The organism is Enterovibrio sp. FF113, assembly GCF_041439165.1.
Lineage (GTDB): Bacteria > Pseudomonadota > Gammaproteobacteria > Enterobacterales > Vibrionaceae > Enterovibrio > Enterovibrio norvegicus_A.
The window spans coordinates 58548-102650 of record NZ_JBGONO010000021.1 but is presented as its reverse complement, the minus strand read 5'-3'; the positions used below and the strand labels follow the sequence as shown (position 1 = coordinate 102650).

General features: G+C 48.2%; 43 protein-coding genes and 1 riboswitch. Of the genes, 15 read left to right on the top strand and 28 right to left on the bottom strand.

Annotation, left to right across the window (positions count from 1 at the left end; translation table 11 throughout):
• Positions 1–344 precede the first annotated feature (344 nt).
• The gene (locus ACED36_RS16845) at positions 345–803 is read left to right on the top strand and encodes a hypothetical protein (protein WP_016959420.1); all 459 of its coding nucleotides are present in this window, start codon (positions 345–347) and stop codon (positions 801–803) included.
• Here the strand turns inward: ACED36_RS16845 and murI are convergent.
• The 4 genes from murI to ACED36_RS16825 form a co-directional block, all read right to left on the bottom strand.
• Positions 781–1581: a glutamate racemase gene (gene murI / locus ACED36_RS16840; RefSeq protein ID WP_371733558.1), complete on the bottom strand. Its 801-nt coding sequence runs from the start codon at positions 1579–1581 to the stop codon at positions 781–783. The two genes, ACED36_RS16845 and murI, sit on opposite strands and share 23 nt — an antisense overlap.
• 49 nt (positions 1582–1630) lie before the next feature.
• On the bottom strand, positions 1631–2302 hold the full coding sequence (locus ACED36_RS16835) for a hypothetical protein (RefSeq protein ID WP_016959422.1): 672 nt from the start codon (positions 2300–2302) through the stop codon (positions 1631–1633).
• A gap of 47 nt (positions 2303–2349) precedes the next feature.
• Positions 2350–4170 (bottom strand): TonB-dependent receptor domain-containing protein, encoded by a 1821-nt coding sequence (locus ACED36_RS16830; protein WP_371733557.1) that lies wholly within the window; start codon positions 4168–4170, stop codon positions 2350–2352.
• Positions 4171–4214: 44 nt separating this feature from the next.
• Positions 4215–4417, bottom strand: a riboswitch (cobalamin riboswitch).
• A gap of 75 nt (positions 4418–4492) precedes the next feature.
• Positions 4493–5020, bottom strand: coding sequence for an ATP--cob(I)alamin adenosyltransferase (locus tag ACED36_RS16825; RefSeq protein WP_016959424.1), 528 nt, complete (start codon positions 5018–5020; stop codon positions 4493–4495).
• Positions 5021–5169: 149 nt separating this feature from the next.
• Between ACED36_RS16825 and trmA the strand changes: the two genes are divergently transcribed.
• Positions 5170–6276 carry a tRNA (uridine(54)-C5)-methyltransferase TrmA gene (gene trmA, locus ACED36_RS16820; RefSeq protein ID WP_017007350.1) on the top strand — a complete coding sequence of 369 codons (1107 nt, stop codon included), beginning with the start codon at positions 5170–5172 and terminating at the stop codon, positions 6274–6276.
• 108 nt (positions 6277–6384) lie between these two features.
• Here trmA and ACED36_RS16815 read toward each other — a convergent pair whose 3' ends face one another.
• Both ACED36_RS16815 and fabR read right to left on the bottom strand, forming a co-directional pair.
• Positions 6385–6762, bottom strand: coding sequence for a YijD family membrane protein (locus tag ACED36_RS16815; RefSeq protein ID WP_016959426.1), 378 nt, complete (start codon positions 6760–6762; stop codon positions 6385–6387).
• A gap of 5 nt (positions 6763–6767) precedes the next feature.
• The gene (gene fabR / locus ACED36_RS16810; protein ID WP_016959427.1) at positions 6768–7412 is read right to left on the bottom strand and encodes an HTH-type transcriptional repressor FabR; all 645 of its coding nucleotides are present in this window, start codon (positions 7410–7412) and stop codon (positions 6768–6770) included.
• A gap of 282 nt (positions 7413–7694) precedes the next feature.
• On the opposite strand from fabR, the gene ACED36_RS16805 reads away from it, so the two are divergent.
• Together ACED36_RS16805 and sthA are read left to right on the top strand one after the other, a co-directional pair.
• Complete coding sequence (locus tag ACED36_RS16805) at positions 7695–8675, top strand: DUF2860 family protein (RefSeq protein ID WP_016959428.1); 981 nt, start codon at positions 7695–7697, stop codon at positions 8673–8675.
• 157 nt (positions 8676–8832) lie between these two features.
• Positions 8833–10248, top strand: coding sequence for a Si-specific NAD(P)(+) transhydrogenase (gene sthA / locus ACED36_RS16800; protein WP_016959429.1), 1416 nt, complete (start codon positions 8833–8835; stop codon positions 10246–10248).
• A 73-nt stretch (positions 10249–10321) separates the two neighbouring features.
• Here the strand turns inward: sthA and cysQ are convergent, their stop codons facing one another.
• The 14 genes from cysQ to gspC form a co-directional block, all read right to left on the bottom strand.
• Positions 10322–11137, bottom strand: coding sequence for a 3'(2'),5'-bisphosphate nucleotidase CysQ (gene cysQ / locus ACED36_RS16795; protein WP_016959430.1), 816 nt, complete (start codon positions 11135–11137; stop codon positions 10322–10324).
• An 80-nt stretch (positions 11138–11217) separates the two neighbouring features.
• Positions 11218–11769 (bottom strand): ADP compounds hydrolase NudE, encoded by a 552-nt coding sequence (gene nudE / locus ACED36_RS16790; protein ID WP_026024066.1) that lies wholly within the window; start codon positions 11767–11769, stop codon positions 11218–11220.
• Between the two features lie 22 nt (positions 11770–11791).
• Complete coding sequence (locus ACED36_RS16785; RefSeq protein ID WP_016959432.1) at positions 11792–12538, bottom strand: type II secretion system protein N; 747 nt, start codon at positions 12536–12538, stop codon at positions 11792–11794.
• A 1-nt stretch (position 12539) separates the two neighbouring features.
• Positions 12540–13025, bottom strand: a complete 486-nt coding sequence (locus ACED36_RS16780) for a type II secretion system protein M (protein ID WP_371733556.1) — start codon at positions 13023–13025, stop codon at positions 12540–12542.
• Positions 13026–14231 carry a type II secretion system protein GspL gene (gene gspL, locus ACED36_RS16775; protein ID WP_371733555.1) on the bottom strand — a complete coding sequence of 402 codons (1206 nt, stop codon included), beginning with the start codon at positions 14229–14231 and terminating at the stop codon, positions 13026–13028.
• Positions 14203–15228 (bottom strand): type II secretion system minor pseudopilin GspK, encoded by a 1026-nt coding sequence (gspK, locus tag ACED36_RS16770; RefSeq protein WP_371733554.1) that lies wholly within the window; start codon positions 15226–15228, stop codon positions 14203–14205. The genes gspL and gspK overlap by 29 nt, the downstream gene beginning before the upstream one ends.
• Positions 15225–15872 carry a type II secretion system minor pseudopilin GspJ gene (gspJ, locus tag ACED36_RS16765; protein ID WP_016959436.1) on the bottom strand — a complete coding sequence of 216 codons (648 nt, stop codon included), beginning with the start codon at positions 15870–15872 and terminating at the stop codon, positions 15225–15227. Before gspJ ends, gspK begins: the two co-directional genes overlap by 4 nt.
• On the bottom strand, positions 15856–16218 hold the full coding sequence (gene gspI / locus ACED36_RS16760) for a type II secretion system minor pseudopilin GspI (RefSeq protein WP_017004984.1): 363 nt from the start codon (positions 16216–16218) through the stop codon (positions 15856–15858). The genes gspJ and gspI overlap by 17 nt, the downstream gene beginning before the upstream one ends.
• The gene (gspH, locus tag ACED36_RS16755; protein WP_017004985.1) at positions 16215–16772 is read right to left on the bottom strand and encodes a type II secretion system minor pseudopilin GspH; all 558 of its coding nucleotides are present in this window, start codon (positions 16770–16772) and stop codon (positions 16215–16217) included. The genes gspI and gspH overlap by 4 nt, the downstream gene beginning before the upstream one ends.
• Before the next feature lie 3 nt (positions 16773–16775).
• Positions 16776–17213: a type II secretion system major pseudopilin GspG gene (gene gspG, locus ACED36_RS16750; protein WP_016959439.1), complete on the bottom strand. Its 438-nt coding sequence runs from the start codon at positions 17211–17213 to the stop codon at positions 16776–16778.
• A 44-nt stretch (positions 17214–17257) separates the two neighbouring features.
• A complete protein-coding gene (gspF, locus tag ACED36_RS16745) occupies positions 17258–18481 on the bottom strand; it encodes a type II secretion system inner membrane protein GspF (RefSeq protein ID WP_016959440.1) in 1224 nt (407 codons plus the stop codon).
• Positions 18481–19998 (bottom strand): type II secretion system ATPase GspE, encoded by a 1518-nt coding sequence (gene gspE, locus ACED36_RS16740; protein ID WP_026024345.1) that lies wholly within the window; start codon positions 19996–19998, stop codon positions 18481–18483. The genes gspF and gspE overlap by 1 nt, the downstream gene beginning before the upstream one ends.
• Positions 19999–20024: 26 nt before the next feature.
• Positions 20025–22040, bottom strand: coding sequence for a type II secretion system secretin GspD (gene gspD, locus ACED36_RS16735; protein ID WP_016959442.1), 2016 nt, complete (start codon positions 22038–22040; stop codon positions 20025–20027).
• Between the two features lie 23 nt (positions 22041–22063).
• Entirely contained in the window at positions 22064–22975 is a 912-nt protein-coding gene (gene gspC, locus ACED36_RS16730; RefSeq protein ID WP_016959443.1) for a type II secretion system protein GspC, read from the bottom strand.
• A 266-nt stretch (positions 22976–23241) separates the two neighbouring features.
• Between gspC and hslR the strand changes: the two genes are divergently transcribed.
• From hslR to ACED36_RS16710, 4 genes are all read left to right on the top strand, one after another.
• Positions 23242–23652, top strand: a complete 411-nt coding sequence (gene hslR, locus ACED36_RS16725; RefSeq protein ID WP_016959444.1) for a ribosome-associated heat shock protein Hsp15 — start codon at positions 23242–23244, stop codon at positions 23650–23652.
• Between the two features lie 18 nt (positions 23653–23670).
• A complete protein-coding gene (gene hslO, locus ACED36_RS16720) occupies positions 23671–24546 on the top strand; it encodes an Hsp33 family molecular chaperone HslO (protein WP_016959445.1) in 876 nt (291 codons plus the stop codon).
• Positions 24547–24857: 311 nt separating this feature from the next.
• A complete protein-coding gene (pckA, locus tag ACED36_RS16715; protein ID WP_017004988.1) occupies positions 24858–26489 on the top strand; it encodes a phosphoenolpyruvate carboxykinase (ATP) in 1632 nt (543 codons plus the stop codon).
• A gap of 166 nt (positions 26490–26655) precedes the next feature.
• Positions 26656–28551 carry an AsmA family protein gene (locus ACED36_RS16710; protein WP_016959447.1) on the top strand — a complete coding sequence of 632 codons (1896 nt, stop codon included), beginning with the start codon at positions 26656–26658 and terminating at the stop codon, positions 28549–28551.
• Between the two features lie 9 nt (positions 28552–28560).
• On the opposite strand, the gene ACED36_RS16705 is transcribed toward ACED36_RS16710, so the two are convergent.
• The 3 genes from ACED36_RS16705 to ACED36_RS16695 are packed head-to-tail and all read right to left on the bottom strand — an operon-like array spanning position 28561 to position 30854.
• Positions 28561–29508, bottom strand: a complete 948-nt coding sequence (locus ACED36_RS16705; protein WP_017004990.1) for a bifunctional GNAT family N-acetyltransferase/hotdog fold thioesterase — start codon at positions 29506–29508, stop codon at positions 28561–28563.
• 38 nt (positions 29509–29546) lie between these two features.
• Positions 29547–29981, bottom strand: coding sequence for a D-aminoacyl-tRNA deacylase (gene dtd, locus ACED36_RS16700; protein WP_016959450.1), 435 nt, complete (start codon positions 29979–29981; stop codon positions 29547–29549).
• Between the two features lie 21 nt (positions 29982–30002).
• Positions 30003–30854: a virulence factor BrkB family protein gene (locus tag ACED36_RS16695; protein WP_016959451.1), complete on the bottom strand. Its 852-nt coding sequence runs from the start codon at positions 30852–30854 to the stop codon at positions 30003–30005.
• Between the two features lie 86 nt (positions 30855–30940).
• Between ACED36_RS16695 and ACED36_RS16690 the strand changes: the two genes are divergently transcribed.
• Together ACED36_RS16690 and ACED36_RS16685 are read left to right on the top strand one after the other, a co-directional pair.
• Positions 30941–31576, top strand: a complete 636-nt coding sequence (locus tag ACED36_RS16690) for a DUF2959 domain-containing protein (protein WP_017004992.1) — start codon at positions 30941–30943, stop codon at positions 31574–31576.
• 127 nt (positions 31577–31703) lie between these two features.
• Positions 31704–31952, top strand: coding sequence for a GlsB/YeaQ/YmgE family stress response membrane protein (locus ACED36_RS16685; protein WP_016959453.1), 249 nt, complete (start codon positions 31704–31706; stop codon positions 31950–31952).
• Positions 31953–32049: 97 nt separating this feature from the next.
• Here ACED36_RS16685 and typA read toward each other — a convergent pair whose 3' ends face one another.
• Positions 32050–33879 (bottom strand): translational GTPase TypA, encoded by a 1830-nt coding sequence (gene typA / locus ACED36_RS16680; RefSeq protein ID WP_016959454.1) that lies wholly within the window; start codon positions 33877–33879, stop codon positions 32050–32052.
• 575 nt (positions 33880–34454) lie between these two features.
• On the opposite strand from typA, the gene glnA reads away from it, so the two are divergent.
• From glnA to add, 5 genes are all read left to right on the top strand, one after another.
• On the top strand, positions 34455–35864 hold the full coding sequence (gene glnA, locus ACED36_RS16675; RefSeq protein ID WP_016959455.1) for a glutamate--ammonia ligase: 1410 nt from the start codon (positions 34455–34457) through the stop codon (positions 35862–35864).
• Positions 35865–35975: 111 nt separating this feature from the next.
• Entirely contained in the window at positions 35976–36533 is a 558-nt protein-coding gene (locus ACED36_RS16670; RefSeq protein ID WP_371733553.1) for a DUF4124 domain-containing protein, read from the top strand.
• Between the two features lie 165 nt (positions 36534–36698).
• Positions 36699–37721, top strand: coding sequence for a nitrogen regulation protein NR(II) (gene glnL / locus ACED36_RS16665; protein ID WP_371733559.1), 1023 nt, complete (start codon positions 36699–36701; stop codon positions 37719–37721).
• 9 nt (positions 37722–37730) lie between these two features.
• A complete protein-coding gene (gene glnG / locus ACED36_RS16660; RefSeq protein ID WP_016959458.1) occupies positions 37731–39137 on the top strand; it encodes a nitrogen regulation protein NR(I) in 1407 nt (468 codons plus the stop codon).
• A 135-nt stretch (positions 39138–39272) separates the two neighbouring features.
• Complete coding sequence (gene add, locus ACED36_RS16655; protein WP_371733552.1) at positions 39273–40277, top strand: adenosine deaminase; 1005 nt, start codon at positions 39273–39275, stop codon at positions 40275–40277.
• Between the two features lie 341 nt (positions 40278–40618).
• On the opposite strand, the gene hemN is transcribed toward add, so the two are convergent.
• The 4 genes from hemN to ACED36_RS16635 all read right to left on the bottom strand — a co-directional run bounded on the left by hemN (position 40619) and on the right by ACED36_RS16635 (position 43796).
• Positions 40619–41992, bottom strand: coding sequence for an oxygen-independent coproporphyrinogen III oxidase (gene hemN, locus ACED36_RS16650; protein WP_371733551.1), 1374 nt, complete (start codon positions 41990–41992; stop codon positions 40619–40621).
• 113 nt (positions 41993–42105) lie between these two features.
• Positions 42106–42603, bottom strand: coding sequence for a DUF2489 domain-containing protein (locus ACED36_RS16645; RefSeq protein ID WP_016959462.1), 498 nt, complete (start codon positions 42601–42603; stop codon positions 42106–42108).
• Positions 42604–43152, bottom strand: a complete 549-nt coding sequence (gene yihI, locus ACED36_RS16640; protein WP_016959463.1) for a Der GTPase-activating protein YihI — start codon at positions 43150–43152, stop codon at positions 42604–42606.
• A complete protein-coding gene (locus ACED36_RS16635; RefSeq protein WP_016959464.1) occupies positions 43149–43796 on the bottom strand; it encodes a class I SAM-dependent methyltransferase in 648 nt (215 codons plus the stop codon). Before ACED36_RS16635 ends, yihI begins: the two co-directional genes overlap by 4 nt.
• Positions 43797–44103 lie beyond the last annotated feature (307 nt).

Here is a 44103-nt window from a genome sequence, read left to right as displayed (position 1 = left end):
ACGTCAAGCGTTTATTTCCATTCAGTTTTGAAGCCGTTTTCGCCGTACTGATTGGGTGAGTATTTCCTAGTTTGGAAGCCTCTCTCCGTGTCAGTGAGGTCGGATTATAGAGACTAGGATCACATTGGCAAGGCTTTTTATTCGTTTTTATTCCGATTGAACACAATTCAACCTAAACTTTAAAAAACACAACAAATTGCAACATTAGATAGGCGTCACATTCACTTACTGGCAATAAGCTCCCAATGACCGTAATATCAACCCGACAATTGTATTTATTTTAGTCAGCATTGATTTCGATTCTTCATGCTATTCCTTCTAACCGACTTTTAAATTTAATGATTATGAGAATATCTATTAGTTTGCTAATTACAGCCGCCATTGCTCTCATTGGCGCTTTGGTCTTAAACAGTTCACAAACAGTAATAACAAGCAGCGGTTCAGCATTTGCTTTAGGTGCTATCTCTGTTGGTATTGCCCTTTCTCTTCTTTCTACCAAATCTACGGGGGACGATACATCAGAATTACCAACATCAACGAACAGCAAAACCATCTATGTTGGTAATCTTCCTTACCGCGCTAATGAAAATGACGTCAAGGAACTGTTTGCCAAACACGGCGAAGTGTTCGCGGTACGTTTAATGAAAGATAAACGCACGGGTAAACGTCGTGGTTTTGGATTTGTCGTCATGGCTGCTGCTGATTCCCCGGAAGCCATAGAGGCGCTGAACAATGCAGAGTATGGAGATAGAACATTAAAAGTAAGAGAAGCGAACGACCCTAGAAAATCGGAGCGAGCGTGATCGCCGAGAAACCTAGTTTCGCCATTTCTTGATTTAGTGCTCTCTCATCTTTTACTGATGCACTACTAAATACCCAATGTGGGTGTTTACCTTCGAAGGAGGCCTTTAGGTCTCCTTTTTCGTTTAATAGGCAAGCCACTCGACTAGCAATCGCCAGGCCTGAGTCAACAACTACACATGTTTTCCCTAACACCGTTTCAATTTCAGGTTTCAATAATGGGAAGTGCGTACAACCCAATACCACACAGTCAACTTGACCAATAAAGGGTTCAAGTACGCTTTCCAACACCGATGTAGTTACTGCAACACCCCTTAGCTTTGCCTCTCCCATTCGCACAAGCTCTGTAGAACCAACCATAGTCACTTGGCAATCAGGTGCAAAATCTCTAACAAGCTGCTGAGTATAATCTCGCTTTACCGTGGCAGGCGTTGCCAATAAGCCAATTTTTTTACTTTTGCTCATTGCAGCTGCAGGCTTAATCGCTGGCACGACGCCTACAACAGGGACGGCAAGGCGTTCACGAAGTGGTGGAAGTACTAAAGTACTCGCTGTATTACAGGCAATAACGACGAGAGAGATCTCATGAACCGCACACAATGCAGTGATCATCCCACAAACACGATTCACCAATACATCATCAGATAATTCGCCGTAAGGAAAAGCGGCATTGTCGAAGGCATAAATGATGTGCTGTTCAGGCATTAGCTTTGTCACTTCTTGGAAGACGGATAGACCGCCTACGCCAGAATCAAAAATCAGCACACTTTTCACTATCATTACCTTTTCTATGGTTTTCGTCGCAATGATACGTTGTGAACGCAGTCTTTTAAATCTCCGGTTCACTCAGTCGGTAAATCTGATGATGAAAACGCCCTTCCAACACCCACTTATCCACTTCCACCGCTAAAGGCCAAGAAAAGCACGGTGCATCGGTAACTAATGTATGAAACTCACCATCCTCACCACAAGGATCACAGCTCTGTGGCAACTCGCCTAACAGTTGATGCTCATAAAGACGGCCCAAAAACACCGAATCAAGCTGGGAGGTATCAACGGTCGTAATTTGCGTGATAATCCCTGTCTCGACAATCTCTTTTGCTAGCAATGTGCTCGATTGACCGAGTAACGGAAACACACACTCCCATCCTTGTGGCTCAATATAGCTTCGGCGGTACTGCTCTATGCCATTGCAGAACATATCGCCAAAAGCAACCGCGTCCAACGCTAAGCCACTATTTCGAATGCCATCTATCACCGCAGTCTCATAAACAGAATTGGGTGGAAACACCTCATCAAGTTCAATCAATACTAATGGTAAACCTACCTGGGCAGCTTGCGCCCTAACAATCTCAATGGGTGTCGCTTGAAAAGGAACTTCACCGTTTACAAACGTTGTGTACAAACCCACCACTTCATAATTGTCATCAGCGAGAAGACGGCAAAGTGTTAAGGCTGAGTCTTTTCCTGATGACCAGCTAACGATCACGCGCTTTTTCATGGTTATCCTGAATCAAAAAAGCCGCCCGTAGGCGGCTCTATTAAGCATTAATATGAGAAGTTCATATTAACGTAGAAAGCACGCTCCGGCGCAGGGTAGTCCCCTGCAGTTTCATATTCTTTATCAAAGATGTTTGAAACTTTACCGCTTAACGTAACGTCGTTGTTCACATCATATTGTGCAGTAAAATCCCAAACACTATAGCTATCAAGCATGCTGCCACCGGAATAATCAGGGCGTTCGCTTTGATAGATATATTGAGTACCAATCAACACATCTCCTAGCCAGACTGAAGTGCGCCATTTGGCCACCTGTTTAGCGCGACGAGCAAGCTGTTCATCTTTACTAACATCTTTGGGGTCTTTGAGGTCGAGCGAGAGCTGGTTATAGATAGGACCGACATCAAAATTAGCCATAAGCTCCACACCACGAATACGCGCTTCTTCAATGTTTTCATTACGACCATCAGGCCAATTCCCAGTGTAAACGATCAGATTATCAATCGTATTGATATAACCATTTACACTCCAACCGATATTGTAGCTCGTCCCTTCCAGCCCAATTTCAACATTCTCGGACTCTTCTGGCTTAAGAGTGATATTCCCAGCTGAGCCATATAACGAGTCAAAGCCCGGCGCTTTAAAGGCAGTGCCATAACTCGTAAACAATCGGTAATCCGGTGTGATATTCCAACCTAAAGCGACTAATCCGGTTTCATTGCCGCCAAACTGGTCGTTTTCATCATGGCGGATGCTGCCTTCCAATAATATGCTTTCAGAAACATTCCAGTTAGCTAGCGCAAAGATTCCAACATTTTGACGGGGATTGTCGATGACATCATCGACTGCAATAAAATTACCGTCCAGATACTTTTCCCACGTGGAGTCCAAACCCGCGGTCAAGGAGATGTTATCTGCAGCCTGATAGCGAGATGTAACGCTGCCATAAGTCTGACGAATTTTACTGGTCAAATCAGCGTTGGTTCGTGTATTCCCGTCAAAATAATCGTAATTTGACTGCTCACCCAATTCTAAGCGAAGCAAAGTATTCCACTTCCCGGCCTGATAAGCCGTATCGGCACCAATGCTACTGCTTTCAATCCGGCTATGTTTCTTGCTACCCCAACCATCATATTCAACATCATTTTGGTACCAGCGGCCGATCAGATTGGATTCCCAATTTTCAGCAGGCTGATAACTCAAGCGACCTGATATATTTTTGCTTGCAAAACCATGCTCAGTGCCTGGTTCAGCGGTGCTTGGGTGAACGTTATAGCCATCAGTTTGCTCGAAGCCACCAGCCAATTGAAGACCAATGGACTCCGTGACTTCAGTTGTTACACCCACGTTTGCTTGAGCATAGCCATTACTGCCTGCACCTATCCCAAATCGCTTTGACTCAACATCATTACGAGTAATGATGTTAATCACACCTCCGATCGCATCAGAGCCATAAACCGTCGCACCGGAACCACGAACAACTTCAATTCGCTCAACACTGTTTAAAGGCAGCATATTAAAGTCGACAGAACCCATCATGGTCCTAGGAAGGCGTACGCCATCAACCATAACCAAAACATGTTTTGAGTTGGTGCCACGAAGGAAAATTGATGCATTTTGTCCGCGGCCACCATTCTGGCCAATTTCGACACCAGGCAATGTTTTCAATGCATCGACCAAGCTTTTGGCCTGTAGCTCTTCCAAGTCAGTTCGTGTCAATACAGACATCGGTGCTAATACGGTAGATACAGGTTGTTCAAATCGAGAGGCGGTAACGACCATAGTGTCGTCGATAGAAGGGGGGTTAATTTCGGCGTGCGCAAAGGCAGCCATTGGCAGCATTCCTGCTACCCAATACTTATGAGACATATCAGATCCAAAGTCGCGTGTATCTAATGATGTCAGGAAATCCTGAGACCATATTGTGATCCAGCTGATATTCGGACTTAGAGACGACCTACGATGACGACTTCCCACACCCTATCGTTAAATAGAAGCACAGTGTCTGGCTTTTTTGCCATGTCATTTTCGTTTCTCATTACCGCTGCGCGCCAGTTCCGGATTCTCACCAGATTCCCAGCTGGAAGTAAAAAGCGCGAGGATTATAGATAAGTCAGCGCGCCTTTAATACTCGGATTATGAGATCTGTCCCTAATTAGCTTGGAAAGTGCTAAGGAAAGAACATTCGAAGTTAGTAGTTGATGCTGATGTAATCCACTTCTTCGACATCCAGCTTCATCTTGATGTACACAGTCAGTACAAAGAAAAAGTTGGCGAGCAAATTAGCAAACCGCGGCAAAGTCGGCTCAAAGGTAACTCCAGACTCATCCAAGCGATGAAGTAACCGCACGGTTTTCTTTGCCCCAGTGCGACATTGGTGCAGCGCCATCACAGCAACGGGGCCGCGTGGCAACACAAATCGCGTGACACGACCTCGGCTTTCTTCGTTGTAATAATCATAGCGTGCATGAAGCCAGTCTAAGTCTTCTTCAAAAATGCCATTTTTTCCACGAACTGAACCATTAAGGTTATAAATTTTAGGATGCAGTGTTTCTAAGTCAGCGACGACATCTTCAAACCCTTCAGGCATTTGCGCTAGCACCATGCCAATTAGGCTGCACAATTCGTCCGTGTGGATCTCATAATCACAGGTCAATGCAGACTCATAGATAAAGGGATAACAAATCTCTTTTCGATTTTTCGATTTTTGAATGCTCATGGTTCAACTCACCCTATTCTGTAAGTGCCAATCTTATCCTAACGCTTAGCTTTACGCTTCTGCTGGCGAAAAAGACGGCGAAAAGGCTGGACAATATGGTTCGTCTACTTACAATTTGCGCTCATTTTTAGTTATGCAGGTTAGGTAATATGAGCAACACCCTGATTGACACCAGTAAATATCAGGCGCAACTGGACGAGAAGATTGCACGTATGCAGTCCGCGTTTGCCGAGTTCAGCGTACCTGAGTTAGAGGTGTTCCCATCTCCAGACAAGCACTATCGTATGCGTGCTGAATTCCGTGTCTGGCATGAGGGCGATGACCTTTACTACATCATGTTCGATCAGGAAACAAAGCAGAAATACCGCGTGGATCAGTTCCCACAAGCAAGTCGTATCATCAACGATTTGATGCCTCTGCTAGTTGATGCCATTAAGCCCATTGAAAGCCTGCGTCGCAAGCTGTTCCAAGTAGATTTTCTCTCCACTATGAGTGGCGAAGTACTGGTATCGATGCTTTACCACCGTCAACTGGATGATGAGTGGGAAGCCAATGCCCGTACACTGAAGCAACGCCTGAACGATGAAGGTTTCAACCTGAACTTGATTGGCCGCGCTCGTAAGCAAAAAATCATTATTGACCGCGACTACGTGCTGGAAAAACTGACCGTAGATGGCCGCCCGCTTACTTATCAGCAAATTGAAAACAGCTTTACTCAGCCAAACGGCAAAGTGGCTGAAAAGATGCTTGAATGGGCAGTCGATTGCACCCACGAAAGTACAGGTGATCTGCTTGAGCTTTACTGCGGGAACGGTAACTTCTCACTGGCATTAGCGAATAATTTCGATCGCGTACTGGCAACCGAACTGGCGAAACCATCGGTAGAATCGGCACAATTTAACATTGCCGTGAACAATATTGAGAACGTTCAGATCATTCGCATGTCTGCGGAAGAGTTTACTGAAGCGATGGAAGGCAAACGCGAGTTTCGCCGTTTACAACAAGCCGGCGTTGACCTGAAAAGCTACAACTGCAATACCATTTTTGTCGATCCACCGCGCTCAGGTATGGATGAAGGCACTTGTCGTATGGTGCAAGCATATGACCGCATTCTCTATATTTCTTGCAACCCAGAAACCCTCAAAGAGAATCTGAATATTCTGTCCGAAACGCACCGTATTTCGCGTTTCGCGTTGTTTGATCAGTTCCCTTATACCCACCACATGGAAGCAGGTGTATTGCTAGAGCGCAAATAAGCCCGAACTTAGAAATTGAAAAAGGAGCCGAAAGGCTCCTTTTTCATATCTATTTACATCGACTGTTGGCTATCCAACCGCCAATGCCCTCATCGCGTTATGCTTAGGCTACTCTTTCACAGTTTCTTCTTTCTTGCCCATCGCGAGCCAACCCATTTTTTGGGCAACCCAAAACACAAGCAACATGGTCACGATGATAGAGAAGAAATTACCGCCAAGCTCAGGGATCTGCATACGCACAAACGCTGAGTAACCAAACGCCCCTACCAAGAAACAGGCGAACGCGATCAGTGGTGTGCCTTCGGTAAGCGGCTGGTTAACATGTTGTTGGTAGAAGCAATATACCGACAGCACGAAAGCAATAACCGGGAAAATAGAGAATGCGACGCTATCGATGAAAAGCGTCGCGAGAGTCGCACTGCCGCACAAACCTGCGAGCACTGCGAGTAAAAGGAATTTACGCTCTGATTGATGGTTCTGTTCCATAATTCTTACCTGCCTGAAGACAACTTATCCTTGAGAGCATTGCGTTCACGTTCTTTGCGATACCAATACGCGCCTTTCGAAAGCATGCGAAGCTGAGTAACCAGACGTTCCGCGAGTTCAGCACGCGCACGTTTGTCCAAATCCAGCGCCTCGGCACCAGAACTGAACACTAAAGTGACGCATGCCTCTGCTTGATTATAGGCTTCTTCACGCGTTAACCCGGCAGTTGCTTCGAAATATTCTGTCAACTCGGCGACAAAATGTTGGATCTCGCGCGCGACAGCAGCACGAAATGCAGCCGACGTACCCGAACGTTCACGCAATAGCAGCCTAAGCACGTTAGGGCTACTTTCGATAAATTCCATAAAGGTTTCCACGGACGTTCTCACTACACTGCCTTCCGTGGCAATACGCTGGCGAGCTTGGCGCATCAATTGACGCAGCAGCAAGCCTCCTTCGTCTACCATGGTCAGGCCAAGTTCATCCATATCCTTGAAATGGCGATAGAACGAGGTTGGCGCTATGCCGGCCTCGCGAGCCACTTCGCGTAAACTGAGGTTGGAAAAGCTACGGTCTGCGCTGAGCTGACTAAAAGCGGCATCGATCAACGTTCGCCGTGTTTTTTCTTTCTGTTGTGCTCTTATTCCCATCGCCCGTGTTTACCTCATGAAATCTAACAGCAAACTATACTCGCTTTTTTTCATCAGTTCAGTGTCTGTGAGTAGCACTTTTTGTAATCCTGAGTTGGATCACCGACTGGATGGTTCATTTTTACGCGTAATGGTCAAACGACCTAACTGTCTCAGGCTCTTTATTACACATACACAAGGCTCGATACTTACAAATTTGAGCTATATCGTTCACTTATTCCTCGCTCTAAAATCTGCTCCGTATCCTCTGATGTCTGTTCAGCGAAAAATAAGGTCTGCCCTATGAAATACGTCCATATTGCCGTCGGCTTGCTGCTCACGACTTACTCTTCCATGAGTAGCGCACAACTTGCACCTGAGGCAGGAATCAGCGGTAACTTTTCTGTGTTGACAGCCATGTCATCCACCAATTCAAACTTATCTACCACGGTGGATGCCTATTCACCGAATAGCGAACAAAAACGCGATGAAGAGTTCATCGGCGCCGCGCTCGGAAATATCACCTATACCTTTGGCGAAGAATTGGATCAGCAAATTTTTATCGGCACATCACGTGAAGATATTGCAACTGGTCTCATCTCATTGGAAATGGGCTACCGCTATCTAACTGATGCAGGCACACAGGTCAGCTTGGCATTTTTACCTACGGTTTTGACAGACGAGGTTTGGCAAGACCCATATAATTTCGACACTTCTCGCGCAAAAACAGATAGAACAGGCAATGCATACCTACTGTCGTTCTCCCATATCAATGGCTCGCCTTATTCTGTTGATATCGGTTTTGCGAATGTCAAAATAGACGAGGAAAAGTCTGGGCAAACCCATCTCGAAGAATCACAACAAAAGCTAATGAATCGCAATGCACACAGCTATTTTGGCAAACTGAGTTATCAAGAGATGCTGACGGCGTCCAGTGGGTACAGTGTTTCACTACGCTACCTTCACCATGATACCGAAGGCGACGCTATGGTGTATGATCACCTCAGTGCCGAGGGGACTTGGTTCAAATTCCACAACCGACATAGATTTGCTGCGACGCTCACAACGGGTTTGTCAAAATACGAGATAGACAATCCCATTTTTGAAGAACAGCGATCTGACGCTCAATACTCTGCATTTGGTGCTTACGAGTTCGCTTCCTTGTTTGGATTCGAGGATTTATCGTTCGTGTCCTTGGTCAGCTACAACAATCATCGTTCGAACATCGACTTTTATTCTTTTGACGAATATTTCTTCTCCGCAGGTTTCAACATCCCTTTTTGATAGCGTTTCAACTGGCATCTCCTTTGTTGACCGGTTTTTCATTAAAGTTGCGTGATCACCTACGCTGAAAAGGGGTGAGTGTGTTCTCGTTGTGCACTGCGGACGTTACACTTACCTCGCAGTCCTTAACATAATGAAAACAAAAGGTCATACGGATATGAGTAAAGCGACCCCTACATCGTCCAATCATTTTGATGTGATCGTGATCGGCAGTGGGCCCGGCGGCGAAGGTGCGGCCATGGGTTTAACCAAAGCAGGATTACGTGTTGCCGTCGTTGAAAAAGAAAGCACGGTTGGTGGAGGATGTACTCACTGGGGTACTATTCCATCAAAGGCACTGAGGCATACTGTCAGCCGTATTATTGAATTCAATCAAAGCCCGATTTATACCGGTGACAACCACCACGTCCACAGTACGTTTTCCGCCATTCTAGGCCATGCACAATCAGTGATTGGTAAACAAACCCGCATGCGTCAGGGGTTTTACGACCGTAACCTCTGTACCATTTTGCACGGCACTGCGCGCTTTAGCAGCTCTCATGGGCTGGAAGTCACCACCGCCGATGGCACTATCGATAAATACACCGCTGACAAGTTTGTGATTGCCACAGGCTCGCGCCCTTATCGCCCTAAAGATGTCGATTTCACACATTCTCGAGTGTATGACAGCGACTCGATTCTTTCGTTACAACACGACCCACGCCACGTCATCATTTACGGAGCGGGTGTTATCGGTAGTGAGTATGCCTCGATTTTTCGTGGCCTCGGTATCAAGGTTGATCTCATCAATACCCGCGATCGCCTGTTGTCCTTCCTCGACAATGAAATGTCAGACTCCTTGTCTTACCATTTCTGGAATAGCGGCGTACTCATTCGCAATGACGAGACGTACGAAAAAATTGAAGGCACCAAAGAAGGTGTGATCCTGCACTTACAGTCCGGCAAAAAGATGAAAGCCGATTGTTTGTTGTTTGCTAACGGCAGAACCGGCAACACCGATTCACTCAACCTCAAAGCCGTCGGGCTAAAAGGCGACTCTCGTGGACAGCTCAGCGTCAACGATAACTACGGCACTGAGATTGAACACGTTTATGCAGTCGGTGATGTGATTGGCTTCCCTAGCCTTGCCAGTGCTGCCTATGATCAGGGCCGTATTGTTGCTCAAGCCATTGTTGAAGGTCAGGCGAAAGGTAGACTGATTGACCATATCCCAACTGGCATTTATACCATTCCAGAAATAAGCTCTGTCGGCAAAACCGAGCAAGAGCTGACTGCCGCCAAAGTGCCTTATGAGGTGGGCCGCGCCCAGTTCAAGCACCTTGCCCGAGCGCAAATTGCAGGTATGGATGTGGGCAGTTTAAAGATCTTGTTCCATCGCGAAACCAAAGAGATCTTAGGCATTCACTGTTTTGGTGAACGGGCGGCTGAAATCATCCACATTGGTCAGGCAATTTTTGAGCAAAAAGGTGAAGGGAATACGCTGGATTACTTTATCAACACCACGTTTAATTACCCCACGATGGCGGAAGCCTATCGCGTTGCGGCACTGAACGGGCTGAATCGATTGTTTTAACGAATCTCACTGTTCGAAAACTAAAAAACGGAGCACTCGCTCCGTTTTTTGCGTTTGACGCTTAACCACTTAGCTAGTCTTCGAGACGAACAATGTCTCTCCATGGTAGCTCGGTATCACCCAGAACAATAAAATTAGGATTTTCCAGCGATTCGCGTTCGTTGTAAGAAAGCGGGGATAACGTGGTATCCAAAATGCGACCGCCAGATTCCTCAACAATGCACTGGGTTGCGGCAGTGTCCCACTCACCGGTCGGGCCAAGACGCAAATAACAATCCACCGCACCTTCTGCCACCAAGCACGACTTCAATGCCGCAGAACCAAGCGGCACCAAGTTGTAGTTCAGGCTCGGCGCCAAACGTTCAGTGATCGCTTTGATATCCTGACGTCGGCTGATAGCAATGGACAGAGATGTTACACCGCCATCATGTTTCATGATTGATAGGCGAACTTTTTCACCATCAGGCATCACTTTCCAAGCACCATGACCTTTCGCTGCGTAATAAGATACGCCGGATACTGGGCCATAAACCACACCCATCACTGGCTGATTATCTTCCACCAGCGCGATGATAGTGGCGAAATCCCCGCTACCTGCGATAAATTCTTGCGTGCCATCTAGAGGGTCAACCAGCCAATAGCGCGTCCAGTTTTCACGCTCTTTCAGCGGAACGGCGGTATCTTCTTCTGACAACACTGGAATGTCTGGTGTCAGCGCTTTCAATCGCTCTGTCACCAGTTTATGCGCAGCAAGATCAGCGCTGGTCACTGGTGTGTCATCACTTTTGATGTTCTGTTCAAAATCGCCACGCTGGTAAATATCCAGGATCACTTGTCCTGACTCGCGAGCAATCTCTATCACCGGTTGCAATAGCTGCGACAGCTCCATGTACCACTCCTCTTGGGCTCTCACATTACGACTTAGTTTCACAGGCAATGGTCACTATCACCTAACTGTCATCACGACACTTAACGACTGTTAAGCTGTCTTAATGCCAATAACAAGGCAGTAATACTGCGGGCTTCCCCAAAATCAATGTGATCTAATAATTCTTCCGCCTGAGCGACGGGCCAACGAACCAATTCCAACGGCTCGGGTTCATCGCCCTCGAGCTTCTCTGGATAAAGGTCCTGTGCCATCAACAGTGTCATTTTGCTGGAAAAATACGACGGTGCGAGCACCACTTCTTTCAGCGGGATTAACTGATTAGCACCAAAGCCAATTTCTTCTTTTAACTCTCGGTTTGCAGCTTCTAAGGCCGTTTCACCGGGATCAATCAGTCCCTTTGGAAAGCCTAGCTCATAACATTCTGTTCCGGCAGCATATTCTCTTACCAACAACAGGTCGCCACTTTCCGTGACAGGCACAATCATCACTGCATTGCGACCACTTGGTTTCATGCGCTCATAAGTGCGCTCGACACCATTACTAAAGCGCAAATCGAGTGCTTCTATCTGAAATAAGCGTGATTTAGCGACCACTTTGGCATCGAGTATTTCCGGAGCTTTTGTCTTTTGCATCATCATTTCTCCTGCAAAAGGCCTAGCCGTTGAAACTCAATCGGTAGCGCCCTTCACTGTCTGGTGCACCTAACCAGCCTAACTGACTTTTCATGCCTGCAGGCAACCCATCGCCTGGAATAAACCAACCGCTAACGCTATATTGCTGATCCGGCGATAACGACAAGCTAAACTCTGTCTGGATAGCCTCAGAATCACTGTCTCCATTAACCAGTACACTGCCTGCATCACACGACAGATTCGCCATCACCAGCCCTGGGTCAACAGCCCCCATCGGAGACATTACGTTACCTTGCGACCATGCAAGCGTGCCGTCAAGGACATCGCAAAAAGGTTGCTGCAATTGATAATCGCGTAAGGTGAGATCAAACTGACCCGTGAGACTAACGGGCAATGGGTAAGGAATAAACGATTGGACAAAATGGGCAGGCATAGAAAACAGCAAGTCACTCGCGTAAGCACCACCCAGACCATAACCCACGTTACCGCGAGCCGAAAAGCCAGGCACACCTGAAAGACGAACCGCAAGATCAGCATTACCCATCAATAATTTTAGTGCGTTGAACTGCCAGTTAATGGCGCCGAGAGGCTGCCCTTGCCAACGAAAGTTGGCGGCTTTTCCATTCCAAACCGTCCCTGTCACACCCTCAATGTCTAAGCCATCAACGGGTGGCACATAACGAAAAACGAGGCTTGCTGGAACGTGCACTACAACACTGGTCAACAACACCAACAAAAACAAAACACTCATTAATATCGTGCGTTTCATCTTACCCCCGTCCTAATTGCAGACGTTTTACTTCAACGAGACCCTGCGTATCAGTTTTACCGACATCGATGAACTTCACTTGTACACCATGGCTCACCGACAGAAAGTCGAGCCAGCTTAACAAGGTGTTGAATGGCATAGGCTTCAACCAAACTTGAATTTCTTCTTGTTGCGGCTGAATACGCACAATTTCAAGACTGTAACGTTTAACGCTGCTGGTGACCGACTGATTCAGCGGTAACGCACTCACTTGTCCACGGTTGCCAGTAGCCGCACGTAAAGATTCGATTTCCGCGGCTTTACTGTTGACCCAAATAAGTAGATTTTTTTCACTGTTCAGGCGCTGCTGTGCTTGTACTGCCCGCTCTTGCAGAGGACTCACAAAACCCCAATACAAGCCACCAATGAGCAAAACCGCAATAGCAAAACCGAGCAGGCGTTGTTCACGCTTAGACAGTCCTTGCCAATAAGCCAATATCGCTTTCATTTATGGCTCCTTTCGCAAAACAAATGCGCCAGTAACACTTTGCTGATCACGACTCAATTGCCCCAATTCAGTGCTGTATTTGGTCGACAACGTTTCTCGTAATTTTTCAAAGTCACCGAAATCTTTGCCTCTCGCATTCAGGCGTAATTCGCCACGATCAAAATCAAACCGAACCGCATCAAGTTGAATGTCTTTCGCACCATCGAGTAATGGCCCTAAGTCAGCCAGCCAAATCATCACGCCGCTCCCCGCACCTGCACCCGATAAGCGTCCGACCTCGCTTTCCAGCAATCTACGCATATAACTGGTGGTTGGAATACGTTGGTTTTGCGGTAATAACGCACGCACTTTGGCTTCACTTTGAGCGCGATATTGCTCGGCTTGCGCTTCCATTTGATAGATAGCGGCCACTTTTTCTGCCCCTAGCACTGATAACAACAATCCCGCGGCTATCGCCACGCTGCGCCAAGGTTTGAGGTGTTTATAAAGTTGGTTATGAGGTTTGTAACGACCCAGCAGTAAGTTGTAACGGCTTTGCATTGCTCCTTGAGCAAGCAACAGCATCACCAGCTCGGTGGGTTCGCTATGCCAGTTGTCTGCTGCATCTTCTGGTAAATCAGAGTAGCTCACCACGGGCTTCATCGGTTCATCAGCGTCGCTTTGATCATGCAGGCTGCGTAACCACACTGGCAGCCATAAAGTTTCAGCGGCACCACCATTGGTTTCATCAACACGCACAAGCCAACGGTCGTTAAGCGTAGCGGCGCTGTAGGCATCTTCGTTAAGCGGCAAGCATAAGCAATCAGGGATCAGGCGACGAATCACAAGCCCTGCTTCTGCCAACTCATCAAGCCATCTCTGCATAATGACCTTTTCAACCACGGCGACCTGCGCCTGCTCTGCGGTTTTACTCAGCAAAGTGACATGTACCTGGTCTACATCTTGAGCCACATCGTCTTCAAGCAGGAACGGCAATACGTTTTCAAGCTGGCGCGCACTCCCTGATGGGATTGTCACTGTGGTTAGCAAGACAGCCGCACTGTCTGCCAATGCCACAACATCGCGATCGACGGCATAGTCTGTCAGTTGTGACAAACTGTCTGCTTCGCCCGACGCAATCACTTCCTGTTGGCTCGTTGACCATACCAACCAAGGTATGGGTTCCTGCGGTTCGCAGTTAAGCCGGATTGTCAGGATCTCGCTCACTCATTCCTCCAAAGCGGCGACGAACAACTGTCACCGTGCCATTATCATCCCTTTGTAACAGCGCACGTAATCTCAGTGATGTGCTGTCGAGGGTAATTTCTGTGTCTAACTCAAAAAAGCGGCTGCGCACATCGAAATACTTCTGTCGTTCTTCTCTGTCTTCTTCGCCGATCCCCGATAAAACAGGCTCTGCAATGAAACTGGCGACGTCTTTCCAGCCATCAACGGCGTTTCGCTCGTTGATCAATTGTTTTGCTTGCTCATCCGTTAAATTAGGATGGAACAATGCGGTGAGAATAGGTGCATCCTCTTCCGTTAATGTGTTGACGTTAATCACCAACTTACTGTTCGGTAACGCACACAAAAGCGGGCTCACTTTTTCATATATCTCTCGACTGACGCCGTTGACGGCTCGCCATTCCGAAATATCAGCCATGAAGCCATTAGGGGCTACATGCGCTATCGAACGTGCTTCATATTCACTGTCTTCAACCCCCAACGGTGACTGCACATTGGTGTTGGTATCAATATATTCCCACGTGGCAGCAGCAGCAGTTTCTGCTTCAAAGCTATCAACCTCTTGTGATTCGATCAGCTGTTGAAGCGCTATCACCATCGCAGGGTTGGTGCCATTTTCTGTCGGTTTAATATCACGCAAGCCATTAACGTTAAAGCATGCTTGGCGGTCATATACGTTGCCCGTTGCTTGCCCGCCATCAAGGGGATACACCTGATCGCGTACCGCCCAAGGCTGACTTAAGGTGACGGTATCATCGTCACCAAAACTTTCTTCAAGCCCATATCGAGCTAACGATTCGACAGACTGTGCATACCAATATGCTTGCTGGTAACGAATCTGGCTTTCTGCACGATCAAAATTCACAAACATGCGATTCGCCATATTTGCAGCAACCGTAGTCATCAAGGCCATGATCAATAGCACCACCAGCAATGCCACTCCACGCTGTGATCTGCGCCCTGCGCTTTTCATCATCATGGCGTTCCACCTGCGACAGGTGCTGGTAACGTTTGCCCTGACAACACATAAATTCGCACCAGCTCACCATAGCGATCGGTATCGAGTGTCACGCGAATGGCTTTAGGCATCTCAAGTGGGCTATCCCAACTTTCTTGCCAACTCTCGCTACCAAGCACGGCAAAGCTGATGTCTTTCACACCTTCCATGACGGGCATGATTGCGGGCTCTACCGACGAACTGTCATCGGGATACATCCAGCGAATACGCTCCAAAGTATTATCCTGAATGCGATAACCTACCTTCACTACCTCACCACGAGGAAACAGGGCTTGTGGGTTTATCCAGCCACCTCGAACAAATCGAATACCCTGTGATTCAGAATCGAGCAGGTCATCACTAAATTCGAGCAAGGCCTCTTGCGCTTCATCACCGCCGTTTCGATACTGCCTCGCCATCATCTGACGAAAGTCGCTGTCCATGATAAGCAGTGTGCGTTGCAATGTTTTTAGCGCGTTACCCACTTCTTCCGTCTGCTTATCACTGGTAATGACATTACTGAAAATCTGGTTTGCAGACATGCTCAAGGTCGCGAATATCATTAGCGCCAACAAGACTTCAATCAGCGTAAAGCCGCGCGCGTGACGTTTAATTGGCGGGCACATAGGTTCTCACCGAGACAAGCGAGCCGCGCTTACTTTCGTCTTGCCATACAATTACGTCGACGGCTCGCAGCGTGTTGCCTGCGGTCGTGGTCGGCTTGATGGTCCAATGCCAAGTGCGTCCTGCCATCTCTGAGCTGCCATTTTTTTCTGACGACGGTACTTTGCCTTCCAACACAAACAAGGCTAATTGGTTGTCAGCCACCATGGACGCGAAAGTTTTCTCTTCCAACACACCCAATGTATTCACATGCTGTCCAGTCGCGTTAAGTACCGCCAACGCAGCAACGGCAAAAACTGCCATGGCTACCATCACTTCAATCAGGGTAAAGCCGCGATGCGTTCTCACTCTTTACCCTCATTCAGCGCTTTGATCTCAAATGTTGCCACATCGTTGCCTGTCACTTGCCAAAGGCGCTTTTTGTTAGCCAAAAAAGTCAGCGTGAAGGGAATGATTTCTCCGTTACCCATCAGCACCACTTGCGGGGGTTTAGGTTTATCTTCTTCTTCAGCAAACATCTCTTCATCAAAGAGCTTTGTTCGATCGAACAGTCGATCTTCTTCGGCAACAAAACCGGTCACTTGCAAATCAAGCTCAATACCCTCTGGCATGGTCACTTCCGTCGCTGTGCGCCCTTCTTCAGCCGCGACCCAATCTTGACGCGTCAAGCGAAGCAGTTCATATCGGTCGTCATTGACACGAAGACCAAAGGTTTGCCCTGTAAGCAACGTCTGCTCAGACCACAATTGCACCAATTGATAGAACCGCTGAGCTTCATCTTTGGCTTCATCACTTTGGTTCTGGGGCAGATTGGGCACCACTATCACTGCGCTAATGGCCAACAGCACCACCACAAGCAGCACTTCCAGCAATGTAAACCCGGATGGGCGCCCTCTCTTCATCGCTTAATTAATCTCAAGCATATTCCAGTTACCAATATCCTGATTCACACCTTCGCCGCCTTCTTGGTTATCTGCGCCTAAGGTGAAAATATCAGTGGTACCGTGCTCACCTGGATTCAGGTATTGGTAATCGTTGCCCCAAGGGTCTTGAGGCAAACGTTTGATGTAACCATCTTGACGGTAGTTACGTGGCTCTGGTGATGAGCTAGGCTTACTCACCAATGCATCTAAACCTTGGTCTGTGGTTGGGTAAACACTGTTATCCAATCGGTACATATCCAACGCGCCTTCTAGCGAGCTGATATCTGTGACAGCTTTTTGCTGATCCGCTTTGTCTTTGTTACCCAACAGGTTTGGGACAACCAAACTTGCCAACACACCCAAAATAACGATGACGACCATGATTTCCAGCAGGGTGAAGCCCTGTTGACGTCGTTGCATGTTCTCTCTCCTGAAAAATTGCTGCTTGGCAGCATACGTTGAAATCAAACGCCCACAATATTGTTGAGCTGAATAATAGGCATTAATGTTGCCACGACAATGAAAAGTACGATGCCTGCCATGGCTATAATCAACATCGGACCAAAGATACCCAGCGCAATGTTCACTTGGGACTCAAAGTCCCTGTCCTGATTGTCTGCTGCTCGCGTCAGCATTTGTTCGAGTTCACCGCTTCGTTCACCACTGGCAATCATGTGCAGCATCATGGGTGGAAACAGCTTAGCTTTCTCCAGCGACACTCGAAGACTTGAACCCTCACGAACGCGATCAGACGCTTCCAACACTTTGGCTTTCACCCAAGTATTGGTCATGACGTCCGCAGCCACTTTCATGCCGTCAAGGAGCGGGATAGCACTGGAAGTACAAATCGATAATGTGCGAGCAAAGCGCGATGTATTAAGCCCTCGAGCAACACGCCCAATCACGGGCATGCTCAGGATATTCCTATCCCAGGCTAACTTGCGGTTTTTATTGCGTAATAAGGTTTTAGTTAGCGTAACGGCAGCCACAAACAACACCAGTACCAACCAACCCCATTGCGTGACAAAATCACTGGCGGCGAGCAAAACTTGAGTGATCCCCGGTAATTCCGAACCGGTTCTCAAAAATTGTCCCACGATGTCTGGTACCACGGTCGCCAGCAAAAACGCCACGATCGCGATTGCTGCAACGGTCAGTACAATGGGATAAACCATGGCTTGAATAAGCTTGTTTTTAACCTGCTGTCGGTTCTCGACATAATCCGCCAATCGCTCTAACACTGGCCCCAGATGTCCCGATTTTTCTCCCGCCGCCACCATGGCGCGAAAGAGTTGGTCAAACACATGCGGATAGTCACCAAGGCTATCCGACAAGGTATAGCCCTCAACCACTCGCGCACGAACGCCCGTGAGCATGTTTTTAAGGCGCTGCTTTTCGGTTTGTTCAGCAACGGCCTTAATACACTCTTCTAACGGCATTGATGCCTGTACCAAGGTCGCAAGTTGACGGGTGATCAGCGCCAGTTCATTGGTGCTGATCCCACGTTGAAATCCACTCGAGGATTTGGTTTGATTTTGCTGCTCTTTTTCATGAGTTTGCGCCACTTCCATTGGCACTAAGGATTTTTCACGAAGCAATTGGCGAGCTAACCTCGCCGTGTCGGCTTCAATGACGCCTTTTACTGTTCGACCTTTGGCGTTTAACGCTTTGTATTCAAACGCTGCCATTACCCCTCCCGCGTTACACGCAAGACTTCTTCCAGCGTGGTTTGGCCCTTACGTACTTTCATCAGACCATCAGCACGGATACTTGGGGTTGATTGACGAACATAGCGCTCAATGGCCTGCTCGCCCGCTTCGTTATGAATGAATTCCTGCACTTGAGTATCCACAACAAGCAGCTCATGAATACCGGTTCGCCCTCGATACCCTTTGTTGTTACACGCTTTACAGCCCTTAGCACGATAAAGGGTCAAAGGCTCACTCTCTGGTAATTCAAACCACGCTTTGCTTTGTGCGTCGGCCTCATAGGCTTCTTTACAATCTGGGCACAAGGTGCGCACCAGACGCTGAGCCAATACGCCCAATAACGAAGAAGATACGAGGAACGGTTCGATACCCATATCACGCAAACGCGTCACAGCCCCTACCGCAGTATTGGTGTGAAGTGTAGACATCACCAAGTGACCCGTTAAGGATGCCTGAACAGCAATTTGCGCCGTTTCAAGGTCACGAATTTCACCGACCATCACCACATCGGGATCCTGACGCAAAATGGCGCGCAACCCGCGAGCAAAAGTCATGTCGACCTTGGTATTAACCTGCGTTTGTCCAATCCCGTTGATATCAAATTCAATCGGGTCTTCCACCGTCAGAATGTTGCGCTCGGCGCTATTAAGCTCAGTCAAACCGGCATACAAGGTGGTGGACTTACCCGACCCCGTAGGACCAGTGACCAACAAAATACCGTGAGGGCGCTTGATAAGGACTTGGAAACTGTCTTGAACGGATCGGGTCATGCCCAAACTTTCAAGGTCAAGTTGGGTGGCGTTTTTATCAAGAAGACGAAGTACTACACGCTCGCCATGGGATGACGGCATGGTTGATACACGTACATCAACCGCTCGTCCGCCGATACGCAATGAGATACGGCCATCTTGTGGTACGCGTTTTTCTGCGATATCGAGACGAGCCATCACCTTGATACGAGAAACAAGAAGCGGCGCCAATTTTCGACTAGGGCTTAGCACTTCTCTCAATACACCATCGACACGAAATCGGATCGATAAGCTTTTCTCAAAGGTCTCAATGTGGATATCAGACGCTGTTTCTTTGATCGCCTCACCAAGCATGGCATTGATTAGCTTGATGATTGGCGCATCATCTTCCGATTCGAGCAAATCTTCGCTTTGTGGTAACTCTTCCGCCAACGCAAAGAAGTCGTCGCTGTCAGCGCCAATATCTTCCATCAATTGCTGTGCTTCTGATGAATCTCGCTGATAAAGCTGCGTCATTTTTGGATCAAAATCTTCGCTGCGAAGTTGTATTGGCGTGAAGCAATGCCCCAATACTCGACGCACTTCCATCAATATTGCAGGCTTTGGCTGATCACGGTAATACAGCAACCAGCCATGATCGGTTCGCTCAACCACGACACCATGGCGTTTGGCGAAACCAAACGGCAAACGCGTCGCGGCCGTCACGACCGTAGGATCCATGTCATCGCCTATGATGCCTGCATCCATTTCCAGAGACTGCATATCCATAGCGACTACCTCAGCTCAGCCATGATGGCACGCACTTCTGCAGGCATGGTGAGGTCGACTCCGTACTCAGGCAGCACGGGTTTTTTCACGCCAGGCAACAGCTTCACTTCTTCCTGAGAGCGGTAAATCTGCTCTGCACGGATGTAGTTATATTTACGCTGTGAAATGCCGTCAGCGGTCAATCCAGAGCGGATAATGGTTGGCTTGATAAATAACATCAGGTTACGTTTTGTTTTGCCTGATGACGTTGATTTAAACAAGTGGCCAAGAAACGGAATGTCACCCAGAATCGGGACTTTCTGCTCGCTTTCATTGGTCTGTTCATCAATCAAGCCACTCAGCACAATCATTTGCTTATCCGCAGCAAGCACGGACGTGTTGAGCTGACGTTTGCCAAAGCGAATATCAACCGCCCCACTTGCGCCCAATACGTTTGAAATTTCCTGCTCAATAGTAAGCTGAACCGAATCACCTTCGTTAATTTGCGGGGTGATTTTCAGCTTGATACCCACATCTTTACGTTCAACGGTTTGGAATGGGTTGTCGTTGCTTGACCCCGTCGTAGAACCTGTGACCACCGGCACTTCTTCACCCACGATGAATGACGCCTCTTCGTTATCCAGCACCATCAAACTTGGTGAAGACAAAATATTAGAATCACTGTTAGAAGACACCGCAGTGACCAACGCTGTCCAGTCACCAAATACAATGCCTGCCGCCAGCCCACTCACGCCGCCTAACACTTCTGCAATCGCAGTCGGGTCGCCGGATTCCGTGATAGGTACTTGCACCAAGTTATTATTGTTATCGAAGCGTGACTCCGTTGTGGTTGTGTCTTTGGCTTCTTCTTGCGCAGCGAGGTAATTGGTGACAGGTACACCGGTATTACCAAATTGAATACCACCACCTTCGAGAGAACCCCATTGCACGCCGAGGTTTGCACCGTCACTTTCAGAGATTTCCACAATCATGGCTTCAATCAAGACTTGTGCACGACGAATATCCAGCTGCGAGATCACACTTTCTAAAGCACGCATGATGTCAGGTGGCGCAGTAATCACCAACGAGTTGGTGCCTTTGTGGGAAGAGATTTTCACATCACTGGCAGCAGGACCAGGTTGGCGTTGCCCACCTTGTTTTTCAGCGATTAGGTTTTCAGACACACCTTGCAAGACATCCACGACATCTTCGGCTTTTGCGTAGCGAAGGTAAATCACGCGGTTGTTGCCTACGGTTGCCATTTCACGGTCAAGCTGGGAGATCAGCCTGCGAATACGCTCTCGCACTTGTGGCTCACCAGAAATCAACACAGAGTTTGTACGCTCATCGGCAACAAAACTTGGCTGAAGCAATGCAGGCGTGTTTTTACCATCACCTTGCTTATTCAAGCTTTCAACAATACGAACCATTTCCGACGCCGATGCAAATTCAAGGTGCACCACATCCACTTCTTTATTGCCGGCTTGGTCAACGCGCTGAATGATGTCCGCCAAACGGTTAACTACTGCAGCACGACCCGTGATCATGATGACATTGGCGGGATCATAGTGAACCACGTTGCCCGCACCCGCGTTATCAATCAACTGACGCAACAGCGGAGACAATTCACGCACCGAGACATTTTTAACCGACACAACGCGTGTGACGACGGCATCGCCTTGAACCTTGTCACCATCACCCACGACAGGGATTGCTGATTGCTTGGCGTCTTTATCGCGAATGACTTTCAGTACGCCGTTTTCCATTTCAACGACGGCAAAACCATATACGGAAAGCACGTTGAGGAAAAACTGGTAGTACTGATCTTCATTGAGCACATCGTAACTGCGCACATTCACTTTGCCGCGTACTGCAGGGTCAACGATGATAGTCTTTTCGAGGTTGCGTCCGACAATCTCGATAAACTCTTGAATATCTGTCCCTTTAAAACTGGCACTGAATTCAGCAGCCCAAGCGCCCATGCTCTGCATGGCAAGTACGCCGGCAACCAGCCAGATTTTACCTTTCTTCCACGTCTTCACAGTGTTCTCCGTTTCGGTCCTACTTAAAGACCAATATAAATTTCGTGCAACTGACCGTCTCGTTGAACGGTAAGGCTGATCTCGGATGCATCAGACAAGCTTTGCCAGATGCGATTCATTTCTGCAGGATCGGTTAAATCAGCGCCATTGATACCCACGGCGACATCACCCGACTGTAAGCCTGCTTCTTTAAATAAACGACTGTCGCTACCTGGCCCTAAGCGATACCCAATCAAGCCACCTTCGCCCTGCTCTTGCGACAAGGTGATGTATTTCAATAGCGATTGAGGGTTATTCATGATTTCCGCTTTGATGTTGGTAAGATCGGGGGCCCCTTTATTGACTGGGGTACGAGAAGCAGCGGGAGGTGTTTTTCTGACGGGTTTTTGCCCCGTCGTACTGTAGTCGATACCTGCGAGCATTAAGGCTTCATCGTTACCGTTATTTCTCAAGATAACGCGATCGTTAAGCACCTGACGCAAGATAACGCGCGTGCCTTCAATCGCTTCACCAACACCATACGTTTTCTGCGCACCACGATTAGCAATAACGGCTAATCCGCGCTCGGGCTCAGAGCTTGCGACCAAACCCACCAAGGTAAGATTTAAACGGGTACGAGGGGCATCAACAACAGGTTCAGGTTTTCTCTCAACGGGGGCTCTTTTTTCGCTAAAGCGTCCAAAAAAGTGACGATTGGCGAGTTGATCCAGTTGGTAGGCGGGTAATTGTTGCCCAGACTGCGCGATCACTGCCGCTGTCGAAGAAACATCAACCAAAGGCGGTGTGACCCAGAGCCACACCAAGCGGCCCAGCGTCCAGGCAAGTGCCAAAAGCAGTAGACGCGTTGTCCATTTTGCTGCTTTAGCGGGAAATTCTTTCCCAAGTTGTGGTTGCGCCCAATCCATTAGACGTTGTATCCCAAAATTCGCAGACATGCTCTTCCTGTCGTATTACATCGCATTCCATTGGCAACCAGCAGAATGCCGTTTTTAGCGCCTAGGTGCAGGAATTATTAAATTGACTGTTCAATTTACCTTTTTTCATCGCCCTTGCCGATAAGTGAGAACCTATTTTTGTCTGAATGATTCCATTGCGGCTTGAAAGTTAGACGCTTGGTCACCATATAAGAGCCATAATTGTGATGCTGATCAGATTACCTGATTATGGTAAGTTTAGCCGCTGATACGTAAAGGAGTGTTTAGTGGGTTCCAAACACGACAATATCAACCAAATTTTGCAGGTAAGACTGGATAAATGGTTGTGGGCCGCGCGGTTTTATAAAACCCGAACTATCGCTCGTAATATGATCGACGGGGGTAAAGTGCACTATAACGGCCAGCGCTCGAAACCCAGCAAAGTGGTAGAAGTCGGGGCGGAAATCAAACTTAGACTCGGCCTTGAAGAAAAAGTCGTGACGATTATACAAATCAGTGAACATCGTCGTGGCGCGCCCGAGGCTCAAACCCTTTACCGCGAAACCGATGACAGTGTGACACGAAGAGAACAGCGCAGTATGGAGCGTAAACTCAACGCACACAACCCAAGTCCCGAGCGTCGCCCTGATAAAAAGCAGCGACGCGATATTATCAAATTTAGAAACAGTAACGATTAACGCCGGAGAAGTTATCCCATGGCACAAGATAGTCTGCACCGTTACTTGTTCGATGGCGTTTCAGTGCGCGGCGAACTAGTACAACTTTCTGATACCTATCAACAACTGACGAGCGGCAAAGAATACCCAGCCCCTGTTAAGAAAATGCTGGGTGAGCTGCTGGTTGCGACCAGCCTACTCACCGCAACGCTAAAGTTCGAAGGCAGCATCACCGTACAGATCCAAGGTGACGGCCCCGTTTCTTTACTCGTCATTAACGGCAACCACGATCAAGTGATGCGCGGCACTGCCCGTTGGCAAGACGAGCTGCCAGAATCGGCATCTCTTCATGATCTGGTCGGTAAAGGCCAAATGGTCATTACCATCGAACCTGAAAAAGGTGAGCGCTACCAAGGCATCGTAGGCCTAGAAGGTGAAACTCTCGAAGCTTGTCTGGAAGACTACTTTGCCCGTTCAGAGCAATTGAAGACCCGCCTATGGCTTCGTACTGGCGAGTTTGAAGGAAGCGCAAAAGCAGCCGGTATGTTGCTTCAGGTTCTTCCTGGCGATGAAAATAAAGAAGACGACTTCGATCATTTGGCACAATTGACAGACACGGTGAAAAACGAGGAGCTGTTCAGTTTGGACGCGCAAGACGTTTTATATCGCCTTTACCATCAAGAAAACGTCAATGTCTACGAACCGAAAAATGTGACATTCAAGTGTTCATGCTCGCGCGAACGCAGCGCATCTGCGATTGCTGCGATTGATCGTCAAGAAGTTGAAAAAATGGTTGCTGAGACCGGAGATATCAAACTTCACTGCGACTATTGCGGTGCGGACTATGAATTCGATAGCGTTGATATTTCAGCAATTTTCAACCAAACAGGCCCATCAACGGGCACAGTACATTAATATTTTTCTTTAATAATTAATGAGCACAAAAACCCAAAAAACCGGCCCTCAGGTCGGTTTTTTTCATTTAAATTCCCACTTTCCCACAAAAAATACGCCTTTCTCTAACCTCTTAATTTTGTACAAATAATAATCGATCTCATGTGGCACAACTGAGCAACATGACGGTAATATATGTAATACAGACTCGTTAAGAGTATTACTTTACCCTAATAAGTTTGTGGTTATTTTTTGAATTAACTCTCTGAATTGACTAATTCAGATTGCTAGCATGGACGACAGTTACATTACATCTTACCCAAGGAGCACCTATGACTGTCATGAACGTCGATAAAAAGGTTGCACACAGTATCGATTTGTCACAACACGGCATTTTCGATGCAGAAGAAGTAGTTCGTAACCCTACCTACGAACAGTTGTTTGCTGAAGAAACAAAACCGGAACTGAAAGGATATGAGAAAGGCATCGTCACTGAACTCGGAGCAGTGGCCGTCGATACTGGTATCTTCACTGGACGTTCTCCCAAAGATAAATACATTGTCAAAGACGACACCACGAAAGATACACTGTGGTGGTCTGATCAAGGTGCCAACGACAATAAACCTATCGATCAGCACGTATGGAATGATCTCAAAGATTTAGTGACCCAACAGCTTTCGGGCAAACGTCTGTTTGTGATTGATGGCTATTGTGGTGCAAATCCAGATACCCGCCTCAACATCCGCGTCATCACCGAAGTTGCCTGGCAGGCACACTTCGTGAAAAACATGTTTATCCGCCCAACAGAAGAAGAGCTGGAAAACTTTGAACCTGATTTCGTGGTCATGAATGGGGCGAAATGCGTCAACGAAAAATGGCAAGAGCATGGTCTGAACTCCGAAAACTTCACGGTGTTCAACCTCACTGAACGCATGCAACTCATCGGCGGTACTTGGTACGGCGGCGAGATGAAGAAAGGCATGTTCGCCATGATGAACTACTTCCTGCCTCTTAAGAACATTGCATCAATGCACTGCTCTGCCAACAAAGGCGAAGAAGGCGATGTGGCGATCTTCTTTGGTTTGTCTGGCACAGGTAAAACCACCTTGTCGACCGATCCAAAACGCGAACTCATCGGTGATGACGAGCACGGCTGGGATGACAATGGCGTGTTCAACTTCGAAGGTGGTTGCTACGCGAAAACCATCAAGTTGTCGAAAGAAGCGGAACCTGACATCTATAACGCCATCCGCCGTGATGCGCTGTTAGAAAACGTCACCGTTCTCGGCGATGGATCTATTGATTTTGATGATGGTTCGAAAACAGAAAACACCCGTGTTTCTTATCCGATCTACCACATCGAAAACATCGTCAAGCCGATTTCCAAAGGCGGTCATGCCAATAAAGTGATTTTCCTGTCAGCGGATGCCTTTGGTGTCTTACCCCCCGTTTCTAAGCTTACGCCTGAACAAACCAAGTACCACTTTTTGTCTGGCTTCACAGCGAAACTTGCGGGTACTGAGCGTGGTATCACCGAGCCAACACCGACCTTCTCAGCTTGCTTCGGCAAAGCCTTCCTCACTCTTCATCCGACGCAATATGCGGAAGTGCTGGTGAAACGTATGGAAGCGGTAGGTGCGGAAGCCTATCTGGTCAATACAGGTTGGAATGGCACGGGTAAACGTATCTCGATCAAAGATACCCGCGGCATTATCGATGCGATTCTTGATGGTTCGATTGAAACAGCGGAAACCAAAGATATCCCAATCTTTAACCTGAAGGTGCCAACCAGCCTTCCAGGCGTTGATTCAACCATTTTGGATCCACGCGACACCTATGTTGACCCACTTCAGTGGGAAAGTAAGGCGGAAGACTTGGCGAAACGCTTTATCGATAACTTCGTCGAATACACGGACAATGCGGAAGGCCAAGCGCTGGTTAAAGCAGGTCCACAGCTAGACTAAGTCGTCAAATCAATCAAAGCCCTCAACCTTGAGGGCTTTGTTTTTCTCAATCCCGCTTCACATCGGCTTTTATTACCACTTGAATAACGTCGATTTTTGCGCCAACCTCAACACATCCGCGGCTTATCCGCCCCCACCTTGCGTCACATAAAGAGAAGATCGCCAAATGCGTTTGCTCACCAAGCTACTTGCTTCGTTGCTGATCGTGCTTGTGGTGACACTGGCTACATTTCTGACGGTGCTGAGTACGAACTTTGGACTGCCAATGGTCAAACAGGCCGTAAGACTGCTTACGCCTTATGAACTGAGCGCAACGTCATTAGAGTACAACTTGCTCGCGCCTTTGACGCTAGCACTTTCCGATCCTCAACTGACACATAATAACGACCCACAAAAACACCACGCAGCCCATTTCATTTCATTACGCCTCTCTCCGTTGGCATCTTTGTCCGGTGAAATGACCTTACGCAGTGTTGTCGTGCGCGGCCTTGATATCGATGAAGCAATGAAATCCTCACTGCCACCGTCCCTAACCATTGACCATCTCGCACTGGATGACGTGAACTATCACAGCGAAGCTATTTCCTTCGCACACGCCGACATCCAAATCTCAGATTGGAAAAACAGCCCATCGACATGGGGAGCGTGGCAAGGAAAGTTTCAGCTGTCTGCCCCTAAGATAGTGATCGACGGGCAAACGCTGACGAACCTTCTACTCGACAGTGAATATCGAGATGATGCTTGGGAGATATGGGGGCTATCGCTTAACAGCCCTTTCGGTAACGTGACAGGCAGCGCGACACTGCAATCAAATCATTTATGGGTCGTACACCAACTCACGCTCTCTGATACGCGTATTGAGCCTTCAGAGTCACTGCAGAAGCTCAAAAAACAATGGGATACATTCAGCCAACATTACGACATCAATATTAAACGGCTGGATCTTCTGGATGTCAGTGCGGCATTAACTGACATCACGGTTGAGCACCTTAATTTCTCGGTGCAATCGGTCAACTTACAAAATGGCGAGTTGGTGTGGACGCCGAATACTGCGGCCTCATTGCTGTCGTTTAATGCCAGCTTGTTCAATGTTGGCCAATGGCTTTTCACCGATCTGTTGGCAGACTTGTCTTTGTCTCCCACTCGCGTCGATGTCAGCGCTTTTTCGTCGAAAATAAATGATGAAGGGTTTGTCTCTTTTTCAGGAAAAATGGACACCTCGTCGCTTAAACTCAATACCCTAACAGCCAATGGCTTGGACATTGAATTAGACACCACGATGTTCGCTGTCTTACAGCAAAAGTGGGCAGCGTTTGACACCGTCGAGCTCGGACAATTTTCTGTTAAACATACCAATATCACGCTTCCCGACCCCGCTTTTCCAATCCAAGTCATTGGATTGAACTTACGCGGTCGCGATCTGATCCCGCGCCAACACGCACAAAATGGCATGTGGCAAGGCGCGCTTACTGCCAGTGCTGCTGCGGCCAGCATCAACCGAATTCCAGTAACGGCACCCTATGCCAATATGCACGTCGACAATAAAGGTGAATGGCATTTAGACCCGCTGAGCGTGTCTTTTTCACAAGGACAGCTTTCGGTGAAAGCACGCGTTCAACTCTTAAATCCTAGTCATCCATGGGTAACAGAGATCAGCGGTCTTCGCATTCCGAACGAGCTATATCAACGTTGGCTGGGCGTGACATTGCCACTAAGTGGAGAACACGATGTGGACGCGCGCCTATCCGGGTTGGGAGCAGACAAAGACAGTTTTGCTTATAGTTTGAGTGGTAATGTGGTCGCAACGCCCTATCGTACCGAGCTAACAACCCGCCCAGAACAATCCTTGTCACAAAGCCTGTTGGGGATTTTTGTTCCGCTCAATGAAGACGGTGACAACATGCGATTGCCAATGACGGTAGAACAAGTGAAGCTTGCCGCCGATCGTGGGCGTATTTCACTCGCCCCAGTCAGTGTGAAAGCAAACACTGGCAACGCATCCCTTTCAGGTAGCTGGGATTTAGTGACAAAAGAAGGGACGTTGACGAATGCGTCACGCTAGAAGATAGCGTTAACTGAATAGTAAGGTTTGATTTGGCATCGCATCGTGCTCGTTGGTGCTCGCTTCTGGCATTAACACGAACGTGCCCGTGAAGTTTCCTGCCACGTCATCACCACTGTATATGGTCACTTCGAGCTTAACACGTGCTCGACGACCATTAGCAAGACGATCCAAATCACCGCTTAAGCTGTCTAATGAAACCGCCGCACGCGGACGCTCAGTGATAGGTTTGCGGTAACGAATATGACTGTCAGCTAACACAATCGCGGCAGACAGCTGACGTTCTTTCATCAGCAACCATACCATGCCCCATCCCGTCAGTGTGGCCATACTGAATACACTGCCAGCAAACATCGAATCATGAGGATTCAAATTGGCGTTTAGCAAGGCTGACACTTCAAAACGGTAACCCGTGAACTGGGAAATACGAATCCCCATTTTGTCGCTAATTGGGATTTGCTGCTGCCAACGTTGTTGTAACTCATGGCACCATTCCGGACGACGGACAACGTCAGACATCGGGTCAAGCAGTTTAAGCATTTGCTGGTGTTGCACAGGCCCGCGCTCTTCACTCAATTCGCCCTGATTCACAAATCCATTGGCACTGTAAAAACCAATCGCGTCCTCTCGTGAATTACACACAAGGCGCTTTGCACCTTCTTGACGCGCTAAAGATTCCAACGCCATCAATACCAACGCGCCCAACCCCCGGGTGCGATATTGTGGTGCAACAGCCATGTAACGAATTTGCCCATCATTATCAGGGCTAATGTAAAGGCGTCCAATCGCAATGGGTTCGCCTTTCGCATCAACAATCATGCGGTGATGTGCACCGACATCATAGGCATCGCGTTCAGAGCCTTCAGGGTGACGCCAAGGTTCACGGAGCATCTTCCAGCGAAAATGGAAATAGGCATTAAGCTCACTTTCCTTCGTTGGTGTGATCAATCGAAACATCGTTGCTCCTCTCCTTGTGAACCGAGCAAAACTCGGCGCTAGGCTTGCAACCAAAAGGTTACAGGCCCGTCATTGGTCAGACTGACTTTCATGTCAGCCGCGAAAATTCCATTTTCAGTGCGAACGCCGCTGTCACGGCAATGTTGCGAGAAAAGCTGATAAAGACGGTCAGCTTCTAGCGGCGGTGCACCATTAAAGCTAGGACGCATGCCTTTTTTCGTGTCTGCTGCCAAGGTGAATTGCGACACCACCAGCACATCCCCCCCAGCTTGTTGAACGTTCAAGTTCATCTTTCCATTCTCATCTTCAAAGATGCGGTAGCCGAGCACTTTTTCGTGTAATCGATGCGCTTTTTTATCGTCATCGCCTTTCTCAACACCCAACAGTACCAGCAACCCTTTACCAATCTCACCGACCACATTGCCATCAACGACCACATTGGCCTCACTGACTCGCTGGATTAGCGCAATCATATCAGTTCCTTTCTTATCATCTTAATTATCAGTAACTTGCTTTTTATCCGAATTGGGCTCGACGTACCACATCGCCCGTTCGCCTAAAGACGCAGTGATTTCAGCCCCCAACAGCACGATGCACCAGCTGAGGTAGACCCAAACAAACAGCAGTGGTACGACGGCTAATGCGCCGTAGATAAGCTCATAGGACGGAAAATTCGTGGCGTAGAAAGCAAAGGCCTTTTTACTGAATTCGAACAATACACTCGCAGACATGGCGCCAATTAACGCATGGATCGCGCGAATTCGACAATTTGGCACCAAGGTATACAAACCCATAAATGCCAACGATGTGAGTAAAAATGGCAACCCGCGAAGCAGTGCTGGCGCCCACATTTCGGCACCGTCAAGCTGAAGTAAATTAAGTGATCCCAAATAAGAGCTCACACCAATGCTACTGCCCACGAGTACGGGGCCCAAAGTTAAGACCATCCAATAAATCGAAAAAGACACGACGGGTGCGCGCTTGTGTTCCACTCGCCAGATGTAATTTAGGCTTCTATCAATGGCTGAAATTAGCATCAAAGCCACGACAAACAAAAAAGCGACACCGACAGCTGTCATCTTGCCTGCATTGGCCACAAACTGGTTGAGGTATTGCTCTAACGCATCGCCGGAGGCTGGCACAAAGTTGTGCAGCACAAAAGTGCGAATTTGATCGCCCGCTTCCGCAAAGCCAGGAACGAGTGAAAGCGCAGATAGCACCACTGTGATCAGCGGCACTAAAGACAACAAAGTGACGTAAGCCATGTAACCTGCGTTGACTGTCATGCGGTCATGAACAATACGAAGAATAAGATGCCTCAAAAAGGCAAACAGAATCTGTCCCATCCTGGGCACTAAATACTTGAGTCGTTCCACTGCTTAAACCATAGTCTCTTGTAAAGAAGGTTAATCATAACGTAAAGGAGTTTACCGTGCGTCTTCTCTCTACCCTGTTTCTTGTTTTCACGCTGGCTGGCTGCCAGTCCGCCTATTATGCCACCATGGAGCAAGTTGGCATTCATAAACGCGATATCATGGCTGACCGCGTCGAAGCCGCTTCAGAGGCACAACAAGAAGCCAGCGAGCAATTCACTAGCGCCCTCGAGGCACTCTCCACACTGACCAATTTTGATGGTGGTGAATTGGAAGCGATGTACAACACCATCAACGATCAATACGAAGACAGCGAAAAGGCGGTTGAAAACGTTCGCGAACGCATCAAGGGCGTTGAGGATGTATCGGATGCTTTGTTCGACGAATGGCAAGATGAGCTGTCGCTGTATTCCAGCACTAAACTGCGCCGCGAAAGCGAGCGCAAACTCAAAGCGACAGAGCGAAGTTATCAACAAATGCTGTCGGCGATGAAAAAGGCTGAAAGCAAAATGGTACCAGTACTCGATACCTTACGCGATAACACTCTGTATCTTAAACACAACTTGAATGCAGCGGCCATTGGCGCACTCAAAGGTGAATTTTCGGATCTAGAACAAGATATTAATCGCGCAATCAAAGATATGCAGCTGGCTATTGCCGAATCAGAGCGGTTCCTTTCCACCTTAAAGAATTAAATTAGCTTCCTCTGTTTCTCACAAGTGGAACACGCTGAGTAAGACAAATTCCCTTATCGTTTGCGCAGGCAAATTTCTGCCTGCATTCAACGGTATGAAAACCGTCTCTCAACATGGAGGAGAACACATGGGTATTATTTCTTGGATTATTCTTGGACTACTCGCTGGCATCTTGGCGAAGTGGATTATGCCAGGGAAAGACGGCGGTGGTTTCATTATGACCACACTGCTGGGTATCGCAGGTGCTGTTGTCGGTGGCTGGGTAAGCTCACTCATTGGTATTGGTACTGCTGGCGGATTAAGCCTAGGTAGTATTGTCATGGCTACGGTTGGTGCGCTTATCCTGTTGTTTCTCTACAACCGATTCGCCAAGTAACCAATAGCAAGCAAGTCGTCGAAGAAGTACTGATACAACAGAGACAAAAAAGCCTCCATCATAGGAGGCTTTTTCTTATTCGCTTAGTGCAGACAAATTACTTGCTGCCGCGGCTTGCGCGTTTGCGATCGTTTTCAGTAAGAAGTTTCTTACGAATACGAATGCTTTCTGGCGTGACTTCTACCAGTTCATCATCATCGATGAATTCCAGCGCTTGCTCAAGGGTGTACTTGATAGCAGGAGAAAGCGTTTGCGCTTCATCAGTACCAGACGCACGAACGTTGGTCAGCTGCTTACCCTTCAGACAGTTTACTGTCAGGTCGTTAGAACGGTTATGGATACCGATAACTTGACCTTCGTATACTTCGTCAGCGTGCTCAGAGAATAGACGGCCACGCTCTTGCAGGTTAAACAGTGCGTAAGTCAGTGCTTTACCTGTTGCGTTAGAAATCAGTACGCCATTTTTACGCTGACCAATAATGCCAGGCTTCATTGGACCGTAGTGATCAAACGTGTGGTAAATCAAACCAGAACCTGAAGTCAACGTCAGGAACTCAGTTTGGAAACCGATCAGACCACGAGAAGGCATGACGAAGTCCATGCGCACACGGCCTTTACCGTCAGTCGCCATGTTAGTCAGTTCGCCTTTACGCAAACCGATTTTCTCCATGATGCCGCCTTGGTTTTCTTCCAACACGTCGATAGTCACAGTTTCAAACGGTTCCATTTTCTGGCCGTCTTCTTCTTTGATGATAACTTCAGGGCGAGATACCGCCAGCTCGAAGCCTTCACGACGCATGTTTTCGATCAGGATAGACAGGTGAAGTTCACCACGACCTGATACACGGAAGCGATCCGGATCACCGGTTTCTTCAACGCGCAGAGCAACGTTGTGAACCAATTCTTTTTGCAGACGCTCAAGGATGTTACGTGAAGTAACAAACTTACCTTCTTTGCCCGCGAACGGAGAAGTATTCACCTGGAAGGTCATGGTAACGGTTGGTTCGTCGACAGACAGAGGTGGCAACGCTTCAACTGCGTTCACATCACAGATGGTGTCAGAGATTTTCATCTCACCCAAACCTGTGATAGCGACGATATTACCAGCATGCGCTTGGTCGATATCATGGCGCTCAAGGCCAAGGTAACCAAGGACAGTACCGACTTTACCGTTACGGGTTTTTCCGTCTGCGCCAATGATGGTCACTTGTTGATTTGGCTTAACCGAACCACGCGTTACGCGGCCAACACCGATAACACCAACGTATGAGCTGTAATCCAACTGAGAGATTTGCATCTGCAGTGTGCCATTCGCTTCAACTTCTGGTGCAGACACGTTATCAACGATAGCTTGGAACAACGGTTCCATGTTTTCGCCAACTTCGCCTTCTTCCAAGGTCGCCCAGCCATTCAGTGCTGATGCGTAAACCACTTGGAAATCCAGTTGTTCGTCAGTTGCGCCTAGGTTGTCGAACAGGTCAAAAACCTGATCCATAACCCAATCAGGACGTGCGCCAGGACGGTCAATTTTGTTGATAACAACAATTGGCTTCAGACCGTGACCAAACGCTTTTTGCGTTACGAAACGAGTCTGTGGCATTGGGCCATCAACGGCATCAACGATCAGAAGAACAGAGTCAACCATCGACATGATACGCTCAACTTCACCACCGAAGTCGGCGTGTCCTGGAGTATCTACGATGTTGATACGGTAGTCATTCCAGTTAATAGCGGTGTTCTTCGCCAGAATGGTAATGCCACGCTCTTTCTCGATGTCGTTCGAGTCCATGACGCGTTCTTCGTGCTCGCCACGTGTTTCTAGGGTGCCAGACTGCTGAAGCAGCTTATCAACTAGGGTAGTTTTACCATGGTCAACGTGCGCGATGATCGCGATATTTCTTAGTTTATCTATCTGTAAGGTAGACATGGGTACTCTTTCACTCAAAAAAGATGTGCCGCCAAAGGCAACCAGCAAACCCGCCAGAAGCACTCACCGCCACTTGATTAAAATCCGGTCGTAATTTAACAGATTTTTACTCAAAACCCACCAACTATGTGACTCAGGATCAATTTATCTTCATATCACCTTATTGATGACACACTATTAGGCGAATAAAAAAACAGCTCTATCCCTTATTTTCCCCCACATAACGGGTGATTTTTGCGCCACAAAAGCAAAAGCTTCGAGACTTCGATCTGGTTCACAGCTCCGACATTGTGTCTGCTTTCTGCCGTGAGAGTGATTGACAAGGCCCTCCAACCACTGCTGAATGAATCCATTGGTCACGCAATCCTTCCATTGCACCATCTTGGTGCGGACGCGCACCAAACTTGATCACGGGTTTGCACAATTTCAACGCAAAATCGCCTAAATACAGGCATTAACGGAAATTTCAAACTTGGCACACTTTTCGCTTTAGAGTGCTCAGACCAACTTTTTGGTAGAGCACACGAAAGTAGCTTTGCTAATTTAGAGAATAACGACACCGGAGGTTTATTCACATGTCAGTAGAAAACGTACTCGCCTTAATCCAAGAGCACGAAGTGAAATTTATTGATCTGCGCTTCACCGATACCAAAGGTAAAGAGCAGCACATCTCAATCCCAGCACATCAAGTTGATGCAGACTTCTTTGAAGACGGCAAAATGTTTGATGGTTCTTCTGTTGCCGGCTGGAAGGGCATCAACGAATCAGACATGGTAATGATGCCTGACGCGTCTACTGCTGTGCTTGACCCGTTTACTGAAGACAGCACCCTGAACATCCGTTGCGATATTCTTGAGCCAGCAACCATGCAAGGCTATGACCGTGACCCACGTTCTATCTCAAAGCGCGCTGAAGATTACATGCGTTCTACGGGTATCGCGGATACCGTACTTGTTGGTCCAGAGCCAGAATTCTTCCTATTTGACGACGTGAAATTTGCCAACAACATGTCAGGCTCTTTCTTTAAGATTGACGACGTTGAAGCATCATGGAACTCAGGTTCTGATTTCGAAGGCGGTAACAAAGGTCACCGTCCAGGCGTGAAAGGCGGTTATTTCCCAGTTGCCCCTGTTGATTCATCACAAGATATCCGTTCAGCCATGTGTCTGGTTATGGAAGAAATGGGCCTTGTTGTTGAAGCGCATCACCACGAAGTAGCAACTGCAGGTCAGAACGAAATCGCAACACGTTTCAACACACTGACTTCAAAAGCTGACGAAATCCAAATCTACAAGTACGTTGTTCACAACGTTGCGCACGCATTTGGTAAAACAGCGACCTTCATGCCTAAGCCACTGGTTGGCGATAATGGTTCTGGTATGCATGTTCACATGTCTTTGAATAAAGATGGTCAGAACTTGTTTGCTGGTGACAAATACGGCGGCCTGTCTGAAATGGCGCTGTACTACATTGGCGGTATCATCAAGCACGCACGTGCTATCAACGCCTTTGCTAACCCGGCAACTAACTCATACAAGCGTCTTGTTCCAGGCTTCGAAGCGCCAGTTATGCTTGCATACTCTGCACGTAACCGTTCTGCTTCTATCCGTATCCCAGTGGTACCAAGCCCGAAAGCACGCCGTATCGAAGCACGTTTCCCAGATCCAGCCGCTAACCCATACTTGGCGTTTGCAGCACTTCTGATGGCTGGTCTTGACGGTATCAAGAACAAGATCCACCCTGGCGATGCAATGGACAAAGATTTGTATGACCTTCCTGCAGAAGAAGCAGCAGAGATTCCAAAAGTTGCTGAGTCTCTGGAAATTGCATTGAAAGCACTTGACGAAGATCGTGAATTCTTGACTTCAGGTGGCGTATTCTCTGACGATTTCATCGATTCTTACATCGGTTTGAAATCTCAGGACGTTGAAAAAGTAAACATGGCTACGCACCCACTGGAATTTGAACTGTATTACTCTGTGTAATTAGACAAGTTTCATATCAAATCAAAGGGCTCGCTCACAAGCGGGCCCTTTTTCTATTGTCTCAATATGACTTAGGCGCAAAATATCACTTTTCGGTTCAAGGATAGATTCATGCGTCGAACATGGCTGTTGCTTCTTATTGGTGCATTATCAAACGTGGCGTATGCCAGTGAGTATTATCGCTGGGTCGATGAAAACGGCACCGTCCATTTTAGTGATGCCCGACCTGAGATCAGCATTGAGATGACATTCGACGTTGATATCTTAACCCAGTCCAATTCGGGCAATGTCGCCGCGCCCTCATCCCCAGCCGCTCCTCCTATTCCTCCAATACCAGAAGCACCTGCTCTCGCCACCCGTGTCACACTTCTTTCGCCTACCAATGATGCAACGATTCGTAACAACCAAGGCATGATTAACATCGAGCTTTCTACCGATCTGCCATTGGGAAAAAATCAAAAAGTTCGCGCACTCGTAGACGGAAAGTCTCAACCATCCCAACAGAGCTTGCAGTTAGCGCTCGACAACGTTGATCGCGGCAGCCACACCATCAAGGTGCAGTTGCTACAAGATGGCAAGGTTATTGCTACTACCTCTTCAGTGACTGTATTCCTGCATCGGGCAATTCAACGAAAAGCCCCGCCTAAAGGGAAGCCAACCCCTCGATAGCGTAATCAGGGTCACCTAGTGCAAGCAACTGAATGCAACGCACGTTTTCACCACTGCACAAGAATGCACAGCGATGCACAGCGATGCACAATCAAGTAAACTTGATTGCACCACACTGGTGCAGCCAAATAGGAAGGTGATGTGGCCACTCTGACAGAAACTGTAATGGACAACCTGATCACGGCAATTTTGGTGCTCGATAATGAACTTGCTGTGACTTATGCCAATCCCGCCGCCGAGCAATTGCTTTGCTTGAGTGCACGTCGAATGCGCGACCATCCGCTGTCTGACGTTATTCAGCATTGCTCCATCGATCTCGAGCATGTCAAAGAGACGCTGGCGAACGGGCAAGGCCTGACCGACAGTGACGTGACCTTGGTCGTCGATGGTCACCAGCGAAAGGTTGAATTAAGCGCGAGTCCCTTAATGTGGCAGCGCAGCCCTTCCATGCTGCTCGAAATCAAAGCCATTGGCCATCAGCAGCAAATAAGCAAAGAACTCCAACAACAAGCCCAGCAACAAGCCGCAAAAGAGTTAGTTCGTGGACTCGCTCATGAGATTAAAAATCCACTTGGTGGACTTCGCGGCGCAGCGCAACTGTTGGAGAAGATGTTGCCAGACCCAAGTCTTGGCGAATACACGCAGATCATCATCGAACAAGCTGATCGCCTACGAAACTTGGTTGACCGTTTGCTTGGCCCGCAAAGGCCGGGACATAGCCAACAAGAAAACATTCATGTGGTGTTGGAAAAAGTGCGCCAACTTGTCGCATTAGGCGCGGAGGACATCAGCATTGAGCGAGATTACGATCCTAGCCTGCCAGATATCGAGATGGACCCAGAGCAACTGGAACAAGCGCTGTTGAATGTTCTGAACAATGCCGCGCAAATTCTGGCTGACACGCCCAATGCGCAAATCACCTTGCGCACCCGAACCGAACATCAAGTCGTGATCAGCGGTAAGCGTCACCGATTAGCTGCACGCATAGATGTATCAGACAACGGCCCCGGCATTGCGCCAGAGCTTCAAGACACTTTGTTTTATCCCATGGTGTCCGGACGACCGGGCGGCACAGGGCTGGGGTTGTCTATCACGCGCAATCTCATCGATCAGCACAAAGGTAAAATTTACGTCAACAGTTGGCCGGGACACACGACCTTCACCATTTTGCTACCAATTCGACGCTAAGGGGAGAACATGAGCAAAGGACTAATCTGGGTCGTCGATGATGACAGCTCTATCCGCTGGGTGTTAGAACGCACGCTCAACGCGGCGGGCATGGCATGTGAAACCTTTGCCGATGCCGATAGCGTATTGGACGGCCTCAACCGCGAAGTGCCAGACGTACTGGTGTCAGACATTCGTATGCCTGGCACTGATGGGTTTGCACTGCTCAATCGTCTGCAAACGGAATACCCAACGTTACCCGTGATCATCATGACGGCGCATTCTGATCTGGATGCCGCTGTCAGTGCCTATCAAAAAGGGGCATTTGAGTACCTTCCTAAGCCGTTTGATATTGATGAAGCGGTCGTTCTGGTTGAACGGGCGGTTTCTCATAGCCAAGAGCAAAAACGCCAACGCGCCCCGAAAGAAGCCATGGAAGCCGCACCGGAAATCATCGGTGAAGCGCCATCTATGCAAGAAGTGTTTCGCGCCATTGGCCGTTTATCTCGCTCTTCTATATCAGTATTAATCAACGGTGAATCAGGCACAGGTAAAGAGTTGGTGGCGCATGCACTTCACCGACACAGCCCGCGCGCGAGCAAATCATTCATTGCACTGAATATGGCCGCAATTCCGAAAGATCTGATTGAATCTGAATTATTCGGCCATGAAAAAGGCGCATTTACAGGCGCTAACAGCGTCCGTCAGGGGCGTTTTGAACAGGCCAACGGCGGCACGTTGTTTCTTGATGAAATCGGCGATATGCCCCTCGACATTCAAACCCGTCTGTTGCGCGTTCTAGCCGATGGTCAGTTTTATCGAGTCGGGGGGCATCAAGCCATCAAGGTCGACGTTCGTATTATTGCCGCCACCCACCAACACCTGGAGCGACTGGTCGCCGAAGGCAGCTTTCGTGAAGATTTATTCCACCGTCTCAATGTTATTCGTGTTCACCTTCCAGCCCTTCGCGAGCGCCGTCAGGATATTGGTCAACTGGCGAAACACTTCCTCAAGCGAGCGTCTGATGAACTAGATATCGAAGTCAAAACACTTCATCCGACGACGTTAGATTTGATTGCAGGCTTACCTTGGCCTGGCAACGTTAGGCAGTTGGAGAATATTTGTCGCTGGCTAACCGTCATGGGAAGCGGCAAAGAGATTTTGCCAGAGGATTTACCCCCAGAATTGATGCAGCCTGAAGTTAACGCCGCAAGCGGTGAGGTCGATAGTTGGCAGCAAGCCTTGTCACAGTGGGCTCGTACATCTCTGGGTAAAGGCGATGACAACTTATTGCGAGAAGCCTTGCCAGAGTTTGAGCGAATTCTGTTGCGTGAAGCATTGAGCCATACGCGCGGGCACAAACAAGAAGCAGCTAAGCTGCTTGGATGGGGTCGAAATACGTTAACGCGAAAGCTCAAAGAACTCCAAATGCCTTAGCGTCCCACAGTTTCAACATAAATCGTAAACAAAGAGAACAAAACCGCCTAATGGGCGGTTTATGTTTATTTGCATTACTGACGAGGTGATAGATAGCTCGTATAATTGCCAAAAGTTGATTTAAGGATATTCAAAATGATCGCAACCCACCTTCCTTTGACGGATTTGCACCGACACCTTGATGGCAATATTCGTATTCGCACTATTTTGGAGCTGGGTCAGAAGTTCGGCATGACGCTTCCTGCTGATACTATCGAGACACTGCGCCCGCACGTTCAAGTGATGTCAAATGAGCCGGATCTCGTCGGTTTCCTGTCAAAACTCGACTGGGGTGTTGCTGTGCTGGGCGATCTGGATGCGGTTCGTCGCGTTGCTTACGAAAACGTGGAAGATGCACTAAATGCGCGTATCGACTATGCGGAGCTGCGTTTTTCGCCGTATTACATGGCAATGAAACACAACCTACCGGTTCAAGGTGTGGTTGAGGCAGTGATTGACGGTGTGCAAGCGGGTAGCCGCGATTTTGGCGTGAAAACCAACCTTATTGGTATCATGAGCCGCACTTTTGGTGTCGACGCCTGTATGCAAGAGCTTGATGCGCTGCTGGCACTAAAACAACACCTGATTGCTATCGATCTTGCTGGTGATGAACTGGGTCAGCCAGGTCATCAGTTTAACGATCACTTTGCCAAAGTACGCAAAGCTAACCTTAACGTGACCGTGCATGCGGGCGAAGCCGCGGGTGCTGAAAGCATGTGGCAGGCGATTAATGAGCTTGGCGCTACCCGCATTGGTCACGGCGTAAAAGCCATCGAAGACCCTGCGTTGATGGAATATCTGGCAAAACACCGCATTGGTATCGAAACGGCACTGACGTCCAACGTGCAAACCAGCACCGTTGCATCGCTAGAAAGCCACCCTATCAAGCAATTCCTGTCACACGGCATTCTTGCATCACTGAATACCGACGACCCAGCAGTGTCCGGTATCGAGTTGCCTTATGAATACGAAGTGGCTGCGCTACAAGTGGGACTGACCCAAACGCAAATTACGCAGCTGCAGCAAAATGGTCTTGAAATCGCCTATCTGTCTGACAGCGAGAAAGCAGAACTCACGGCTAAAGCATTAGCGCGTAGCTAGTCGCTACTGGCTCAAAAAACCGACATTCAAAAACACCAGCAAACGCTGGTGTTTTTTTGTTCACAACTCACGTACAATGCCGCCGAATTTTCGTACTAAGACTCATGGGGTTTTAGTTACACCACGACACCGTAGAGATGTGACATGTTCGACGCACTGTTTACCCTGAATGAAATGACAGCGGCTGGTCCTGGCCAATTGGCAGCCGCAGCCCTTGCTGTTGTATTGGCTGTATTTAGCCTCAGCAGTGGCGCATAAACGCTAAGAAGCGATGACGCCTGATCTAAAAAAGCCGCAACAGCGGCTTTTTTCATTTTTAGCTCATGGCACATTGAGCAGACTTAAATAACGCGAGAAAACTGCTGCTGGCGGGCTCTGTCACGCAAATAGGTATCAAAGCACATACAGATATTGCGGATCAGCAGGCGCCCTTTCAGCGTCACTTGAATATGGCTATCGTCTACCGTCACCAAATCATCATCGATAAAGCACTTCAGTAACGCTAAATCATCAGCAAAGTATTCATCAAACACCAGTGCGTAATCGCGCTCAATGACTTTCTTATCGAGAGAAAAATTACAAATCAGTGATTTGATCACTTCACGACGGAGCAAGTCATCGGCATCGAGCATCACGCCTTTCCACAGCGCATGGCGTTTATCTTCCACTTGCCCGTAATACTTCTTCAGTTCTTTCTGATTCTGAGCATAGCAATCCCCAATCATGGAAATGGCAGACACACCCAAACCCAGCAAGTCACAATCACCCTGCGTGGTATAGCCTTGGAAATTACGATGCAAAATACCTTCGCGTTGCGCGACCGCCAATTCATCATCAGGCAGCGCGAAATGGTCCATGCCAATAAATTGGTAGCCAGCGCCAGTCAGCGTACTGATGGTTTGCTCAAGCATGCCAAGACGCTCTTGCGGTGATGGCAGGTCGGCATCTTTGATTTTGCGTTGCGCGGCAAACAAGGCGGGTAAGTGCGCGTAATTGAACACGGACAAACGACCCGGTTGCATCTCTACCACTTGTTTGAGGGTCTTAGCGAATGTCTCACCGTTTTGGTGCGGCAGTCCATAAATCAAATCCAGATTGGTGGAACGAAAGCCCAAGGCCTTCGCTCGCACAACCAATGCTTTGATAAAATCTTCGTCCTGTTCACGGTTTACCGCTTTCTGAACCGTTTTATCAAAATCCTGCACACCGATACTTAAACGATTGAACCCTTCTGCACGCAGATGATCCATCATGTCGAGTTCGATTTCGCGCGGATCAACCTCGATGCTTATCTCGGCATCTTCGCTCAAACGAAACTCTTGACGCAGTAGACCCATCAATCGAGTGATTTGGGCTTTTGACAGGAATGTGGGGGTACCGCCCCCCCAATGAAGCTGAGTGACATGACGATCACCTAACAAGTAGGCTCGCTGACGGATTTCAATTTCAAGCGCATCGAGATAAGCATCGGCTTTGTGCGCATGACGAGTGATCACCTTGTTACACCCACAGTAGTAACAAAGGGTATGGCAGAACGGGATATGCACGTACAAAGACAAATTGCGCTCAGGATACTGCGCACACGCCATATCAAATTCTGCTGGAGTGAAAACTTCGTGAAATTCCAATGCGGTCGGGTAAGAGGTATAGCGCGGCCCTGAGTAGTTATACTTCTCAATAAGCGCCTGATCCCAAATGATTTGCTGCGTAGACATTTGTGTTCCCGCCAAAAATGAACAACCGGAGAGCATATTTTGACACACTCTCCGGTCGCGGATGAATCTTTCCCTTCTAGCCAAAGGGAAAACTGTTGGCTTGATCGTATCGATCAGCTCGCTAACGTACGAATCGGGGTCATTTTCGCCCCAGTAAACGCCAGTATTTCTTCCAGTTCGGTATGAATGGCCTGTTGAAGACGCGCTTCGGTTTTCATGCGTACCATGTTGTCTCGCATGCGTTCTTTCTTATCAATCGCTTTGCGCGCGTCGCCTCTAGGCATGTCCTTGACCACGTCATACAGTTCATACAATGCTGGGTAGCGCGTGGGGTAATCAACGCGCTTCTCCCCTTGGAGGTGATCCATGATCATAAAAAGACGAATAGCCGCTTCCGACAAATCACACTGCTCTTGCAGCGTTGCCATGGCAATCACATCCACACTTTCAATGATTTTGAGGTTACGTTTCTTAGTAGCAGCATCCATTTGCGCAGCCTGCAATTTGGTCTGATGACGTAATTTCGCCAACAGCCAGCCCGCGTAGATGGCTAACCCCAGAATAATGGCACCGCCTAGTGCCAACACACCTAAAGGAAGAGTCTCCAACATTTACTCCTGATCAAATTTGACGTTTTCAAACTCCGCCAGCAAATCATCATCGCCGCGACGTTTTGATTTCTTCGGTGCTTCTGTCTCGACTGGCTCTTCGTCTTCTTCAAACAAGCCCAGTTGGTTCATTAACACTTCAATGCGGTCGAGTTTCTCGTCAACGTAACTTTGCAGACCAGAACCTAGCTTCTCACCGTTTTCAATACGGTCAATCAACACATTGAGTTGTGCATCATTTTCCAGCATCTCCAGCTCTTTTTCAGCGCTAACACGACGCACTTTTTTGCCTGCTGCAGATTTAGGATGTGGTTTTTGCTCAACCACCAATGGAACCGCAGTTTTGCTGCCCAAGCGCGGGTCGCGCTTTTGCTGAGCAATGCGTTGTTGCTCGACCGTACCGTCTGAATGACGAGAACCGGCTTTTAAGCCTTTGCGCTTGTTTTTACGCTTGGCTGCCAGAGCCGCAATGTCATTATGACTTAATGAACGATCACTATATTGCGCTGGACCTTCAGAGCCAACTTTGCGGGCTTTCTTCTTGCGGGTCATTCGTTTTTCTTCCTCAGTAAAATTACGTCGTTACCAACAAAGTCCACGTCAAGACCATCACGGCCTGCCAAGAAGCAGAACGTTTCGCGACTGAAAAAACTCACGTGGGTTGGGTCATTCTTGTAGTGCCAATGCTTAAATGCATCAACATCAATAACGAGCTTGGTCATGATTGCCAACCAGCCTCCAGGCTTAACCAGGCTCAATAACTGTCCCCATTCCTTGTGAGGCATATAAAAGTGTTCAATCGCTTCGGTGCAGGTAACAAAATCATAGGTGGTACCAAGTACACTATGATCCGGCATGAAATAAGGATCATACAAGACCATTTTATGCCCTGCCTCTTCTAGCATCGCGGCCAATGCCGGCCCAGGGCCACACCCAAAGTCTAATCCTTCGAGTGGCGCACTACCGAGTTTTTCCAATAATGGATCGGCCAAGCGGCCTAAAAAACGGCGGTATCCCTCATCACCTATTTCATTTTCATGCTGTTGATATACCGCCTCTTCTTCTTTCGGTGACAGCCGACTAGCTGGGTCGGCAAACACCAACGAACAAGGCTCGCAACGGAAGTAGCGACGACGTTTATCCTGCTCAAAATCGACGACATGCGTCGACTGACAAAGCGGGCAATCAAGGGTCATTGAGGGTTTCTGCACCAGATTGAATGGCGGAAATGTAACAGAAAGCTGGATAAGAAAAAAGCGACAGGCAAAGCCTGTCGCTCTAGAGCGTTCTAATGAACGGATTATACCGCTTCAATCCCTAACAGTAATGCCACATCCCGGTGAACAAATTTCCGTTTGTATTGAGGGCGTCCTGCCGTTTTTTATTTGAGTATGACTCACAACATCCTGTCATCTTCACCATCCTGGTAGTGTCCTGACCACCGTCCAAGTGGTTGTCCGTTACCATGTGAATCCTTCACACTGTTGGTCATCCTGACGCAGC

Excerpts from the sequence above, each read along its gene's own strand:
- ACED36_RS16845 (WP_016959420.1), top strand. The coding sequence starts at position 345 with ATGAGAATATCTATTAGTTTGCTAATTACAGCCGCCATTGCTCTCATT.
- murI (WP_371733558.1), bottom strand. The coding sequence starts at position 1,581 with ATGATAGTGAAAAGTGTGCTGATTTTTGATTCTGGCGTAGGCGGTCTA.
- ACED36_RS16835 (WP_016959422.1), bottom strand. The coding sequence starts at position 2,302 with ATGAAAAAGCGCGTGATCGTTAGCTGGTCATCAGGAAAAGACTCAGCC.
- ACED36_RS16830 (WP_371733557.1), bottom strand. The coding sequence starts at position 4,170 with ATGTCTCATAAGTATTGGGTAGCAGGAATGCTGCCAATGGCTGCCTTT.
- ACED36_RS16825 (WP_016959424.1), bottom strand. The coding sequence starts at position 5,020 with ATGAGCATTCAAAAATCGAAAAATCGAAAAGAGATTTGTTATCCCTTT.
- trmA (WP_017007350.1), top strand. The coding sequence starts at position 5,170 with ATGAGCAACACCCTGATTGACACCAGTAAATATCAGGCGCAACTGGAC.
- ACED36_RS16815 (WP_016959426.1), bottom strand. The coding sequence starts at position 6,762 with ATGGAACAGAACCATCAATCAGAGCGTAAATTCCTTTTACTCGCAGTG.
- fabR (WP_016959427.1), bottom strand. The coding sequence starts at position 7,412 with ATGGGAATAAGAGCACAACAGAAAGAAAAAACACGGCGAACGTTGATC.
- ACED36_RS16805 (WP_016959428.1), top strand. The coding sequence starts at position 7,695 with ATGAAATACGTCCATATTGCCGTCGGCTTGCTGCTCACGACTTACTCT.
- sthA (WP_016959429.1), top strand. The coding sequence starts at position 8,833 with ATGAGTAAAGCGACCCCTACATCGTCCAATCATTTTGATGTGATCGTG.
- cysQ (WP_016959430.1), bottom strand. The coding sequence starts at position 11,137 with ATGGAGCTGTCGCAGCTATTGCAACCGGTGATAGAGATTGCTCGCGAG.
- nudE (WP_026024066.1), bottom strand. The coding sequence starts at position 11,769 with ATGCAAAAGACAAAAGCTCCGGAAATACTCGATGCCAAAGTGGTCGCT.
- ACED36_RS16785 (WP_016959432.1), bottom strand. The coding sequence starts at position 12,538 with ATGAAACGCACGATATTAATGAGTGTTTTGTTTTTGTTGGTGTTGTTG.
- ACED36_RS16780 (WP_371733556.1), bottom strand. The coding sequence starts at position 13,025 with ATGAAAGCGATATTGGCTTATTGGCAAGGACTGTCTAAGCGTGAACAA.
- gspK (WP_371733554.1), bottom strand. The coding sequence starts at position 15,228 with ATGATGATGAAAAGCGCAGGGCGCAGATCACAGCGTGGAGTGGCATTG.
- gspJ (WP_016959436.1), bottom strand. The coding sequence starts at position 15,872 with ATGTGCCCGCCAATTAAACGTCACGCGCGCGGCTTTACGCTGATTGAA.
- gspH (WP_017004985.1), bottom strand. The coding sequence starts at position 16,772 with ATGAAGAGAGGGCGCCCATCCGGGTTTACATTGCTGGAAGTGCTGCTT.
- gspG (WP_016959439.1), bottom strand. The coding sequence starts at position 17,213 with ATGCAACGACGTCAACAGGGCTTCACCCTGCTGGAAATCATGGTCGTC.
- gspF (WP_016959440.1), bottom strand. The coding sequence starts at position 18,481 with ATGGCAGCGTTTGAATACAAAGCGTTAAACGCCAAAGGTCGAACAGTA.
- gspE (WP_026024345.1), bottom strand. The coding sequence starts at position 19,998 with ATGGATGCAGGCATCATAGGCGATGACATGGATCCTACGGTCGTGACG.
- gspC (WP_016959443.1), bottom strand. The coding sequence starts at position 22,975 with ATGTCTGCGAATTTTGGGATACAACGTCTAATGGATTGGGCGCAACCA.
- hslO (WP_016959445.1), top strand. The coding sequence starts at position 23,671 with ATGGCACAAGATAGTCTGCACCGTTACTTGTTCGATGGCGTTTCAGTG.
- pckA (WP_017004988.1), top strand. The coding sequence starts at position 24,858 with ATGACTGTCATGAACGTCGATAAAAAGGTTGCACACAGTATCGATTTG.
- ACED36_RS16710 (WP_016959447.1), top strand. The coding sequence starts at position 26,656 with ATGCGTTTGCTCACCAAGCTACTTGCTTCGTTGCTGATCGTGCTTGTG.
- ACED36_RS16705 (WP_017004990.1), bottom strand. The coding sequence starts at position 29,508 with ATGTTTCGATTGATCACACCAACGAAGGAAAGTGAGCTTAATGCCTAT.
- dtd (WP_016959450.1), bottom strand. The coding sequence starts at position 29,981 with ATGATTGCGCTAATCCAGCGAGTCAGTGAGGCCAATGTGGTCGTTGAT.
- ACED36_RS16695 (WP_016959451.1), bottom strand. The coding sequence starts at position 30,854 with ATGGGACAGATTCTGTTTGCCTTTTTGAGGCATCTTATTCTTCGTATT.
- ACED36_RS16685 (WP_016959453.1), top strand. The coding sequence starts at position 31,704 with ATGGGTATTATTTCTTGGATTATTCTTGGACTACTCGCTGGCATCTTG.
- typA (WP_016959454.1), bottom strand. The coding sequence starts at position 33,879 with ATGTCTACCTTACAGATAGATAAACTAAGAAATATCGCGATCATCGCG.
- glnA (WP_016959455.1), top strand. The coding sequence starts at position 34,455 with ATGTCAGTAGAAAACGTACTCGCCTTAATCCAAGAGCACGAAGTGAAA.
- ACED36_RS16670 (WP_371733553.1), top strand. The coding sequence starts at position 35,976 with ATGCGTCGAACATGGCTGTTGCTTCTTATTGGTGCATTATCAAACGTG.
- glnL (WP_371733559.1), top strand. The coding sequence starts at position 36,699 with ATGGACAACCTGATCACGGCAATTTTGGTGCTCGATAATGAACTTGCT.
- glnG (WP_016959458.1), top strand. The coding sequence starts at position 37,731 with ATGAGCAAAGGACTAATCTGGGTCGTCGATGATGACAGCTCTATCCGC.
- add (WP_371733552.1), top strand. The coding sequence starts at position 39,273 with ATGATCGCAACCCACCTTCCTTTGACGGATTTGCACCGACACCTTGAT.
- hemN (WP_371733551.1), bottom strand. The coding sequence starts at position 41,992 with ATGTCTACGCAGCAAATCATTTGGGATCAGGCGCTTATTGAGAAGTAT.
- ACED36_RS16645 (WP_016959462.1), bottom strand. The coding sequence starts at position 42,603 with ATGTTGGAGACTCTTCCTTTAGGTGTGTTGGCACTAGGCGGTGCCATT.
- yihI (WP_016959463.1), bottom strand. The coding sequence starts at position 43,152 with ATGACCCGCAAGAAGAAAGCCCGCAAAGTTGGCTCTGAAGGTCCAGCG.
- ACED36_RS16635 (WP_016959464.1), bottom strand. The coding sequence starts at position 43,796 with ATGACCCTTGATTGCCCGCTTTGTCAGTCGACGCATGTCGTCGATTTT.